This is a genomic window from Streptomyces rugosispiralis, from assembly GCF_024505145.1.
In the GTDB taxonomy this organism is placed as follows: domain Bacteria; phylum Actinomycetota; class Actinomycetes; order Streptomycetales; family Streptomycetaceae; genus Streptomyces; species Streptomyces rugosispiralis.
The window spans coordinates 1-57,671 of record NZ_JANIAA010000026.1; the positions used below are offsets into that span (position 1 = coordinate 1).

The following is a 57,671-nucleotide window of genomic DNA, read 5'->3' on the forward strand; positions in this document are numbered from 1 at the left end:
AGCGGGCTGGACCACATCCACCCGCTCCAGCGCCGCCTCATCCCCGGTCGCCCGCAGCACATCGTGCAGATCCCAGTCGATATGCGGGGCGAGGGCCTGGGCGCACCCGTCGATCGACTCGGCGAACACGGGCGATGTGTCCAGCAGTTCGGCGGCCATGCCGACCCACTGCGACCCCTGCCCCGGAAAGACGAACACCGCACCGGACGGCGGCTCTCCCGGGGCCACGCCGCTGACCACATGGGTGGCGGGTTCGCCGGTGGCGATGGCGTCCAGCCCGGCCAGGAAGGTGTCACGGTCGGCGGCGACCACCACCGCGCGGTGTTCGAGCGCTGCCCGGTGCCGCGCCAGCGTCCAGCCGATATCGGCGAGCTGCCGATCGCTCGTCGTGGCCACGAACGCGCGCAACTGGGCTGCCTGCGCCCGTAGCGCGGCCTCCGAACGCGCCGAGATCACCCACGGCAGCACACCCTCCGTGGGCGTGGCCGGGGACATGGTGGCCGCCGTCGGGGCCGCTTCCAGGATCACATGGGCGTTGGTCCCGCTGACGCCGAACGACGACACCGCCGCGCGGCGCGCCCGTTCGGCCTCGGGCCACGGCGCGTTCTCCGTCACCAGCCGCACCGCACCGGACGCCCAGTCCACATGCGGCGTCGGCTCGTCCACATGCAGGGTGCGTGGCACCACACCGTGGTGCAGGGCCAGCACCATCTTGATGATGCCCGCGACTCCGGCGGCCGCGCCGGTGTGGCCGACATGGGCCTTCATCGAGCCCAGCAGCGCGGGGTGTTCGGCGGGTCGCCCCTGGCCGTACGTGGCGAGCAGCGCCTGTGCCTCGATGGGGTCGCCCAGCGCCGTACCCGTCCCGTGTGCCTCGATCACATCGACGTCGGACGGCGTGAGACGCGCGTTCGCCAACGCCTGCCGGATGACGGCCTGTTGGGAAGGCCCATTGGGCGCGGTGAGGCCATTGGAGGCGCCGTCCTGGTTGATGGCCGAGCCACGCACCACAGCCATCACCTGGTGGCCGTTGAGGCGGGCCTCCGACAGCCGTTCGACCAGCAGCACGCCCACGCCCTCCGCCCACGCGGTGCCGTCCGCCGCCGCCGCGAAGGGCTTGCAGCGGCCGTCGGGGGCGAGCCCGCGCTGATGGCTGAACTCGGTGAACACACCCGGTGTGGAGATCACCGAGACGCCGCCCACGAGCGCCATCCCGCAGTCGCCGTTGCGCAGCGCCTGTACGGCGAGATGCAGCGCCACCAGCGAGGACGAACACGCCGTGTCCACCGTGACGGCCGGTCCGGTCAGCCCGAAGCTGTAGGCGATCCGGCCCGACGCCACGCTTCCCGCCGACCCGGTGAAGAGGTAGCCCTCGGCCCCCTCGGTGTCGGCGCCCGCACCGCCGTAACCGTGCGGTACGAGGCCGATGAACACCCCGGTACGGCTGCCGCGCAGCGACAGCGGATCGATCCCCGCGTGTTCCAGGGCCTCCCAGGAGGTCTCCAGCAGCAGCCGTTGCTGGGGGTCCATCGCCATCGCCTCGCGTGGCGAGATGCCGAAGAAGTCGGCATCGAAGTCGGCGGCGTCCGGAAGGAATCCGCCCGCATGGACATAGCTGCTGCCGGGGCGTTCGGCGTCGGGGTGGTGCAACGTGTCGAGATCCCAGCCACGGTCCGCCGGGAACGGGGAGAGCGTGTCCTGGTCGGACAGCAGCAGCCGCCACAGGTCCTCGGGCGACCGTACGCCCGCCGGGAACCGGCAGCTCGTGGCCACGATCGCGATCGGCTCGTCCAGGGCGGCCGCCCCCGGCGCGACCGGCGCCACGGCGCCCGGTGCGTACGAGCCCGGTCCGGCGGTGTCCCCGCCCGTGATCCGGTCCAGCAGATGCCGGGCCAGTGTCAGGGGCGTCGGATAGTCGAAGACGACGGACGGCGCGAGCGCCACACCCGTCGCCACGGCCAGCCGGTTCCGTAGCTCCACGGCGGTCAGCGAGTCGAAGCCGAGGTCACGGAAGACCTTCCGCGTCTCCACCTCGTCCACCGACGAGAGCCCCAGCACGGCGGCCGCGTGGCGGCACACCTCGTCCAGCACCACCCGCGACCGTGGCGCGCCCTCGGCCGCGTCGGCCACCCGGCGTGCGAAGCCCTCAAGCGCCTCGGGCCCTTCGGCCGACACGGTGGCGGGCGGCAGCTCGACCCGTACGGCGGAGCCGGGGCCGACGGGCGCGAGCCAGTAGCGCTCGTGCTGGAAGGCGTAGGTGGGCAGATCGAGGGGTGCGGCGCCACCGGGTGCGAACACCGTCGTCCAGTCGGGGGCCACGCCATGGACCCACAGGGTGGCCAGGGCGTTGCGGAACTGCCGGACGCCACCGTGGTCACGGCGCAGAGTGCCGGTGGCGAGGAGGCGCTGGTCGGCGGCGTGGCCGGTCTCCTCGACGGCGGTGGTGAGGACGGGGTGGGGACTGCACTCCAGGAAGAGGGTGTGGCCGTCGGCCGGCAGAGCCCGCAGCGTGTCGTGGAAGCGGACCTGTTCGTGGAGGTTGTGGTACCAGTACTCGGCGTCGAGGGTTGCGCCGTTGATGGGGGTGGCGGTGACGGTGGAGTACATGGGGACGTGCCCGGTGCGGGGGGTGATGGGTGCGGCGAGGTGGAGGAGCTGTTCCCGGATGTGTTCGACGTGGGGCGTGTGGGACGCGTAGTCGACGGCGACCGCACGGGTCCGGATTCCGTTGGCCTCGGCCTTGGCCATGGCCTCGGTGAGCCCGGCGGGGCTCCCGGCGACGACCGTGGCGCTGGGTCCGTTGACGGCCGCGATCCAGACGTCGTCGTGGCCGGTCAGCAGCTCGTGCGTCTGCTCGGCGGAGGTGGCGAGGGAGGCCATGCCGCCGTGTCCGGCGAGTTCTTGGGCGATGAGGCGGCTGCGCAGGACGACGAGTCGTGCGCCGTCGTCCAAGCTCAGCGCACCGGCTACGCATGCGGCGGCGATTTCGCCTTGTGAGTGGCCGATGACGGCGGCGGGCTCGATGCCGTACGAACGCCACACCGCCGCCAGTGACACCATGACGGCCCAGAGGGCGGGCTGGACCACATCCACCCGCTCCAGCGCCGCCTCATCCCCGGTCGCCCGCAGCACATCGTGCAGATCCCAGTCGATATGCGGGGCCAGCGCCCGTGCGCACCGGTCGATGGATTCGGCGAACACGGGCGATGTGTCGAGCAGTTCGGCGGCCATGCCGACCCACTGCGATCCCTGCCCCGGAAAGACGAACACCGGACCGGCGCCCGACCCGGCGGTCACCCCAGCCACCGCATGCGCGGAAGCCACCGCGTGAGCGGAGGGCTCCCCGGCGGCGATCGCCTCCAGTCCGGCCAGGAAGCCGTCCCGGTCCCCGGCCACCACCACCGCACGGTGTTCCATGGCGGCCCGCTGTGTCGCCAGCGCCCACCCGATGTCCGACGGCGTGGCTTCGGAGGCGGCGGCGAACGCACCCAGCCGGGCCGCCTGCGCCCGCAGCGCGGCGGGCGACCGGCCCGACACCACCCACGGCAGCACACCCGCCATCCCGGCGAGCGGATGGGCGGGACGGGCGGCGCGGGCGGGGACGGGCGCCGGTGGGGCCTCTTCCAGGACCACATGGGCGTTGGTCCCGCTGATGCCGAACGACGAGACCCCGGCCCGCCGCGCCCGTCCGGCCTCCGGCCACGGACGCCCCTCCGTCACCAGCTCGACACCACCGCAGGCCCAGTCCACGTGCGGGGACGGCTCGTCCACGTGCAGCGTGGCGGGGACGACACCGTGACGCATCGCCATGATCGCCTTGATGACGCCCGCGACTCCGGCCGCCGCCTGGGTGTGGCCGATGTTGGACTTCACCGAGCCCAGCAGCGCTGGCCGGTCGGCCGTCCGGCCCTGGCCGTACGTGGCGAGCAGCGCCTGTGCCTCGATCGGATCGCCGAGCGCGGTGCCCGTGCCGTGTGCCTCGATCACATCCACATCGGATGGCGACAGCCCCGCGTCCGCCAGCGCATCCCGGACCACCAGCTCCTGGGAGCGGCCGTTGGGCGCGGTGAGGCCGTTGGAGGCGCCGTCCTGGTTGACCGCCGTGCCACGGATCACGCCGAGCACCCGATGGCCGTTGCGGCGGGCGTCGGACAGCCGCTCCACCAGCAGCAGCCCCACGCCCTCCGCCATTCCGGTGCCATCGGCCCCGGCCGCGAACGCCTTGCACCGGCCGTCCCGGGCCAGCCCGCCCTGGCGGCTGAACTCGGTGAAGATTCCCGGGGTGTTGAGGACGGTCACCCCACCGGCCAGGGCCAGCGAGGACTCCCCCCGGCGCAGCGACTGCACCGCCAGGTGCAGGGCCACCAGCGATGACGAACAGGCGGTGTCCAGGGTGATGGCGGGCCCGGTGAGCCCGAGCAGATAGGCGATACGGCCGGAGGCGACACTGGCCGTCCTGCCGGTGAGGAGATAGCCGTCCACCGCCTCCGGCGCCTCGTGCAGCCGTGGCCCGTACTCCTGGTCCATGGTGCCGACGAACACACCCGTGCGGGTGGCGCGCAGCGCGTCGGGCGCGATACCCGCCCGTTCCAGCAGCTCCCAGGAGGTCTCCAGCAGCAGCCGCTGCTGGGGGTCCATCGCCAGGGCCTCGCGCGGGGAGATGCCGAAGAAGCGGGCGTCGAAGTCCGTGGCCCCGTCGATGAATCCACCGCTCCGGGCGAAGCTGCTGCCGGCGCCCTCGGTGCCGTGCAGCCGTTCCAGATCCCAGCCGCGGTCGTCCGGGAACGGCGAGATGGCGTCCCGTCCGTCCGCCACCAGCCGCCACAGGTCCTCCGGGGAGCGCACCCCACCGGGGAGGCGGCAGCTCATCGCGATGATGGCGATCGGCTCGTCGGCGTCGGTGGCGGCCTGCGGGGTGGGTGCGGAGGGGACGGGACCGGCGGCGGTGGCGGCGAGGTGTTCCGCGAGCCGCGCCGGGGTCGGGTGGCTGAAGAGCGCGGCGGGGGAGAGGCGGGTGCCCAGCGCGGTGTTGACGCGGTTGCACAGATCGCTGAGCGAGATCGAGTCGAAGCCGAGGTCCTTGAAGGTCCGGCCGGTGTCGAGCGCGGCCACCGACGCATGTCCGAGGACGGCTGCGGCCTGGGCCCGCACCTGATGAAGCACATCAAGGCCCGGGGCCCCCATGGCCCCCGGGGCCCCCACGGCCGCCGGGGCGGCCACGGCGTCGAACCAGTGGCGCCGCCGCTCAAACGCGCGGCCCGGCAGCTCGGCCCGGCGGGCGCCGGTCCCCGCGAACACCTGCCCCCAGTCGGGGGCGGCTCCCCGCACCCACAGCTCGGCCAGCGAGAGCAGCACCCGCCGCGTGCCGCCCTCGCCCCGGCGCAGGGTGCCGACGGCGAGGCCGCCCGTGTCCTGGACGGCCGTGGTGAGCACGGGATGCGAACTGCTCTCCAGGAAGAGGGAGTTGCCGTCGGCGATCAGGTTCTGGACGGTGTCGTGGAAGCGGACCTGTTCGCGGAGGTTGCGGTACCAGTACTCGGCGTCCAGGGCCTCGCCCGCGATGGGGGCCGTGGTGACGGTCGAGTACATCGGTACGTCCCCGTCTCGCGGGGCGATCGGCGCCGCGAGCCGCAGGAACTCCTCGCGGATCGCCTCGACCTGCGGGGTGTGCGAGGCATACGCCGTGGCCACCGTGCGATGGCGCAGCCCGGCGGCCGCCGCCCTGGCCGTGACCTCGGCCAGCCCCTCCGGGCTGCCCCCGACCACCGTCGCACCGGGGCCGTTGACCGCGGCGATCCATACGTCGTCCCGGTCCGCGAGCAACTCGGCCGCCCGCTCCTCCGACGCCCCGATGGACGCGAGACCGCCCCGGCCGATCAGGGCCCCCGCGATCCGGCTGCGTACGGCGATCAACCGGGCACCGTCCTCCAGCGACAGCGCTCCGGCCACGCACGCGGCAGCGATCTCGCCCTGCGAGTGGCCCACGACGGCCGACGGGACGATGCCGAGCGAACGCCACACCCGTGTCAGCGAGACCATCACGGCCCACAGCGCGGGCTGCAGCACCTCCGCCCGCTCCAGCGCGGCGACGTCCTCGGTGTCCCGCAGGACGTCGAGGAGGTCCCAGTCGGTGTGCGGGGCCAGGGCCCGGACGCAGCGGTCGATGGATTCGGCGAACACGGTTGAGGCGTCGAGCAGTTCGGCGGCCATGCCCACCCACTGCGAGCCCTGCCCCGGGAAGACGAACACCGGACCGGCGGCCGACTCGCCGGCCACCCCGGCCACCACATGGGCGGAGGGCTCACCGGAGGCCAGCGCGTCCAGCCCGGACAGGAATCCGTCGCGGTCCCCGGCCACCACCACGGCACGGTGCTCCAGGGCCGTCCGGTGCTCGGCGAGCGACCATCCGATGTCGGCGGGGGATACGCCACCGTCCGCGGAACCGCCCGCCCGACCGCTCGCCCGACCGTCCGCCGCGAACGCCCGCAACCGTCCCGCCTGCGCCCGCACCCCGCCCGGCGTCCGGCCCGAGATCACCCACGGCAGTACGTCACCACCACACGCGGCACCCGCAACGCCTTCGTCCGCCCCCGTGGCGAGTGAGACCACCGGGGCCCGCTCCACGACGACATGGGCGTTGGTCCCGCCGACGCCGAAGGACGACACCCCGGCGATCAGCGGCGCATCCGGGCGCGGCCACGCCGAAAGCTCGGTCTGCACCCGCAGATTCCACCCCTCCAGCGGAATCGCGGGATTGGGGGAGCGGAAGTTGCGGCTGGGCGGGAGACGCTCCGCCTTCAGGGAGAGCAGGACCTTGATCAGGCCGGTGATCCCCGCGGCCCCTTCCAGGTGGCCCACGTTCGTCTTGGCGGACCCCACCAGCAGCGGCCGGTCCTTCGCACGCGCCGCGCCGACCGCCTCGGCCAGCGCCGCCGCCTCGATGGGGTCGCCGACGGGCGTGCCGGTGCCGTGCAGTTCGACGTACTGCACCTCGTCGGGGCCGACCCCGGCCGCGGCGCAGGCCCGGCGCAACACCTCCGCCTGGGCGGTCCGGCTGGGGGTGGTGAGGCTGTCCCCGCCGCCGTCGTTGTTGACCGCGCCGCCGCGCAGCACCCCATGGATCCGGTCGCCGTCGGCGAGCGCGTGGGCGAGGGGTTTGAGCAGCACCAGACCGCCGCCCTCGCCACGGACGAAGCCGTTGGCCCGCGCGTCGAAGGTGTAGCAGGTGCCGTCGGGGGAGAGGCCGCCGAAGCGTGCGGCGCTCAGTGCGCCGTCGTACGCGAGATTGAGGTGGACCCCGCCCGCGAGGGCGGTGTCGCATTCGCCGCTGCGCAGGCTCTGGCAGGCCGTGTGCACCGCGACCAGCGAGGACGACTGGCCCGAGTCCACCACCAGGCTGGGGCCGCGGGTGCCCAGCAGATAGGACAGCCGGTTGGCGATCATGCCGCGCTGGAGGCCGGTCAGGGTGTGATGGGTGACCGCGGAGTCGCCGCCGTGCCGCCGCAGCAGCGTGGCGTAGTCGTCGTTGATGGCGCCGACGAACACCCCCGTCCGCCCTTCGGCGAGCCGGGCGGGTGTGAGGCCCGCGTCCTCCAGGGTTTCCCAGCCCAGTTCGAGCATCAGCCGCTGCTGGGGGTCCATGGCCGCGGCCTCGCGCGGCGATATGCCGAAGAAGTCGGCGTCGAAGTGGTCCACCTCGCCGAGGAAGGCGCCGAATTCCGTCCCCGCCTCGGCTTCCGCTTCGGACCGGGCCCCGGACCCGCCGTCGGATTGCCGCGGAGTCCATCGGTCTTCCGGTACGGAAGTGACCGCGTCCCCGCCCTCGCTGAGCAGGCGCCAGAATTCCTCGGGCGTCCTGGCCCCCGGTAAACGACAGGAGAAACCGATGACCGCTACCGAATCATGGACATGGTGAGGCCATGGCGAATCGGCGACTGTGGACAACTAGGTACACTCCCCCGTGACCTGGTGACCTGGTGATCTGAACCATTTATCGCGCGTGAAAACAAAGATCAACTGCCGCGAAGGTACCGCAGCGTCCGACGGGTGCGCAAGCATGTTCGGGGGCCGCCGTCCGAGGGCATGTTCCCCTGTTCACAAGGCGGTTGACCGCGGCCCTTCGCTTTTCGGCGAAGGGAAAAATGGATGGCACCCGGTGCGGGGATGGGCTACGGTTTCTCCGTTCCGCACGGGCCGTGTTGGCCCGTGTTGCCGCGCGTTGAGGAAACCAGGAGGTGAGGACATTGATGACGGTCTCGGTGGCGAGCGCCGCTCGCGTTCAGGAGTTCCTCATTTCCACCCCCGCGGTCTCCGGCTGACACCTCTTCGGAGGCCGCCCTTCGAAGGGTTTCCTCCGTGTTCAACACTTCCTCCGACTCCGCCTCTCCGCACTCCCTCGCCGCCTATGGCTGGGACGACGGCTGGGCGGAGACGTTCACCCCGTACGCCGCGCAGGGCCTGGTGCCCGGCCGGGTGATCCGGGTGGACCGTGGCCAGTGCGAACTGGTCACGCCGAGCGGCCCGGCACGGGCCGACACCGAGTTGGTGACACCGCGCGACCCGATGCGGATCGTGTGCACCGGCGACTGGGCCGCCGTGGACGCCGAGGGCGATCCGCGTTACGTCCGTACGCTGCTGCCACGCCGTACCGCCCTCGTACGGTCCACCTCCTCCAAGCGCTCGGACGGCCAGGTGCTGGCGGCCAACGCCGACCACGCCGTCATCGCCGTCTCCCTCGCGGCCGAGCTCGACCTGGGCCGGGTGGAGCGGTTCACCGCGCTGGCCTGGGAGAGCGGCGCCCAGCCGCTGCTCGTTCTCACCAAGGCCGATCTGGTGCCCGACCCGGACACCCTCGCCCATCTGGTGTCCGACACCGAGACGGCGGCCCCCGGTGTGCGGGTGCTGCCGGTGAGCTCCGCGACGGGGGAGGGGCTGGAGGAGCTCGGCGCCCTGCTCGGCTCCGGTACCGCCGTGCTGCTCGGCCAATCCGGCGCGGGCAAGTCCACGCTGACGAACGCGCTGGTGGGTGAGGCCGTCCAGGACGTACGCACGATCCGCGACAGCGACGGCAAGGGGCGGCACACCACGACCACCCGCGATCTGCTGCCCCTGCCCTCGGGCGGGGTGCTGATCGACACCCCGGGGCTGCGCGGGGTGGGGCTGTGGGACGCCGAGGGCGGTGTCGCACAGGCGTTCGCCGAGATCGAGGAGCTCGCCGAGCGGTGCCGCTTCCCCGACTGCGCCCACCAGGCCGAACCCGGGTGCGCGGTGCTCGCCGCGATCGACGACGGCTCGCTGCCGGAGCGGCGGCTGGAGAGCTACCGCAAGCTGCTCCGCGAGAACGAGCGGCTCGCGGCCCGTACGGACGCGCGGCTGCGCGCCGAGCTGCGACGGGACTGGAAGCAGCGGCAGGCGCTCGGGCGCCACATGATGGAGCGCAAGCGGGGGCCGATGCGCAAGCGGTAGCGGTGCGCCCGGGGCCGGGGCCTCCCGACGTGGGCGCAGGGCGTGCGAGAACGGGGGCCTCCCGACGTGGGGCCGGGCCTCCCGACGTGCGGCCGGGGGCCTCCCCGCGCCGGGAGGCCCCCGGCCGAAACGCCGATTGGGGTGGCCGTGCGCGGTAACTCGACGCCACGATGGCCCTGCGAGGCCCCTGCGAGGCCCCTGCGAGGGGCGCCTGGAGGCCCTTGCGACAGTGATACGAGCGAGAAGCGAGAGAGCGGGTTGCGATGAATCAGGCCACGGACGAGTACGACGTCATCGTGCTGGGCGCGGGCCCGGTCGGTGAGAATCTGGCCGACCGGACCCGCGCCGCCGGACTCTCCACGGTGATCGTGGAGCGTGAGCTGGTCGGTGGTGAGTGTTCGTACTGGGCCTGCGTCCCCAGTAAGTCGCTGCTGCGCCCGGTGCTCGCGCGGGCCGAGGCACGCCAGGTGCCGGGGCTGCGGGAGGCGGTCGGGGGGTCGCTGGTGGCGGCCGATGTCTTCGCCCACCGCGACAAGCACGTCGGCAACTGGACGGACGACGGTGCGCTCACCTGGCTGGATTCGGCCGGGATCGACCTGGTGCGCGGCCATGGGCGGCTGGTCGGGCCGCGGCGGGTCGCGGTGACGCCGCCGGACGGATCCGACGGCGCGGAGCGGACCCTCACCGCCCGGCACGCCGTGGCCGTCTGCACCGGCACCCGGGCCGCGCTGCCCGACATGCCCGGGATCGCCGAGGCCCGGCCCTGGACCAGCCGGGAGGCCACCAGCTCCGCCACGGTGCCGGAGCGCCTGATCATCGTGGGCGGTGGTGTGGTGGCCGCCGAGATGGCCACGGCCTGGTGCGGCCTCGGCTCGCGCGTCACGGTGCTGGTGCGTGGCTCCGGGCTGCTGAACCGGATCGAGCCGTTCGCGGGCGAGCTGGTCGCCGAGACGCTGAGGGAGGCCGGTGCCGAGATCCGCACCGGTACGTCGGTGAAGGGCCTCGCCCGGCCGGGCGGGGTGGCGGGACCGGTCACGGTGACCCTGGAGAGCGGGGAACAGCTCGAGGCGGACGAGGTGCTCTTCGCCACCGGGCGCGCCCCGCACACCGCGGACGTGGGCCTGGACGCGGTGGGGCTCGAACCGGGCGGCTGGCTGAAGGTCGACGAGACCTGCCGGGTGACGGACGTCCCCGACGGCTGGCTGTACGCGGCGGGCGATGTCAACCACCGAGCGCTCCTCACCCACCAGGGCAAATACCAGGCGCGCATCGCGGGCGCGGCGATCGGGGCACGCGCGCGGGGCGTCGAGCGGCTGGACACGGGCCGCTGGGGCGAGTACGCGACGACCGCGGACGAGGCGGCCGTACCGCAGGTCGTCTTCACCGACCCGGAGGTCGCCGCGGTCGGGCTGACCGCTGAGCAGGCCGAGTCCGAGGGCCGCAACATCCGCGTCGTCGACTACGACATGGGCCAGGTCGAGGGCGCGGTCCTTTACGCGGACGGCTACCGCGGCCGCGCCCGCATGGTCGTCGACCTGGACCGGGGCCATCTGGTCGGCGTCACCTTCGTGGGCCCCGGCGTCAGCGAACTGCTCCACTCGGCGACGGTCGCGGTAGCGGGCGAGGTCCCCGTCGCCCGCCTGTGGCACGCGGTGCCGTCGTTCCCCACGATCAGCGAGATCTGGCTGCGGCTGCTGGAGACGTACCGGGGGTGAGGGGGCGGGGCCGCTCGGGCCGGGGGCACGTGGGGGCACCTGGCGCCCTTGGCCCCGGCTCCCGGCTCCCGGCTACGGGCTCCCGGCCCGCCCCCCGGCTGCTCGGGTTCGCCCTCCGGCCGCCTTCACGGCTTACGTCGGGGGCGAGTGGCTGCTCGTCTCCGACGCTCCGCCCTGGGCCCAGGGGCGGGTGGCTTGCGGGGCCGGGCTCCTGGGGCCCAACGGCCGAGCGCGCTGGGGCGGGCTTGAGCGGATCTTGGGCGGGCCTCGGGCCGGTCATCGCGTGGTGTTCCCGTGGACCCTCCCTGTGGACAATGTGGGGATGAGCCAGCAGGGCGACCGACGCCGTCATGAGGACGACTGGTGGGGCGAGTTGTACGACCCACGTCGTGCCGACGCGGGGCCCGCCGCGGCCTCCGACTCCGTGGACGACCGGTTCGATTCGGCCTCCCGCACGCTCGCCGGCGACGAGGACGCCGGTAATCAGAGACCGGCCGCGGGCGCCCCCTGGGGCCCGCGGACGGGGGAGCCGGGCGGTGCCGCCCCGGGCTCCGACGCCGACGCCGGAGGTGGCCCGCAGGGGTGGCGATCTCCCGTCGACGAGGAGCCCGGTGCCACACTGCCCACCCAGCACCGCGCGGAACCCGGCCCCGCAACGCCCTCGACGGGCGGCAACGCCGGGTCGAGCCCCGAGCGGCGCGACAACGCGGGGTCTGGGGCAACCCCGCCTTCCGACGGCCGCGGGGATTCCGGTGCCGGGTCGGGACGTACGGGGTCGGGTGGTGCGTGGGGTGGCGCGGGCTCGGGACGTACCGAACCGGGTGGCGCGGGAGCCGGTGCCGCACCGGGCGGCGCGGGTTCCGGCGATTCACCCGGCCGCGCGGAGCCGAGCGACCCCCGACGCACCGGCCCGGCGGGCGCACCCGGACGTACCGACTGGGGAAGCGCCCCCGGACCCACGAGCCGGGACAGCGCCCCGGGACCCACGGGGCCGGGGAGTCCGCCCGGACCCGCAGGCCCGGCCGGTGCACCCGGACCCGTAAACCGGGCAGGCGTGCCCGGACTCGCAGACTCGGCGGGCGCGCCCGGCCCCGCAAACCGGGCGGGCGCGCCTGGGCCCGTAAACCCGGCGGGCGCGCCCGGACCCGCAGACTCGGCGGGCGCGCCCGGCCCCGCAAACCGGGCGGGCGCGCCTGGGCCCGTAAACCCGGCGGGCGTGCCCGGACTCGCAGACTCGGCGGGCGCGCCCGGACCCACGAGCCGGTCGGGCGCGCCCGGACCCGCGGACCCGGAGAGCGACCCCCGACGCACCGGCCCGGCGGGTGCACCCGGGGCCACCATCCCCGCCGGGCCGCCCCGCCGTGCCGGGGTGGCCGGGCCGCCCTCGCCGTCCTCGGGGCCGCGCGGTGCGGGGGTGCCGGCTCCGCCGGAGGCGGCGTTGCGGGCCGACCCGGCGCGGCCCTGGCGGGCCGCGGCCGCCTCGTACGTCGGGGTCGAGCCGCCCGCGTACGAGACCGAGCCGACCACGCTTCCCGTCACCGATCCGGAGGATCTCCGGGACGTGGTGCCCGACACCGTGCTGGAGGGCGCCCGGTACGGCACGCTGACGCTGCGGGCCGCCTCCCTGCGCGGGGACGCGGCCCGTTACCGGGGTGAGCTGCGGCGGGACGCGCTGCTCGCGGTGCGGTTCGGGACCGGGGACAGCGCCCTTCTCCTGGTGGCCGTGGCGAGTGGGCAGCGGGCGGCCCCGGGGGCGCACCGAGTGGCGCGTGAGCTGTGCGAGTGGATCGCCGGGGCGGTCGGCGGCAATCAGGCCCGGCTGACGGAGGACATTCACACCGCCAACCGCGGCGCCCTCAGCTCCGGGCTGCACCGGCTCACCGACCGTGCCTACGGGCGGCTGCGCGCCGGCGCGACCGTACGCGGCCTCGCCCCCGCCGACCACACCGCCTCGGTGCGCTGCCTCCTGCTCCCGGCGCATCCGGCCTGCCGGACCCGGGTGTTCTTCGGCGTCGGCGACGGCGGGCTCTTCCGGCTGCGGGACGGCGTCTGGCAGGACCTGGAACCCGAAGGGGGCGAGCGGGACACCGTCGGCGGGCCCGTCATCGGCTATGGGAGTGGTCGCCCGCCCGTCCAGCGACCGGGCCATGCTCCCGACCCCACACCCGACCCCACACCCGACACCACACCCGAGCCCACACCCGACCCCACCCCCGAGCCCGAGTCCGAGCCCGTCCACGGGCCCTTCCGGTTCCGCGCCTCCGTCGCCCGGCCGGGCGACACCCTTCTGCTGTGCAGCGCGGGCCTCGCCGACCCCCTGCGCGGCGAGGCCGCCCTCGCCGATCGCCTGGCCGAGCGCTGGGACACCGCGGAGGCGCCGGGGCTCGCCGCGTTCCTCGCCGACGCCCAGACCGGGGTGAAGGGCTACGCCGACGACCGTACGGCGGCCGCCGTCTGGGAGGCGTAAGCGCGCCGTCCATGGGTTGATGGACGAAAGGTCAAGGTGGCGGAGAAGCGTCACCGGTCCCATCGACCCTGGACGACGAGAGGGATGAGGGCGCGCTATGGCCAAGCAGACCGTGGCGGAGCAGTACGTGGACATCCTGGTGCGCGCCGGTGTGCGGCGGCTGTACGGCGTGGTCGGCGACAGCCTCAACCCCGTCGTGGACGCGGTCCGCCGCAACGCCGCGATCGACTGGATCCAGGTCCGGCACGAGGAGACCGCCGCCTTCGCCGCCGGTGCCGAGGCGCAGCTCACCGGGTCCCTCGCCGCATGCGCGGGCTCCTGCGGCCCCGGGCACGTCCATCTGATCAACGGGCTCTACGACGCCCACCGCTCCATGGCCCCGGTCATCGCCCTCACCTCGCACATCCCCAGCAGCGAGATCGGCACCAGCTACTTCCAGGAGACCCACCCGGAGCGGCTGTTCCAGGAGTGCAGCCACTACTGCGAGTTGATCTCCCACCCCCAGCAGATGCCCCGCGTGCTGCAGACCGCCGTCCAGCACGCGATCGGCCGCAGCGGGGTGAGCGTGGTGGCGCTCCCCGGCGACGTCGCCGCCCGCCCGGCGCCCGAGCGCGCCGAGGAGCACGCGCTGGTGACGTCCCGGCCCACCGTGCGGCCGGGCGACGCGGAGATCGACCGGTTCGCCCGCATGGTCAACGAGGCGCGGCGGGTGACGCTCTTCTGCGGCCGGGGCTGTGCCGGGGCGCACGATGAGGTGATGGCCTTCGCCGAACTGCTGAAGGCACCGGTGGGGCACGCCCTGCGCGGCAAGGAGTGGATCCAGTACGACAACCCGTACGACGTCGGCATGAGCGGTCTGCTCGGCTACGGCGCGGCGTACGAGGCCACCCACGAATGCGATCTGCTGATCCTGCTCGGCACCGACTTCCCGTACGGCGCCTTCCTGCCCGCCGATGTGCGGACCGTGCAGGTGGACGTCCGCGCCGAACACCTGGGCCGCCGCTCCAAGCTGGACCTCGCCGTATGGGGCGACGTCCGGGAGACGCTGAGCTGTCTCACGCCGAAGGTGCGCCCGAAGACCGACCGCCGCTTCCTCGACCGCATGCTGAAGAAGCACGCGGACGCGCTGGAGGGCGTGGTCAAGGCCTACACCCGCCGGGTCGACAAGCACATCCCGATCCACCCGGAGTTCGTGGCCTCCGTGCTGGACGAGGAGGCCGCCGACGACGCGATCTTCACCGTGGACACCGGGATGTGCAATGTGTGGGCCGCCCGCTATCTGTCCCCCAACGGCCGCCGCCGGGTGATCGGTTCCTTCACCCACGGTTCGATGGCCAACGCGCTGCCGCAGGCGATCGGCGCCCAGTTCATGGACCGCCGCCGCCAGGTGATCTCGATGTCCGGCGACGGCGGATTCACCATGCTGATGGGCGACTTCCTCACCCTCGTCCAGTACGACCTGCCGGTGAAGGTGATCCTCTTCAACAACTCCGCACTGGGCATGGTCGAGTTGGAGATGCTGGTCTCGGGCCTGCCCGCGTACGGCACGGGCTATCGCAACCCCGACTTCGCCCAGATCGCCCGCGCCGCCGGGGTGTACGGCGAGCGGGTGGAGAAGCCCAAGCGGCTGCGGTCCGCGCTGCGCGCCGCACTGCACCACAAGGGGCCCGCGCTCCTGGACATCGTCACGGACCCCAACGCGCTGTCCATCCCGCCCAAGATCAAGGCGGAGATGGTGACCGGCTTCGCGCTCTCGGCCAGCAAGATGGTGCTGGACGGGGGCGTCGGCAGAATGGTCCAGATGGCCCGTTCGAACCTCCGGAACGTGCCGCGCCCCTGACCAGACTGCCCACCAGACGAAATGACCAGTAACACAGCAGCCCCGTCGGGACCATCCGGCGGGGGCTGTTCGCGTTCCGGGTGGCTACTCCCAGACGGGCCGTCCGTTCTCCCAGAGTGCGGACACGTGTCCGGCGAACCGGTCGTACAGCCCATCGTCGCCCATCCGATGCAGGTGGAACATCGGTGACTCATGGCCGAGCAGACTCGACAGATGCGGAGTCACCAGCATTTCGGAATCGAAGCTGAACACCGACAAGGCAATGTGATCATCACTGAACCGAGCGTCGATGCCGTCAATGCGCTTCAGCTTCGACAGCGCATCAAGGGTGATCCGGATACGCGTGCTGACAGTGAGTGGGACGCCCTCGATCTCCTCTCGACGCCGAGTCACCTCTGATTCCGGGTCGCCGATGAGGAAGCGCACAGTGCAACCAGCCGCCGCTTTGGCTGCTAACCGGTCGACGAGACGTGATTGCTCCTGCCAGACGAAGTAGTTGGTGTATCCAGCAAAGGTGATGCAGTGTGTCGCGGCGTCGATCAACTGCCCCCACACGGTCGTGGGGCAGGCATTGCGGTATGGATAGGCTTGGATGATCTCGCGGCTCGCCCCCGTCTTGACAACCGATCTGGCTGCCCTTGGCCACAGCATGCCCTCATCTGCTCCTAACGCCTTTGCGACGGCGATCCTCGTGTCGGGATGTGGAGCCCGACTGGGATCCTTCAACCATCGCTCCGCTGTCTTGGTGGACACTCCCACCATACGAGCGAGGCGGCTAGCGCTTACCTCCGCCTGCGCCATAGCATTTCGAAGGGCTTCGTTCAAGATTCCTCCCCCGGACGTTTGGGACACTTGGGACCATAGCGTGAAGCTGTCCTGGATGTCCTGTTCCGGGAGGTTCAAACGTCCCGTCAAGATGGCGACTGTATGCGCATGGACAGCGACGCAACGAAGCCGATCCTCGCATTCATCTACGACCGTGAGGTCACCGCAGAGGATTCAGCGGGTTATCGGATCCTCGCCTGTCGTCAGTTCGCCCGCGAACTGGGGTGGACAGTCGCGGGACAGTGGGTAGACCGCGGGTCCAACGCTGTAGCCCTGCGACGGACGTTCTGGACGGGCATGGTCGCCACGATGGAGCACGAGGGCCGGGAGCGGCGAATCATCTGTCTCGTCGCCGACTGGCACCGGATCGCGTTCGACGAGGCGGCGCGTAACACGCTGCGGCAGACGGTCAGCGACGTTGGAGGCGTGTGCGTGGCCGTCAGTGACGAGCAAGCCCCCGAGAACTCGCGAGACGTAGTCATGCGTCGGCTTCGCGCTAGCGGGAAGCAGGTCGGCCCGGGTGCGACGCTGGTCCGGCATGACGGGGCGACGGCATGACGCGGTATCCCAGTAGGGACGATTACCTGTCGCGGCGGGACGCAATCACGCGCATCGCGGCCGTGACGCCTCGCGAAAAGGCCGCCGCGACATTCGAGGAACAGGGGCGCGAAGCCATCAGGGCGTCGTCGCGGTACCTGGCCGATCCGTCGACGTCACTCGAAGACGCCCATGCCGCGATCAAGCTGCTTCAGCTTGCCCTCTCCGACGTGATCATGGTCGCAGAGGATCGACAGCGGCGGCTGGCGCGGTATCAGGAGGCCGCGAGCCAACCCGCCTGATGACCTCCTCGTCCCCACCCACATCACCGGCTGCGGCGGGGACGAGGCTCGGCGGCGGACGCACCGCGCGCGTCATGCCCACGCCGCCAGCGGGGGTCCTTCAGGGCGTGGAAGGGATCGCTCGCAGGACCCCCGCGCCAGGACCCCTGCCTGTCGGTCGCTGGAAAGTCAGGCAGGCAGGAAGCGGTCTGGGAGTGCTTTGGTCGGCTCCTCCCGGATCGTGGTCCCCGCTCCAAGTCCCGGTGACGTGCGACGGGGCGAGGGGCGGGGGCCGTAAGCACGTGCGGCCTCGTCCCGGCCGGATGGTTGGAGGCCAGGGCCGGGACGAGGGCAGCGCACCACTCACAGAGAAGAGGTACGCGCATGCGCAACGGTACAGCTCTGCTCGTCGACGACGAGCGGGCAGGCGTCATCAAGACCGTCATGGACAACAACCCCGGCATGGCGGATGACATGGCGGGACGGATCGTCGACGAGGCGGCGAAGTTCGTGATCGCCGCCTCGTGCTCGCAGAGACAGAACCTCACCCCGTCGCGCGTGGTGGATGAGGGCTGGCATGCGCTCATCCTTCATACACACCTGTACCACCGCCTGTGCGCGCGACGAGGCGCGTACGTCCATCACTCACCCGGGTACAACCCGCGGAACTACGACGAGTCGGTCCTGGAACGCACGAAGAGCCGGATCGGGGAACTGGGCTTCTCCGTCGACGCCGAGCTGTGGGGTCCTCCTGGCTCCGATCCGGTTGTCGTGGCGGCTGAGTGCCAGCACACGGAGGAGTGCGCGATCATGCCGATGCCCCCGGACCCTGGCCCCACGGAGTGATGAAGCTCGGGGATTCGCCGTGGAGCGGCCCATCGACGGCAGTAGCGTCACCGAAGGAGGTTCAAGATGAGAACAGACTGGACTGACCCTCGGTATCGCACCGTCGTGATGACGCTTCGAGGACTCCGAGAGTGCACCGGGCGACCGGTGAAGGGGTTCCTCGTCCCCAAGCCTGGCAGCGGTCAGGTGCGGGACAAGAGGAGCTAGCACAACCTCATAGCGGCCCCGTCCGTGCGCTTTCCTGTGGCGCCGGGCGGGGCTTCCCCGACTTCGCCCAGATCGCCCGCGTCGCCGGGGTGTATGGCGAGCGGGCGCCCCCACAGAACTCCGGTCACTCAACGGGCCCTCGATGCCACGATCCCGACGGCCTTCACCACCCTGCTCGCCGTGGCCACGGCACCGCACCGGGCACAGTAGGCTGCGTGAGCTGACAGTGACGACCTGATGACTGTCACGCGAACATGAGGTGACCTGTACGTAGTGAGGACCCTTCTGTGACCGCTGGCGCCCCGCGCCCCAAGGTCGGCGCGGTGGTGCTGACCATGAACGACCGGCCCGAGGAGTTCCCTCGGGCCATGGCCTCCCTGCTGGCTCAGCGGGGCGTCGATCTCGACGTGGTGGTCGTCGGCAACGGCTGCCGCCCCGCCCAGGTCTCCGCCGACGTGCGCACCGTCGAACTGCCTGCGAACGTCGGCATCCCCGAGGGGCGCAACCTCGGTGCCGCCGCCGTCACCGCCGAGTGCGACTACCTGTTCTTCTTCGACAACGACGCGGTCCTCCCGTCCACCGAGGCGCTGGCCAAGCTCACCGCCGAACTCGACAACGACGCTCGGCTCGCCTACGTACAGCCACGTATCACCGACCCCGACAGCGGCGTCACGCAGCGCCGCTGGGTGCCCCGTCTGCGGGCCTCCGACCCCACTCGGGCAGGCACCGTGACCGTCATGGCCGAAGGTGTCGTGCTCATCCGCCGCTCCGCCTTCAATGCAGCCGGGGGCTGGCCCGGTCATTTCTTCCTCTTCCACGAAGGCATCGATCTGGCCTGGCGGCTGTGGAACCGCGGCTACACCGGCCTCTACCTGCCCGCCGTGACCGTTCACCATCCGGCTACCAACCCGGCCAGGCATGCCACCTTTTACCGGCTCAATGCCCGTAACCGCGTCTGGCTCGCCCGGCGGAACCTCCCCCGCGTCCTCATTCCCCTCAACCTGGCCACCTGGCTCGCCTTGACCTTATGGCGATTCCGGGACCGCGCAGCCCTGCGCGCCTCCCTGAGCGGGTTGCGCGAAGGGCTGCGCGGCGGCCACGGCACGCGGGCACCCATGAGCTGGCGGACGGTCGTCGAGCTGACTCGCTCCGGACGACCGCCCGTCTTGTAGCCGTCAGGCCTCAGCCCCTCACCTCACCGGCCGCAGCCGCAGCGTCAGGATCTGGTGCGGGCGCAGTGCCAGGGTCAGCCCTCCCGGGCCCGTGGCCGCCTCGTGCAGCGGGCGCTCCAGCAGATCCGTCACCTCCGCGCCGAGCACCGGGAAGCCGGTGACCAGCGTGCCCGCCGCCCGGCCGCCCTGGGACTCGTACAGCCGCACCACCACATCGCCGCTGCGGTCCTCCGCGAGCTTGACCGACTCGATCGTGATCGCGGGGTGGTCCACGGACACCAGCGGCGCCCGCTCGGCCGGTCCGGCGGGGAGGGTGCGCAGCGGCAGGTTGAGGGCGAGCCCTTCCGCGACCGCCTCGGCGACGCCCGCGCCCGGCAGCAGCGCGTAGCGGAAGCGGTGGACGCCCAGGTCGGTCTCCGGGTCGGGGCTGTGCGGGGCGCGCAGCAGGGTGAGCCGCACGGTCGTGCCCAGCACCTCGCCCTCGCCCGTGGCCCCGTCCGCGCCGGTGCCGTCGACCGTGCCCGTGCCTGTGCCCGTGCCCGCGTCCGTGCCCGTGCCTGTGCCCGTGCCCGCGTCCGTGCCCGCGCCCCCGGCGTGCGCCGTACGGGTCACATCGTGGCCGTACGTGGAGTCGTTGAGCACCGCCGTCCCGTACCCGGGCTCGGCGACCCGCAGCCAGCGGTGGGCGCAGATCTCGAACCGGGCCGCGTCCCAGCTGGTGTTGGTGTGGGTGGCGCGGTCCACATGGCCGAACTGGATCTCCGCGGTGGACACCTTGGCGTGGATGTCCAGCGGGAACGCCGCCTTGAGGACCTTCTCCGACTCCTGCCAGTCCACCTCGGTGGCGATGTCGAGGCGGCGGTTGCCCGCGGCCAGTGTCAGCTCCTGGGTGATGCGGGAGGCGCCGAAGGACCGTATGACCCGGACCGTGGCGCGCAGCGGACCGGATTCGATCAGCTCCACGGACTCGGCGTCGGTCAGATCGGTGTGGCGGCGGAGGTAGTGCCGGTCGATGTCCCAGGCGTCCCAGTGGTTGGGGTGGTCGGGGTGGAGCTGGAGGAGGTTGCCGCGGGTGCCGGGGGCCAGCACCTCACGGCTCGCGTCCAGGTCAAGCACCGAGGTGAGCAGCCCCTCGGCGTCGATGGTCACCCGCAGCCGGTCGTTGTCCAGGACGATGGACTGGCCGTCGCTCAGGGCGGTCACCGGCGGCGCTCCATGGGGTGCGCCGCCGGCCGCGGCGGGCGCCTGCGGGGCGGTCCCCAGGGGTGCCGCGCCCAGCCCGGCGACCCGCACCGCGACCGCCGTACGGCCCTCGCCCAGCGGCTGGACCGGGGCCCCGGACGGCAGGGCGGCCGCCGTCGTCGCGTCCAGGACGGCGATCTCCTCGCGCTCGTACGGCGAGGCGTTGAGCACCGCGGGCCCACCGCCGCCCAGCGCGGCCACCGCCCCCGCGATGATCTCCTCCAGCTCGGCGAAGACCATCTCGTAGGTGTCCCGCGCCTCGCGGTGCACCCAGGCGATGGACGAGCCGGGCAGGATGTCGTGGAACTGGTGCAGCAGCACCGTCTTCCAGATCCGGTCCAGCGCGTCGTACGGATAGGCGTAGCCGGGCGTGTGCAGCGCGGCGGCCGTGGCCCACAGCTCGGCCTCGCGCAGCAGATGCTCGCCGCGCCGGTTGCCCTGCTTGGTCTTGGCCTGGGTGGTGTACGTGGCCCGGTGCAGCTCCAGATACAGCTCGCCCGACCACACCGGCGCCTTGGCCCCGTACTCCCGCTCGGCCTCGGTGAAGAACGCCGAAGGTGGCTGGATCTCGACGGTCGGCGAGCCCTCCAGGGAGGCGAGCCGGCGCGCCTTCTCCAGCATCTCGCGGGTGGGGCCGCCACCGCCGTCGCCGTAGCCGAAGGGCACCAGCGAGCGGGTGGCCAGCCCCTTGTCGGCGAAGTTCTTCTCGGCGTGGGCGAGTTCGGAGGCGCTGAACCCGGCGTTGTAGGTGTCCACCGGCGGGAAGTGGGTGAAGACCCGGGTGCCGTCGATGCCCTCCCACCAGAAGGTGTGGTGCGGCATCTTGTTGGACTGGTTCCACGACAGCTTCTGGGTGAGGAACCACCTCACCCCCGCCAACTTGGCGAGCTGCGGGAAGGCGGCGGTGTAGCCGAAGGAGTCCGGCAGCCAGATCTCCTCGGTGTCCACCCCCAGCTCCTCCAGGAAGAACCGCTTGCCGTGCACGATCTGCCGGGCCAGCGCCTCGCCGCCGGGCATATTGGCGTCCGACTCGACCCACATCGAGCCCACCGGCGCCCAGTTGCCGTCCGCCACCGCCTTCTTGATCCGCTCCCAGATATGCGGCTGGTGCTCCTTGACCCAGGCGTACTGCTGCGCCTGTGAGCAGGCGAAGACCAGCTCCGGGTACTCGCCCGCGAGCGCGGTGACATTGGCGAACGTACGGGACGCCTTGCGTACCGTCTCGCGCAGCGGCCACAGCCACGCCGAGTCGATATGGGCGTGCCCGGCCGCCGAGACCCGGTGCGCGCTGGAGTGCGCGGGACGGCCGAGCGCGTCGGTGAGCTCGGCGCGGGCGGCGGCCGCGGTGCCGGGGACGTCGTGGAGGTCCAGCGCGTCCAGCACGTTCTCCAGGGCGCGCAGGATCTCATGGCGGCGCGGCCGGTCCGCCGGCAGCTCGTGCATCAGCTCCGAGAGCACCTCGATGTCCAGGACCAGATGCCAGACGGTCTCGTCGAGGACGGCCAGCTCGGCCGAGGCGAAACGGTACAGCGGCTCGTCCCCGGCGGTCAGCACATCGCCGAGCCGGGTCGGGACGAACCCGTCGCGCAGCACCGACGGGTTGGCGGCGGCCTCCAGCAGCAGCCGTACGGGCTCACCACCGGCCGCCGGGGCCGCGATCGGAATGTGGCGGTTGCGCGGATGGATGCCCTTGATCGGCACCCCCTCCGCGTCGTACACCAGCCCCTCGGCCTGGAACCCCGGGGCGTCGTCGGTGAAGCCCGGGTCGATCACGGCCTCCACCCGCCGCCCCGCCCAGCCCTCGGGCACCGCGCCCTCCAGCCGGAACCACCAGGTGGACCACGGACTGCCCCAGTCCGTGCCGGTGGTGAACGGCTCGTAGGTGCCCGCCAGCGCCTCCGCGACCGGCACCGGTTCACCGGGGGTGCGCCACGCGGAGAGGGTGAGCGGCACCCGGGCCGTGTACTGGGCGGGCCTGATGAACTGGCGCAGCGCGCGGTCCAGGCGCCCCTCCACCAGTGGTCGGTCGTCGTGCATCACGGCTCCTCGGCTCGAGCTAGGGGGATCACTCAGCGGATCACTCCCAGCATTTCCCTCGGTGTGTGGGAGGCAACACCCGGGCATGCATTTCCGTGAGCGTGTTCGACGACATTCGACGCTGGCCGCCGTCAGGGGGTGGCCGGGGCGGGGGAGGATGAAGCGTCAGCCTGTACGGCCGGGCCGGGGGCATGGGCAGGGTCGGCCGGATGCGCGGCCGAAGGCCGCGGAGGCCGTTCCGGAGGCCGTTCCGGAGGCCGTTCCGGAGGCCGTTCCGGAGGGTGTCCCGGTGGAGCGTGGCCCGGTCCTGACCAAGCGATTGGCGCATGACGATCTCGCGGCGGTGGCGCGGGTCCGCGCGGAGCTGCGCGAGATGCTGCGGCACTGGGGAGGGCCCGGCCGGGCCGATCTGGCCGAGCTGCTCACCAGCGAGCTGGTGACCAACGCGCTGGTCCACACCGACCGCGGTGCGCAGGTCTCGGCCTCGCTGGGGGACGGGCCGGGCGCACGCGTCACCGGGCGATTACGGGTGGAGGTGCGGGACTTCGTGTCCCGGCACCCGACGCTGCGCGACCGGCCCGCCGAGGACAGCACATCCGGGCGCGGACTGCTGCTGGTGCATACGCTCGCGGACGCCTGGGGCGTGCGGGCGCACGGGGTGGGCAAGGTCCTGTGGTTCGAACTCGAAGCCGAGGGCGTTCCGTAGCCGCGTCCCACCGATGGGGGCGCGGACGTCGTGGCGTGTCGGCGCCCGACGTCGTGGCGCGTCGGCGCCTCGCGCGGTACGGATCCGCCGGGCGGCGGGCGGGGATCCGTACCCCCGCCCCCGCCGCCGCCTCAGCCCCGCTCAGCCGAAGGCGCGCTCGATCTGCGCCAGCTTCTCCTCGAGGGAGTCCAGCCGCGGGATGGTGAGGGTGTCGTCCTCGGCCGTGAGGTCGATGGTGTGGGGACGGTCGGCCTCGGCGCCCTTGTCCTTGTCACCGAAGCCGAAGCTGAAATCCCGATCGTGGTCCTTGGCCCGGTCCTGGCCCAGGTCGCCGGTCGCGGACTCGGCGCCGCCCGCGGAGCGCAGGGCGGGCCGGGCGGAGGCGGCGGCCAGCTGACCCTGCTCCGGGGCCCCGGCGGTCTCCAGCACCTTCTCGCCTATGGCAGGCTCCGAACTGAGCTGCCCGGCCGGCGGGGTGGCGGCGGTGACCTCCACCTGACGGCCGCCGCGGCGGCCCCACATCCGGTGCTGCCGGTTGATCGCCCGGATCCGGGCCCGGTCCAGCTTCTCCTGCTCGCGCCGACGGGAGCGGTTGTTCTCCTTCTCGCGCCGGTCCTCGCGGACCTCCTCGACCGCCTCGTCCAGCGTCCGCACACCCTCGAGCAGCATCAGCGACCATGCCGCGAAGGTCTCGCGCGGAGCGCGGATCCAGCGGACGACGCGGATCTGCGGCAGCGGCCGGGGCACCAGGCCCTGCTCGCGCAGCGCGGCCCGGCGGGTCTGCTTCAGGGCCCGGTCGAAGAGGACCGCCGCCGAGAGCGACATGCCCGCGAAGAACTGCGGGGCGCCCGCGTGGCCCATGCCGCGCGGCGCGTGCACCCAGTTGAACCAGGCCGCGGCGCCCGCGAACAGCCACACCAGCATGCGCGAGCCGAGCGCGGCGTCACCGTGGCTGGCCTCCCGCACCGCCAGCACCGAACAGAACATCGCCGCGCCGTCGAGCCCGAACGGCACCAGGTACTCCCAGCCGTTGGTCAGCGCCAGGTTCTCCCGCCCGAAGCCCACCAGGCCCTGGAAGGAGAGCGCTGCGGCCACCCCGGCGCAGCAGAACAGCAGAACATAGGCGGCCATCCCATAGACGGCCTCCTTACGGCGCCGACGCTCCTCGCTGCGCTCCCAGGAGTCGGTGATGACGCTCTCGTCCTTCTTCCGTCGGCCGCGCGCGAGGACAACCGCCGCCCCCACGACGCCGGCGAGCGCCACGACGACTGGCAGAACCAGCGATATGTCGGTCAGTCTCATCCGGTGCCCCTTGATTGGCTTCCATGAAGTTCCGGCCGCAGAACGGCCTACCGCGCGCGACATCCTGGCGGAATCCTGCCGGGCCTCGAGCGGTTTTGGGACAAGAGGCCGCCAAGTAGGCGGGGGGACACGCGGATAGCTGCGATGCGATCCGAACACTCGCACTGTGCAAGCGGCTTGATTCTATTCACGGAACCCGATCGCGGGTAATCCGACCAACCGGCTTGCCGGTCGGTCTACGGTCCGTGCACGAGGAGCAACGTTACTGCGACCTTAAATGATGTTTACGGGCTTTGCCCGGGGGCGGCCTCCGCATATCGTTCGATGGGATGTCAGGAGGACCGGAGTGGAGCAGTCCGAAGCACAGGCGGCGATGGAGCCGCTGCCCTCCTGCGGCGCGCCCGGGGCACGCAGGTCCCCGCGCAGGCACTCGGTGCGCGGCCAGATCCTGGACGCCCTGCGGGACGCGCTGGCCGGTGGTGAGCTGACCCCGGGCGAGGTGTACTCCGCGCCGGTGCTCGCCGAGCGCTTCGGCGTCTCTCCGACCCCCGTACGGGAGGCCATGCAGCAGCTCGCGGGCGAGGGCGCCGTCGAGGTGGTGCCCAACCGGGGCTTCCGGGTCGCCCGCCGCAGTGAGCGCGAGCTGGCCGAGCTCGCGGAGGTGCGGGCGCTGCTGGAGGTTCCGGTGATGCTCAGCCTGGCGGAGGCGGTCGCGCCCGAGCGCTGGGCCGGGCTGCGGCCCTTCGCCGAGGCGACGGCGGCGGCCGCCGTAAGGGGCGACCGGGCCGCGTACCTCGAGTCGGACCGCACCTTCCACCAGACGGTGCTCGGCTTGGCCGGAAACCAGCAGCTCGTGATCGTCGCCGACGATCTGCACCGCCGCGCCCAGTGGCCCCTGGCCTGTGGCCGCGCCACCCGCACCGCCGACCTCGTCGCCGACGCGGAGGAGCACATGGCCCTCCTCGACGCCCTGGTCGCCCGCGACCTCGACACGGTCGAATTCCTCACCAGGGCCCACTTCGCCCCGACGGTCTGAGGGCTGGGCTGGGCTGGGACTGGGGGCTGTTGGGGGGCCGGCGGGTGGTGGCGCCTGCGGCGGGCTGTTCCCCACCCCGCCCCTTCCCGTAACTGGGGCTCCGCCCCAGACCCCGCTCCTCAATCGCCGGAGGGGCTGGAAGGCGGGGCTCCGCCCCGAGACCCCGGGGGCCAGGGGTGAAGTCCCTGCCACGCCAGACCCCCGAGGGCCAGGGGTGAGGCCCCTGCCACGCGGCTCCGCCGTGTGATCCGCCGGACACCCGTAGGGGCTGGGGCGTACGAGCCGTCCCGCGCTCCTACGGCCGCGCCTGGGCCGGGCGGGAGGCGGGGCTGAGGCCGACCCGGCTTGCCCCGGCCCCCGGGGCGTATCCCGCCCCGGGGGCCGGGCGGGGTCAGTCGGTGGTGTCCTCCGAGGAGAGCTGTTCCGCGAGCCAGACGGGGACGCCGCCCAGGAGGCGGACCAGGCGGCCGGCCTCGGTGCGGAGGCGGGTGGCCTCGTCGGGGTCGGGTTCGACGTCGGCCAGGGCGGCCAGGGCCGGGGCGATACCGACCAGGTAGCCCAGCTCCTCACGGATCCGCAGCGACTCCGCGAAGCCGTGCCGAGCGTCGGGCAGATCGCCGTCCGCCTCCGCCATGGCGGCCAGATGGCGCCAGGTGAACGAGCGCAGCAGGGTGTCGCCGTGCGCCGCCGCGCCCGCGTGGGCGCGCTGGAAGGCGGCCAGCGCGCCGGTCGGGTTGTGGGCGAGGTGCTGGGAGATCAGCCCGCGCCGGAAGTCCAGCAGCGGCCGGATCGGGGAGCCCGGCGAGAGCAGCGCGGCGGCGCGGCCGAGCGCGGTCCGCGCCTCGTCGGCCCGGTCCCGCACCCCGAGCAGCGTGGACGCGTACGCCAGATAGCCCCGTTCGCACGCGGTCGCGCCGCGCTCGGTGTCGGTGAGGGCGAGCGCCTCCGCCGCCCGCAGGGCGTCCTCGGCCGCGTCCCAGCCGGTGGAGGTGTACATGCACCGTTCGGTCAGGACGACGCTGCGCTTGAGCGCGGCCGAGGCGTCGTCCGCCGCGCGTGGGGTGAGCAGCTCGGCGGCGTCCTTCCAGCAGCCGCGTGAGCGCAGCCGCCATACCGCCGTGTCGAGTGGGTCGTCCACAAGCGGGTCGGGCCCGCGCCCCGTTCTTACCTCGGAATGGGAACCTGACGATCCAGGTGGTGACATGGCGGTGTCCGCCACATTGCCCTCCCCAAGCGCGCCATCGAGCCGGAAGCTGTGGGCGAATCTCAGCACGAATGCGAGCGCCCGGCCAAGAGGTTGGTGTGAATGAATTCACAAACCCCTGGCTAGGGTGATGTCGCGGTGGGGCACGGAGGTGCGCTCCGGGCGCTTCCGCGGGCGCGTTCGCATACGATTCCGCGGGCGAGTTGGCAGACGCTTCCGCGGCGTGTCCGCCATCGCTTCCGCGGCGTGTCCGCCATCGCTTCCGCGGCGCGTCAGCTCATGCGCAGCGCGAGGAAGAAGTCCAGCTTGTCCTCCAGGCGCGACAGCTCGCGCCCGGTCAGCTGCTCGATCCGGCCGACCCGGTAGCGCAACGTGTTGACGTGCAGATGGAGCCGGGCGGCGCAGCGCGTCCAGGAGCCGTCGCAGTCCAGGAACGCCTCCAGCGTCGGGATCAGCTCGGCCCGGTGGCGCCGGTCGTACTCGCGCAGCGGGTCCAGCAGCCGGGCGGTGAAGGCGCGCCGCACATCGTCCGGGACGAACGGGAGCAGCAGTACGTGCGAGGCCAGTTCCTGATGTCCGGCCGCGCACACCCGCCCGGGGCGCGCGGCGGCCACGCGCCGGGCGTGCCGGGCCTCCTCCAGGGCGCCGCGCAACCCGTCGGCGGAGTGCACGGCGGCGCTGACGCCGAGGGTCAGCCGCCCGTCGCCGTCCAGACCCCGGGCGAGCGGCTCCCGGACGGCGGCGAGCAGCGCGTCGGCCTGCACCCCCTCCGTCTCCGGGTGGTCCGTGCCGCCGTCCGACGGGCCGTCGGAGAGCGCCGGGAGCGGTACGAGCGCCACCGCCTCGTCACCGGTGTGCGCCACGGCGATCCGGTCCGAGGGCTCCGGCCCGGTCGCGTACGGGTCGACCAGGATCTCCTCCAGCAGCGACTGCGCCACCCGGCCGTCGGCGATGCCACCGGCGACGCCACCGGGGATGCCACCGGGCACGCCCCTGCCGTCCGAGCCCTCCCGCGCGCCCCGGTCCCTCGCGTCCCGGTCCCGCGCACTGCCGTCCCATGTGGCGCCGTCCCGCGTGGCACCCTCGCGCGCCCCGCCGTCCGCGCCCTTCCGCGCACCACCCAGCCGCGCCCCGCCGCCCAGCCGCGCCCCGCCGCCCGGCCGCGCCCCGCCCTCCGCGCCGTACTCCCGCTCCGCCGTGACGCCCCACTCCACCCGGGCCACCACCACCTGCCAGTGCGGCGCCGTGCCGAGGCCCGGCAGCAGCACCGGGGCGGCCACTCGCAGCCGGGCCGCGATCTCGGCGGGCGGCGCGCCCGACTGGACCAGTTCCAGCACCTCCTGGGCGAGCCTGCGCCGCACCGTGCGGGAGGCGTTCCGCCGGTCGCGCTCGACCGCGATCAGCTGGGTGACCCCGTAGAGCAGATCCAGCCGCTCCTCCGGCCATTCGTCGGCGTCCGCGCCGACCGCCAGCACCCAGTCGGACAGCACGGTCTCGCGCACATCGTCGCCGGGGTCACCGCTGCGGACGGGGAAGAGGGAGTACGTCATGCCGTCCGCGGCGGTCAGCCGGTGCGGGCCGCGCCGGCCGTCGCGCCGGGCGGCCAGCTGCTCGCCCGCCAACTGGGCGCGGACCGCCGCGGGCGGCTCCGCGGCCGCCCCGGCGGCGGTCGGGCCCGCGATCCGGCGGCCGGTGGGGGAGAGCACCCACGCGGTCAGGTCCAGGTCCGAGCGGAGCAGGTCCAGGACCACCTCGGGGCCGCCGCCCGCGGGCCCGGACGTCATCAGCCTGCGGTGCCGGTCCACGACCGCGGCCAGATCCCCGGCCCGCTCACCGGAGACCTGGCGCACCACATGCTCGGTGATCGTGGCGAACGCGACGTCCTCGACCACGGAGAACAGCGGCAGCCGATGGCGGCCACAGGCCAGCACCAGATCCTCGGGCACGGCGCCGAGCTCCGCCTCGCCCGCCGCGAGACCCGCCACCCCGGCCGCCGCGAGGATGCGGACGAACCGCTCGGAGTCCTCCGGCTCACGCCGCCAGGCGAGCCCGGTCAGCACCAGCTCACCACCCGAGAGATAGCGGCTGGGGTCGCGCAGATCGGTGGTCATCACGCCGCGCACGGTACGGTCCAGCTCGTCCTCGCCGCCGAGCAGACGCAGCCCCAGGGTGTCGTTCTCCAGCAGTGCGCGCAGCCGCATGTGATGCCAGCCGATCTTGTTCCGTGTCACCGTTCGAATACCGCGAGGTTTCCGGTCCCCGCCGTTCGTTCGAATCTACAAGACCAGCTTCCTGGCCAGCCAATTGCTTCATGTCTTTGGTGACTGCACCATGTGGCCCACACCTCGGTCTACTGGCGTTGAGCCGTGTGCGGAGTTCTTGGCGGGCGCCCCCGGCGCGTGGGGAGCCCCCTCCCGACCACACCGACGCCGACGATTCGAGAAGAGAGACCCATGGACTTCCTGCGCCCCGCCGGCTGGGAGGAGGCGCTCGCCGCGAAGGCCGAGCACCCCACCGCCGTGCCCATCGCGGGCGGCACCGATGTGATGGTCGAGATCAACTTCGATCACCGGCGGCCCGAGTATCTGCTCGATCTGACCCGCGTCGCCGAACTGGCCGAGTGGGAGGCCACCGACCGTACGGTCCGGCTGGGCGCGGGTGTCCCGTACACCCGGATCATCGAGGAGCTCCGGACCGAGCTGCCGGGACTGGCGCTCGCCGCGCACACCGTCGGCTCACCGCAGATCCGCAACCGCGGCACCGTCGGCGGCAACCTCGGCGCCGCCTCGCCCGCCGGGGACGCCCACCCCGCGCTGCTGGCGGCCGGGGCCGAGGTGGAGGTGGCGTCGGTGCGCGGCACCCGGCTCATCCCGGTCGAGGAGTTCTTCACCGGGGTCAAGCGCCACGCCCTGGAGCCCGATGAGCTGATCCGGGCGGTGCACATCCGACGAGCGGACGGTCCGCAGCAGTTCTCCAAGGTCGGCACGCGGAACGCCATGGTGATCGCGGTCTGCGCCTTCGCCGTCGCGCTCCATCCGCGCACCCGCACCGTGCGCACCGGCATCGGATCGGCCGCGCCCACGCCCGTACGGGCCCATGAGGCCGAGGAGTTCCTGGGCGCGGCGCTGGAGGAGGGCGGCTTCTGGGACAGCGGCGCGCCGCTCGAGCCGTCGGCCGTCCGGCGCTTCGCCGAGCTGTGCGCCGGGGCCTGCCGCCCGATCGACGACGTACGCGGCACCGCCGCCTACCGCCGCCGCGCGGTGGGGGTCATGGCGCGCCGCACGCTCGGCTGGACCTGGCAGGCGTATCGCGAGGGAGAGGGGAGGACCGCACCATGCGCGTGAACATGACGGTCAACGGGCGGCCGTATGAGGCCGATGACGTCTGGGAGGGCGAGTCCCTGCTGTACGTGCTGCGCGAGCGGCTGGGGCTTCCCGGTTCGAAGAACGCCTGTGAGCAGGGCGAATGCGGTTCCTGCACGGTCCGTCTGGACGGGGTGCCGGTGTGCGCCTGCCTGGTGGCGGCGGGGCAGGCCGAGGGGTGCGAGGTGGTCACCGTCGAGGGACTCGCGGACCACGCCCGGCAGCGGTCCGGGCAGGTCGCCCCGCTGGCCCCGGTCCAGCAGGCGTTCATCGACTCGGGCGCCGTCCAGTGCGGCTTCTGCACCCCCGGACTGCTCGTGGCCGCCGATGAGCTGCTGGAGCGCAACCCCGACCCCTCCGACGCCGACATCCGCGAGGCGCTCTCCGGCAACCTCTGCCGCTGCACCGGCTACGAGAAGATCCTCGACGCGGTCCGGCTCGCCGCCGCCCGCACCGGGGAGGCGGTCTGACCATGGCCGCCGACCGCGCCGCCGGCGCCCCCACCACCCTCACCCAGGCCACCGGCGCCATCCGGGGGACCGTCGGCGAGTCCACCCTGCGCCCGGACGGCACCCTCAAGGTGACCGGCGAGTTCGCGTACTCCTCGGATCTGTGGCACGAGGACATGCTGTGGGGCTTCACCCTCCGCAGCCCGTACGCCCACGCCCTGATCCGGTCCATCGACACCGCCGGGGCGCTCGCCCTGCCCGGGGTGCACGCCGTCATGACCCATGACGACCTGCCCGCCGGGACCCACTACGGCCTGGAGATCCGCGACCAGCCCGTGCTCGCGAAGGACCGGGTCCGCTACCACGGCGAGCCCGTCGCGATCGTCGCCGCCGACCACCCCGAGACCGCCCGCCGCGCCGCCGCCCGGATCGCGGTGGAGTACGAGGAGCTGCCGCTGGTCGTGGACGAGGCCACCGCGACCGCGCCGGACGCCCCGCTGCTCCACCCCGGCCGCCGGGACCACCACGCGTCCCACGTGCCGCATCCGAACATCGTGCACCGCCAGCCCATCCGGCGCGGCGATGTGGCCACCGCACGGGCCCGCGCCGATGTGGTGGTCCGCCGGGACTACCAGGTGGGCATGCAGGACCAGGCGTTCCTCGGCCCGGAGTCGGGGCTCGCGGTGCCCGCCGAGGACGGCGGGGTGGACCTCTACATCGCCACCCAGTGGCTGCATGTCGACCGCGACCAGCTCGCCCCGGTCCTCGGGCTGCCCGCCGACAAGGTGCGGCTGACGCTCTCCGGCGTCGGCGGGGCGTTCGGTGCGCGCGAGGACCTGTCCATGCAGGCCCACGCCTGTCTGCTGGCGCTGCGCACCGGAAAGCCGGTCAAGATTGTCTACAACCGGTACGAGTCGTTCTTCGGCCATGTCCACCGCCATCCCGCCAAGCTCAGCTACGAGCACGGCGCGACCCGGGACGGCACCCTGCTCTACGTCCAGTGCCGCATCGTCCTGGACGGCGGCGCGTACGCCTCCTCCTCCCCGGCGGTGGTCGGCAACGCCGCCTCCCTGTCCATCGGCCCCTACGTCGTCGAGAACGTGGACGTCGAGGCCATCGCCCTCTACTCCAACAACCCGCCCTGCGGCGCGATGCGCGGCTTCGGCGCCGTCCAGGCGTGCTTCGCCTACGAGGCGCAGATGGACGCGGTGGCGGCCGAACTCGGCCTGGACCCGGTGGAGTTCCGGCAGCGCAACGCCATGTCCCAGGGCGCCACCATGCCCACCGGACAGCTGGTCGACTCCCCGGCCCCGGTCGCCGAGCTGCTGCGCCGGGTCAAGGCGCTGCCGATGCCGCCCGAGCGCGCCTGGGAGGCGGCGGGCGGCCCGGTGGACGTACGGGCCCTGCCGGGCGGGCTGTCCAACACCACCCATGGCGAGGGCGTGGTGCGCGGGGTGGGCTATGCGGTCGGCATCAAGAACGTCGGCTTCTCCGAGGGCTTCGACGACTACTCCACCGCCCGGATCCGGCTGGAAGTGATCGGTGGTGAGCCGGTCGCCCTGGTGCACACCGCGATGGCCGAGGTCGGCCAGGGCGGGGTCACCGTGCACGCCCAGATCGCCCGCACCGAGCTGGGCGTGGACCGGGTCACCCTCCACCCGGCCGACACCCGGGTCGGCTCGGCGGGCTCCACCTCCGCCTCCCGCCAGACGTATATGACGGGCGGCGCCGTCAAGCACGCCTGCGAGGCGGTCCGGGCGGAGGTGCTGCGGCGCGGCCGCGAACTGTTCGGCGCCTCCCACCCCGCGTGGGCGGAGGCCGGACGGCTGCGGCTGGCGGACGGCAAGGTGGTCACCGACGGCGGTGAGGTGATCGGCGATCTCGCCGGAATCCTCGGCGACGGGGCGATCGACCTGGAGCGGGAGTTCCGGCACCGGCCGACCGAGCCGTTCGATCTGCGCACCGGACAAGGCTTCGGCCATGTGCAGTACTCCTTCTGCGCCCATCGCGCGGTCGTCGAGGTGGACACCGAGCTGGGCCTGGTCAAGGTGGTCGAGCTGGCGGCCGCGCAGGACGTGGGCAAGGCGATCAATCCGCTGTCGGTCGTCGGGCAGATCCACGGCGGTTCGACGCAGGGGCTGGGGCTCGCCGTGATGGAGGAGATCGTCGTCTCGCGGGACGGTGCGCGGGTGCGCAACCCGTCGTTCACGGACTATCTGATCCCCACCATCCTGGACACCCCGGCCATGCCGGTGGAGGTGCTGGAGCTGGCCGACGACCACGCCCCGTACGGGCTGCGCGGCGTCGGCGAGGCGCCCACGCTCTCCTCCACCCCGGCCGTCGTCGCCGCCGTCCGCGCCGCCACGGGCCTCCGCCTGAACCGGGTGCCCGTCCGCCCGGAGCATCTGACCGGCACCTGATGAGCGGGCAGATTTCGCGGGCCCGGCGCGTTGACGCGAATATAGGTGGCCCGCACGTGGCCGTCCGAGGAGCTGATCACCATGCTGGACATCGCCGCCGAGCTGCACCGATGGTGCGAGGAGGGCCGGGACTTCGCCGTCGCGACCGTGGTCTCCGTGGGCGGCAGCGCACCGCGCCAGCCCGGCGCCGCGCTCGCCGTGGACGCGGAGGGCACGGCGGTCGGCAGCGTGTCCGGCGGCTGTGTCGAGGGCGCGGTGTACGAGCTGTGCCAGGAGGCCCTGCGCACCGGCGAGAGCGTACGGGAGACCTTCGGCTACTCCGACGAGGACGCCTTCGCGGTCGGCCTGACCTGCGGCGGGGTCATCGATGTCCTGGTCAGCCCGGTTCGGGCGGCCGACCGCGAGCTGCGCCCGGTGGTCGCCGCCGCCGCGTCCGCCGCCGCCGACGGCCGGACGACCGCGCTGGCCCGGATCGTGGACGGCCCGCCCGAGCTGCTGGGCCGCGCCCTGCGCATCCACCCGGACGGCGGCTGGGACGGCACCCTGGGCGGCCACCCCGAGCTGGACCGTACGGCCGCCGCGGAGGCCCGTGCCCTGCTGGACGCCGGGCGCACCGCGACCGTGGAGATAGGCGCCGAGGGGAGCCGCTGCGGGCGGCCCGTCACGCTGCTCGCCGAGTCCAGCGTGGAGCCGCCGCGCATGATCGTCTTCGGCGCTGTGGACTTCGCGAGCGCGCTGGTGCGGATCGGGAAGTTCCTGAACTACCACGTCACGGTCTGCGACGCCCGTCCGGTCTTCGCGACCGCGCTCCGCTTCCCGGACGCCGACGAGGTGGTCGTCGACTGGCCGCACCGCTATCTCGACCGGACCGAGGTGGACGGCCGCACGGTGCTGTGCGTGCTCACCCACGACCCGAAGTTCGACGTCCCGCTGCTGGAGCGGGCGCTGCGGCTGCCCGTGGCGTACGTCGGCGCGATGGGCTCCGCCCGCACCCACCGGGACCGGCTGCGGCGGCTGCGCGAGGCGGGTGTGGGCGAGCCGGAGCTGGCACTGCTGCGCTCCCCGATCGGGCTGGACCTCGGCGCCCGTACGCCCGAGGAGACCGCGCTGTCCATCGCGGGCGAGATCGTCGCGAACCGGCGGGGCGGCAGCGGTACGCCGCTGACGGGCGCCCGGACCCCGATCCACCACGACACCCGGCTGCCCTCGGACCGGGTCGGCTCGGTCGCCTGAAACGCCGTCGAACGCCGTCCCCCGATGCTCCGCGGATCTGAAATCGCATCAGATCACAGAAGGATCGTCTGACATAAGGCCACTCCTGAGCGGGAAAAACCCTCCGCCATCTGGCGGGGGGTTCATTTGCCGGGTGCCGGTTCCTGAGTGAGAGTCAGAAACCGACCTTGGTCCTGCCGCCCCCTGGAGTGCGCACGTGCGTAAGAGACGCAAGATCCTCACCGTGTCGACGGCCGTCGTGGCCGCGGCCACCCTGCCCCTGTTGATCAGCCCCGTGGTGAGCGCGGCCGTGCCGGAGGACGACGACGAGTCCTCGCGCGTGACCCGCCTCTACGCCCCGCCTCCCGACCGGGACTCCTACCGCCAGGTGGCCCGCCTCGCCTGGCGGGGCGACTTCCGTGACTCCGCGGGGCTCCTCGCCATGGTGCGGACGCCGCACGCGGTCTGGTACGGGGACGAGACCCCGGAACAGGTCACGCGGCTGGTCCGCCGGACGACACGGAGCGCCGGTCTGCAGGAGCGGCTGCCGGTCCTCGCCCTCTACAACATCCCGGGCCGTGACTGCGGCAGCTACTCGAGCGGGGGCGCGGACGGCCTCGCCGCGTACCAGGCGTGGATCGACGCCGTCGCCCAGGGCATCGGCGACCGTAAGGTACTGATCATCCTCGAGCCCGATTCGCTGGCGCTGCTGCCCTCCGACTGTGCCGACGACTCGAGCGCCGAGGAGACCGACGTCGAGTCGCAGCCGGAGGAGACCGCCGTCGAGCCGCAGCCCGGGCAGTCGGCCGTCGAGGAGCGGCCCGCCGCCGAGGCATCGCCCACCGAGCTGCCGCCGTTGCCCGACCCCGACGCGTCCACGGCCCTGCCCGCCGCGTCGGCCGCCTCCGGCACCGGCCAGGAGGCCGCGCGGCCCACCGATCCGAAGTCCACGGACCCGCAGCCCACCAACTCGAAGCCCACCGACTCGAAGCCCGCGGACCCGCAGTCCGCGGACCCGCAGTCCACCGACCCGCGCCCCGACGCGTCCGAGCTCCCGGCGCCCATGTTCCCGGAGCCCCAGCAGGCCGCCGACCCCGAGCCCTCCGCCTCCCAGAGCCCCGATCCCGAGCCCTCCGCCGAGCAGCCCACCACCCTGCCCGAGCTGCCCCCGCTGCCCACGCCCGACCCCGTGACCCCCGACCCCGTGACCCCCGACCCCTCCGACGCCGACGACACCGGCGACCTGGATACCCCGGTGGTCGAGGACCCGGAGACCGCCGCCCGCTACTCCGAGATCAACTACGCGGTCGACGTCCTCAGCGCGCTCGGCAACGCGTCGGTGTACCTGGACGCGGGCCACTCCGGCTGGCACTCCGTCAGCAGCATCGTGCCCCGGCTGATCAAGGCCGGGATCGACCGCGCCACCGGCTTCGCCCTCAATGTCTCCCACTACCAGACCGACCCGGACAGCGCCTGGTACGGCCGGCTGGTCTCCTCCTGCCTCGCCTACGCCGACGAGGGCGGGGACCCCGAGGACTGCGCCGAGCAGAGCTGGTCGCGGCGGCACGCCCGCCGCTGGCTGCGCGCCCACGCCCCGGACGACCCGGCCCGTATGAAGCACTACGTCACCGACACCAGCCGCAACGGCCAGGGCCCCTGGACCCCGAGGGCCGCGTCGCACCAGCACAACGACGTCCAGTCATGGTGCAACCCGCCGGGCCGTGGCCTGGGCCGGCGTCCCACCACCCGTACCGGCGAGGCGCTGCTGGACGCCGCGCTGTGGGTGAAGACGCCGGGCCAGTCGGACGGGCGCTGCCTGCGCGGCACCGACGGGCCCCTGGACCCGGTGCGCGGGACCCTCAACCCCGAGGCGGGGGAGTGGTTCCCGGAGCAGGCGCTGGAGCTGGTGCGCTACGCGGACCCGGCGGTCAACCTCTTCCGTCGGCCGCGCGGCCGCTGACGCCCCGCGGTCAGCCCGCCGGATTGTGCCGGACGAGGGCGTCGACCAGGCCGGACGTGGTGTTCGGGAAGTCCATCGGAACGATCCCGAGCCCGGTCAGGACCTGCGCCTCGGCGCCCTCAAGGAACGATTTCACCCGCGGGTTCAGCCGGTCCGCGTTGGAGCGGGGCGGCAGCAGGGCGGCGGTGGAGACATAGTTCATGAAGAGCTTGCCGGGCTGGGCCGCCGCCTTGCGGAACTGCGCCTCGATCTTCGGGTACTTGCCGATCGGCTCCGCCATGTAGTCGTCCTGGATGTCGAAGAGCGCGCCGTCGCCGTACCGCACCCCCGGCATGTTGTCCGAGTCGGCGAGCAGCACCACCCTGCCCCGGGCCTGGCCCAGGGCGGGGAGGGTGCTGTCCAGACGGAACAGCGAGCGCCAGCCCTTGTCGTCCAGATAGGTGTCGAAGATCCGGCGGAACTCCGCGGCGCTCTCCTCCGAGTACTCCTGCTTGACCCGCATCAGCACGGTCTCCGACGGATGCGCGGAGAGGAAGGAGCGGCAGGCGCCCAGCACGTCGTCGAAGTTGAGGTTCTGGTAGAAGGCGCCGTGGTGGATGGGGAAGGCGTTGTCGAAGGCGCGGCAGCGGATGTCCAGGAAGCGGATGCCACTGGCCAGCTGGTCGGCGATGGTGGTGTTCTGACACTCCGTCCACGGACCGCCGAAGCGGGCGCCGGAGTCGTGGGTTCCGGGCAGCGTCAGCCGCTGGACCGGAGTGGCGTCGGCGATGGCCGACAGCCAGTCCTGGGCGGCGACCGGCCGGGGCGGCGCGGCGGTGGCCGTCGCGGTACCGCCGACGGCGGTGACCAGCCCCGCGGTGGACAGCGCTGCCGCGCCTCTGAGGAACCCTCGCCGGTCCATACGCCCACTCCCGTCGCTCGCCCGCCGGTGCCGTGCCGGACGGCATCGAAGCACAAACGGCATGGCGGGGCTACGGAAAACGGCTGAATCAGCGGTTCATCGAGGGATTCCCTAGGGCCTGTCTGGGGTTCTGATCTGGATCAGGGAGCGGGCCCTAGAACCGCCCGGCCGGTCGGAGGGGTGTGACGCCGTCAGAGCCAGTCGCGGCGCTTGAAGATGAGGTACAGGCTGACGCAGACCACCGCCATCAGCAGGATCGCGAAGGGGTAGCCCAGCACCCAGTGCAGCTCGGGCATATGGGTGAAGTTCATCCCGTAGATGGTGCCGACCAGGGTGGGGGCGAACAGGATGGCCGCCCATGCGGAGATCTTCTTGACCTCCTCGTTCTGCTCGAAGCCCGCCTCGGCCAGCGCCCGCATCTCGGCGTTCTGCTGCTGGGTCACCAGGGTGGCGTTGACCGCGAGGATATCGGTGAGGGCGGAGCGGAAGCCGTCCACGCGCTCGCTGGTGTGGGTGACGTGGTCGGCGACGTCCCGCAGATAGCGCTGGAGCTCCTCATCGGTGCCGTACTTGTCGAAACCCGCCATCAGCCCGTGCAACATCCCGACCAGGGGGCGGGTGGCGCGCTGGAACTCCACCATTTCGCGGGAGAGCTCATAGATGCGCCGCGACACCTCGGGATCGCCCCGGAAGACCTCGGTCTCGATCTCGTCGATGTCGTTCTGCACCCCCGCCACGACCGGGGCGTAGCCGTCCACGACCGCGTCGAGGATCGCGTACAGCACGGCCTCGGGGCCCAGCGCCAGCAGCTCGGGGGTGGACTCCATCCGGGCGCGCACCGCGGACAGGTCCGGCGCCGCGCCGTGCCGGACGGTGATGACGAAGTCGGGGCCCACGAAGACGTGCAGCTCGCCGAAGTCCACCTCCTCGGGCGCGTCGAGATAGCGGGCGGCGCGCAGCACGACGAAGAGGGTCTCGCCGTAGCGCTCCAGCTTGGGGCGCTGATGGGCCTCCAGCGCGTCCTCGATGGCCAGCTTGTGCAGATCGAACTCCTCGGCGAGCGAGAGCAGCTCCCCCTCACTCGGCCGGTACAGCCCGATCCACGCCATGGCGCCCGTCTCCGCGCGCAGCCGCCGGTAGGTGGCGGCGAGGGAGCCGGGGGTGCCGACCCGGCGGCCGTCGCGGTACACGGCGGCGTCCACCACACTGCGCTCGTCGACCTCGGGCGGGGCCCCGTCGGCCGCCGCGGCCGGCGGCTCACCGCGCGGCGGGCCCGGGGCGGGGCGGAGCCACCGTTTCGTGGGACGCGGGGTGCGGCGGCGCTCGGACATAGAGGGTCCTCACCTTCCTGTCGCGAGCACTGACCTCAGTGCAGGATATCGCCCTATATGACCGTGGTGCGCCCTGGGGGTGCGGCGGGCTGCTTGACGCGATAGTTGCTCCAGATCAAGTGTTTTTTCGAGGGGTACCCGGAGGGCCGCCCTGGGATCCACCGGTCCGTGGTCCGGAGGGGCCCTTGACCGCCGGGGCACGGAAGCCGCCACCGGCGCCCGCACTCGCCGACCCGGCGCACGGCGACGCGGCTGTGTCCTTCCACCCCCTGCCCCGCGCTGAGGACAAGTGACAGCATTGACGCTCTCCCGCTTAACGGCGGGAGGTTCCACGGGTCGCCCCGTGGATTTCCTGCTTCGTCGCCGACTGCCCGCCCGGAGTTCTCCGTTGAGGTCTTACACCGGCTCCACAGGCCGACACTGCCCGTCCGGCAGCCAGAAGGTTCTTCGCGGCGTTCACGTCACGGTCGTGAGTGGCGCCACAGCCACACGTCCAGGTGCGAACATGCGGCGGCATCGCCCCGGCGAGGGCGCCGCAGGCGGAGCACAGCCTGGAGGACGGGAAGAAGCGGTCGACCGCGATCACTTCCCGCCCGTACCAGTCGGCCTTGTACTCCAGCATGCTCCGGAAGTCCGACCATGCAGCATCGCTGATGGCGCGGGCCAGGCTCCGGTTCCTGACCATGTTCCGTACGGTCAGGTCCTCGATCACGAGCGTTTGGTTCTCACGCACGAGACGAGTGGTCAGCTTGTGCAGCCCGTCACGCCGACGGTCGGTGATCCGGGCGTGGATCCTGGCGACCTCGCGCCGGGCCTTCGCCCGGTTCGCGGACCCCTTGGCCTTCTTCGCAAGGCGCCGCTGGGCCAGGGCGAGCCGGGCACGGTCACGGCGCTCGTGCCGGGGATTGGCGATCTTCTCCCCGGTGGAGAGGGTCAGCAAGTGGTCCAGGCCGACGTCGATACCGACCGCCGCACTCGTGGCGGCCAGTTGCCGGACTCCGGGGTCCTCGCACAGCATCGAGACGAACCAGCGGCCCGCCGCGTCCTGGGACACGGTCACCGTGGACGGCTTCGCTCCCGAGGGCAGGGGGCGGGACCACACGATGTCCAGTGGTTCCGCCATCTTCGCCAGCGTCAGCTTCCCGTCACGGAAGCGGAAGCCGCTGGTGGTGTACTCGGCGGACTTCCGGGACCTCTTCCGAGACTTGAAGCGCGGGTACTTCGCCCGCTGGGCGAAGAAGTGGGTGAACGCCGTCTGGAGGTGCCGCAGCGTCTGCTGGAGCGGGACCGAGGAGACCTCGTTGAGTTAAGCCAGTTCCTCGGTCCTCTTCCACGCCGTCAGCATCGCCGACCACTAGCGGGACTACAGGTGAAGATCAAACCCGCGGGTCAGGGCACGGTACTCCGCCCCGGCGGCGAAACCCCGCTCCTCAACCTGCTCCGCGAGAGTCCATTTCCTCTCCGCCGTGAACGGCGGAGCAACCACGGAGGAATCTGATGAATTCGGCCCAGGACTTCCGCGCGGCACGGGACTTCCTGCTCGGCCACCGCGAGGACTACGCGGCGGCGTACGAGGGATTCCGCTGGCCCCGCCCGGAGCGGTTCAACTGGGCGCTGGACTGGTTCGACGGGATCGCCGGGCGTGCCGGTGACCGTACCGCCCTGCACATCGTCGAGGAGGACGGCAGCGAGATCCGCCTGACCTTCGAGGAGCTGCGCCGCCGCTCCAACCGGGCCGCGAACTGGCTGCGCGAGCGGGGCGTACGGGCCGGTGACCGCATCGTGGTCATGCTCGGCAACCAGGCCGAGCTGTGGGAGACCGCGCTGGCCGCGATGAAGTTGCGCGCCGTGGTCATCCCGGCCACCCCGCTGCTCGGACCGCTCGACCTCGCCGACCGTATCGAGCGCGGCCGGGCGCGGCACGTGATCGTGCGGGCCGGGGACACCGGCAAGTTCGCGGATGTGGCCGGGGACTACACCCGGATCGCGGTCGGCGGCGCGCCCGAGGGCTGGCTCGCCTACGAGGACGCCGGGACCGCCGCCATCACGGTGAACGGTGCGGCGGGCGCCGCGGCCGACGGTGCCGGGGACGACGGCGCCACGGCCGACGGTGCCGGGGGCGACGGTGCCGGGAACGATGAGCCCTTCACCCCCGACGGTCCCACCCTCGCCACCGACCCCCTGATGCTGTACTTCACCTCCGGCACCACCGCCCGCCCCAAGCTGGTCGAGCACACCCACATCTCATACCCCATCGGACATCTGTCGACGATGTACTGGATCGGGGTCGAGCCGGGCGATGTCCACCTCAACATCTCCTCCCCCGGATGGGCCAAGCACGCCTGGTCCAATCTCTTCGCCCCCTGGAACGCCGAGGCCACGGTCTTCGTCCACAACTACACCCGGTTCGACGCCGCCCGGCTGATGGCCGAGATGGACCGCTGCGGGATCACCACCTTCTGTGCCCCGCCCACCGTCTGGCGGATGCTCATCCAGGCCGACCTCACCCAGCTGCGCACCCCGCCCCGGGAGGCCGTCGCCGCGGGCGAGCCGCTGAACCCCGAGGTCATCGAGCATGTGCGGCGCGCCTGGGGGGTCACCATCCGGGACGGCTTCGGCCAGACCGAGACGGCCGTCCAGGTGGCCAACACCCCCGGACAGCCGCTCAAGCCGGGTTCGATGGGTCGGCCCACCCCCGGGTTCCGGGTCGTCCTGCTCGATCCGGTCACCGGCCGGCCCGGTGAGGAGGGCGAGATCTGCCTCGACCTCACCGGCGCCGAGGGCCGCCCGGTCGGCCTGATGACCGGCTACGAGGGCGATGAGGAGCGCACCGCCGAGGCCACCGCGGGCGGCTACTACCGCACCGGGGACATCGGCTCGCGCGACGCCGACGGCTACATCACCTACATCGGCCGTGCCGACGACGTCTTCAAGGCGTCCGACTACAAGATCTCCCCGTTCGAGCTGGAGAGCGCGCTGCTGGAGCATGAGGCGGTGGCCGAGGCCGCCGTCGTCCCGGCTCCCGACCCGGTGCGGCTCGCCGTGCCGAAGGCGTACATCGTCCTCGCGGAGGGCTGGGAGCCCGGCCCGGACACGGCGAAGGCGCTGTTCGCGCACTCGCGGGCGGTGCTCGCGCCGTACAAGCGGATCCGCCGACTGGAGTTCGCCGACCTGCCCAAGACGGTTTCCGGGAAGATTCGCCGGATCGAGCTGCGTGAACGCACGGCACAGGGCGGCGGTATCGAGTTTCATGAGGAGATCTGATGACTGACGCTCATATGATGACCCACCCTCACGAACGTGAAGGCGTTCGTGACCGTGCCACCAAGGAGCTGCCATGACCGACCTGACGTCCGACCCACCAAGCCCAGCCGGGCTCTCCTACGCCAGTGGAGTCGGTGACCTCCCGCTGCTCGGCGACACCATCGGCGCCAACCTGGCCCGTACCGTCGAGCTGTACGGCGAGCGCGACGCGCTCGTCGACATCCCCTCCGGCCGCCGCTGGACCTACGCCGAGTTCGGCCGGTCGGTGGAGGAGGTCGCGCTCGGGCTGATGGCCAAGGGGGTCGCCAAGGGCGACCGGGTCGGCATCTGGGCCGTCAACTGCCCCGAATGGGTGCTGTTGCAGTACGCGACCGCCCGCATCGGCGCCATCATGGTCAATATCAACCCCGCATACCGCGTACACGAACTGCGGTATGTGCTCCAGCAGGCGGGCATCTCGGTCCTGGTCGCCTCCACCGAGCACAAGACCAGCGACTACCGCCGGATGGTCGAGCAGGTGCGCTCGGCCTGCTCCGCGCTGCGCGATGTCATCTACATCGGCGACCGGACCTGGGACATGCTGGTGCGCGCGGGAGCCGATGTCGCCCCCGGGCGGCTGGCCGAGCGCGAGGCCCGGATCGGCTGCGACGACGCGGTCAACATCCAGTACACCTCCGGCACCACCGGCTTCCCCAAGGGCGCCACCCTCTCCCACCACAGCATCCTCAACAACGGCTTCTTCGTGGGGGAGACGGTCCGCTACACCGCCCAGGACCGGATCTGTGTGCCGGTGCCCTTCTACCACTGCTTCGGCATGGTGATGGGCAACCTCGCGGCCACCACCCACGGCGCCTGCGTGGTCATCCCCGCCCCCACCTTCGACGCCGTCGCCACCCTCTCCGCCGTCGAACGGGAGCGCTGCACCTCGCTGTACGGCGTCCCCACCATGTTCATCGCCGAGCTGGCCCTGCCGGACTTCGCCACCTTCGACCTCAGCTCGCTGCGCACCGGCATCATGGCCGGATCGCCCTGCCCGGTGGAGGTGATGCGGCGGGTGGTCGACGAGATGCACATGGAGGAGGTGTCCATCTGCTACGGCATGACCGAGACCTCACCGGTCTCCACCCAGACCCGGCCCGATGACGAGCTCGTGCGCCGCACCTCGACGGTCGGCCGGGTGCTGCCGCATGTCGAGGTCAAGATCGTCGATCCGGCGACCGGGGCGACCGTGCCCCACGGCACCCGCGGTGAGCTGTGCACCCGCGGCTACTCGGTGATGCTCGGCTACTGGCAGGAGCCCGAGCGGACCGCCGAGGCGATCGACTCGGCGCGCTGGATGCACACCGGCGACCTCGCGGTGATGGACGGCGAGGGCTACGTCCAGATCGTGGGCCGGATCAAGGACATGATCGTCCGCGGTGGGGAGAACGTCTATCCGCGGGAGATCGAGGAGTTTCTGCACACCCACCCCAAGATCGCGGATGTGCAGGTCGTCGGCGTACCGGACGAGAAGTACGGCGAGGAGATCCTGGCCTGCGTCATCCTGCGCGAGGGCGCCAGGACCCTCACCCGCGACGAGCTCGCCCGCTTCTGCCGGGGCCGCCTCGCCCACTACAAGGTCCCCCGCTATCTGCGGCTCATGGACGCCTTCCCGATGACGGTCAGCGGCAAGGTCCGCAAGGTCGAGCTGCGTGAGACGGCCGCCCGGGAGCTGCTGCCCGAGACCCGGTCCGAGGCCGATCCGGCCAGATCGGAAACGCTTGCCGAGCGGGCCGAGCCCCAGGCCGCGCCCAGCTGATGAGATGCGGGCCCCTCTACCACAGCAGGGGCCCACACCCCGCGCCCCGGCCCTTCAGCCGGTCGCCGTCACTGAACGCCGGTCGGCAGACACGACTTCACCCCGGATCGCGCGCCGCGGCTGAAGTAGGAGACCCGCTGGGAGGCGTCGCCGTGGTCGGAGACATCGGTCCACGGCGTCCGGTCGGCGAGCGCGGTCAGGGCGTCCGCCAACTCCTCGGTGTCGCCGTCCTCGAAGGTGAGCGTCCCGTCCTGCGCGGCGCCGAAGAGGACCGCCCCGGCCAGGCAGTCGGCCTGCAGCTCACGGGCCAGGTCGACCAGTCCCGCGTCCAGCCGGTTCTGGACCGCGTGGCCCCACTCATGGGCGATCACCAGATAGACCCAGGCGTCGCCGCGCGCGTGGCCCCAGCGCATCAGATCCATGTCCCACGCTATGTAGTCGCCGTCCGGGCAGTACACCGCGTTGTCGTCCGGGAGGGGCGCACCGCCGCACACCGGGGTGCCGGGGGTGTCGCCGTCGTAGGCCCCCGCGACCCGGGGCGGCCCGTAGCCGCTGGTGAACAGCTGGGACCAGTGGGTCTGCCAGTAGGTATTGGTGACGGAGACCGCCGCCTGGATGTCCTCCTCCACGCTGCCTCCACCGTCGGGTCCGGCACCGGGGGTCGGCGCGGCGGGCGAGCTGGAGAGCGGTCCGGGCGCGGGCGAGGAGCGGCCCACCGCGGGCGAGGAGCTCTCCACCGCGGGCGAGGGCACATCGCCGCCCCCGCATCCGGTCACCAGGAGAAGGGTCAGGGCGGCGGCGAGAGCGGCGCATGACCTCGGGTACCACGGGACAGCCATCGTTCGGCCTCCGGCCGGTCGAGCGGATGGGGCGGGTGAACGGTGGAGGGCGGCCCCTCAAAGGAAGCGTTCCCCGGTCATGAGCACAAGGGCCGACCGGGTCAGCCGTCCGGCGGGCCCATCCGGATCAGTGCGTCCGCCGGGTCGTTGACGGGCTGTGGGGTGCCGGTGAGGTCCATGATGAACAGCGGCAGATGCAGCGCGTCGGCGCGCGTCCGCGCCTCCCGCGCGTAGCCCGCGAGCGAGAAGCAGACGCTCATCGCCGACTTGTGGAGCCCGTTGAGCCAGAGGCACTCGATGTCCCGCAGCCCGGTGGGGCGGGTGGTCGGATCGACCTGGGCCACCACGCCCGTCCCGTACAGGTCCACCCCGGAGACCGCCCGGTCCTCCGCGGGCCGCAGGCTGTGGAAGCCGAGCCACGTCAGATACTGCGCGGCGGCGGTGACCGCGTCCCGCGCGGTACGGATGGTGACCGGCCGGAAGGCCGGGCGCCGCACCACCGGGCCGCCGGTCCCGGCCGCCGCGCCCGCTCCGGCCGGGGGCGGCGCGGCGGCGACGGGAACGCGCACCACCGCGCCGCAGTCGCAGCCGAGCTCCGGCTGCGGCCAGTGGCCCTGGCGGCCGCAGGACGGGCAGTTCACCGCCACCCAGAGGTTCTCCCAGGTGCGGTGGCCGAACTCCTCCGGGCTGCCGTCGCGGAGCACGGGGAGGGTGACCGGGACGCCGCACGCACAGGGGAAGGCGGGCGGCGTGAACGACTGCTCGCGACGGCACGCGGGACAACGCACCGGCACGTTGTCTGTCATCGGGGCGCTCCGTGGACGGAAGGCGGATGCGGTATCGGTCCATGCTCCCCGAAGCGGGCCGCCGCGGGGAGGGACTTGGGCGTTCTGTCCCCCGTAGCGGGGGCGCCGTGTTAAGGCCTGTCGTCAAAGCGGGCGCCCTGCTCCCGACGCCTGGCACGGCACCCCCGGGCTACCGCTGGGCGGTGCCCCCTGCTCGCGGCCGGACGCACCCTTTGACGACAGACCCTGGGCGGGACGCAGTAGGTTGGCGGCGTGAGATTGAGGGTTGAGTTCACCACCGAACCGTTCGACCTCGACGAGGTGCCGCCGCACGCGGTGGCCGCCCGCGAGACCGTCCAGGCCGCCCCACTGGACGCGGTGGACGTCGGCCCCTTCGGCAATACGGCCGAGGGCGGGACCGAGGCCGTGCTCGAGGCCGTCGACCGGCTGCTGCGCAGCTCCCTCGAAGCCGGTGCCACCCGGATCTCGCTCCAGGTCAGCGTCCTCGGGGAGGCCGAGGCGTGAGCGTACCGGCCGACCACCCCTTCGCCGCCGCGGTGAAGCCGCTCGTCGACGCCATGGGCGGCGAGATGATCGCCCCCGACCGGGCCCGGGGCGACGATGTGGTGCTCTCCTGGGAGGGCCGTCCGGTTGTCGCCGTAAGGCTGCCGCATCTGTCGGACTCGCTCGACCGCATCCTGGCCGACCTCCAGCGCCGCCACGGCCCGCTCGCGGCCCTCGACCGCAAGACCAAGCAGTCCGTGGTCCGCCAGCTCGAGCAGCGCGGCGCGTTCTCCGTGCGCCATGGCGTCGAGACGGTCGCCGGGGCCCTCGGAGTGAGCCGCTTCACCGTCTACAACTACCTCAACCGCGAGAAGGGCGGGGACTGACCGCGCCCCGCTGCGCGCCCCTCCCACGGACCGGCGGCGGGCTCTCGTCACCTGGTTTTTTCAACAAACTGTTGACGTCCGGCGCGGGAGCCTCCTAGCTTGCGAGTGTGACTACCAGTGCACCGCCGGGGCTGGCCCGGTTCAACGCGGTGGACGACCGGGACGCCGCCGCGCTGCTGCGCGAGGTGTGCGCCAGCCGGGCCTGGGGCGCGGCGGTGGCGGCCGGGCGGCCGTACGCCACGGTCGCGGAGCTGCTCGACGCCGCCGACGCGGCCATGGCCGGGCTGACCGCCGCCGACCTGGCCGAGGCGGCGGCCGCGCATCCGCCCATAGGACGGCCGGCCCCGGGTGGCGCCGCCTCGGCGCGGGAGCAGAGCGGGGTACGGGACGCCGAGCGCGCGGAGCTGCTGGAGCTGAACCTCGCGTACCAGGAGCGCCACGGCCATGTGTTCCTGATCTGCGCCACCGGCCGGACCGGCGAGGAGATGCTGGCCGCGCTGCGCGAGCGGATCCACCACGACGCGGACACCGAGCGCGACATCGTCCGCACCGAACTGGGAAAGATCAACCGCATCCGGCTGACCCGGCTGACGGAAACGCTGACGGAAGACCGGGCGGAAACGCTGGCGGAAGACCGGGCGGAATCGCTGACGGGAACCCTGGAGGCCCCGCGGGCCCCGGCGGAAGGAGAGCGGTGATGGCGAGCGGCGCCACCTCGGTGTCCACCCACATCCTGGACACCAGCATCGGCCGCCCCGCCGTGGGCGTGGTCGTCGAGCTGTCCGTCCGCTCGGGACCCGGCGCGGAGTGGACGGCGCACGCCGACTCGCTCACCGACGCCGACGGGCGCTGCGCGGACCTGCCCGCACTCCCCGAGGGCACCACCCACGCACGGCTGCGCTTCGAGACCGGGCCGTATCTGACCCACGCCTTCTTCCCGGAGGTCGCGGTCGCCTTCGCCGTCGAGCCGGGTGAGCACTACCACGTACCGCTGCTGCTCACCCCGTTCGGCTACTCCGTCTACCGAGGGAGCTAGCACCGATGCCCACGCTCGGCCCGAACCAGTACGGCAAAGCCGAAACCCGCGTCGTCCGGGTGGTGCGCGACGGTGCCGTGCACCACCTCAAGGACCTCAATGTCTCGGTGGCGCTCTCCGGAGAGATGGACGCGGTCCACCTCTCCGGCAGCAACGCCAACGTTCTGCCGACCGACACCACCAAGAACACCGTGTACGCCTTCGCCAAGGAGCACGGCATCGACACGGCCGAGGAGTTCGGCATCCGGCTGGCCCGCCACTTCGTCACCGGTCAGGAGCCCATCCACCGCGCCCGCATACGCGTCGAGGAGTACGCCTGGGAGCGGATCGGGACGGCCGGGGGCGCCGAGCACTCCTTCGTCCGCCGCGGCCAGGAGGTCCGTACCGCCCAGATCACCTTCGACGGCGAGCGCTGGGAGGTGATCTCCGGGCTCACCGGACTCACCGTCCTGAACACCACGGACTCCGAGTTCTGGGGCTATGTGAAGGACCGGTACACCACGCTCCCGGAGGCGCGCGACCGGATCCTCGCCACCGATGTGCACGCCCGCTGGCGCTATGGCTGGAGCGAGGACACCCGGCCGATGCCGGACTGGGACCACGGCCACGCCGAGGCGCGCGGCCATCTGCTGAGCGCGTTCGCCGAGACCTACTCGCTCTCGCTCCAGCAGACGCTCTATCAGATGGGCGCGCGGGTGATCGAGCGCCGCCCGGATATCGACGAGATACGCCTCTCGCTGCCCAACAAGCATCACTTCCTGGTCGATCTGGAACCCTTCGGCCTCACCAACGACAACGAGGTCTACGTCGCCGCCGACCGGCCGTACGGGCTCATCGAGGCCACCGTGCTGCGGGACGGCGCCGAGCCCCGGATCCCCACCGACTGACCGATCCGGCACATCCCCACACCCATCCCCACCCATCCCCACCGACCGATACGACGGGAGGGCCACGCCCCGTGAACCGCATCGTCATCGAGAACTGCGCCGTCGCCACCGTGGACGCCCACGACACCGAGTACGCCTCCGGCCATGTCGTCGTGGCGGGCAACCGCGTCGAGTCGGTCGGCGAGGGACGCGCGCCCGAGGGTCTTGAGGGCGTCGTCCGCCGGGTCGACGGCACGGGGCATCTGGTCACCCCGGGCCTGGTCAACACCCACCACCACTTCTACCAGTGGCTCACCCGCGGCCTGGCCCAGGACAGCAACCTCTTCGACTGGCTGGTCGCGCTCTACCCCGTCTGGGCGCGGCTCGACGAGCCGATGGTCCGCGCGGCGGCCCGCGGCTCGCTCGCGATGATGGTGCGCGGCGGGGTCACCACCGCCATGGACCACCACTACGTCTTTCCGCGCGGCAGCGGCGATCTGCTGGGCGCCGAGATCCGCGCGGCACGCGAGCTGGGGGTGCGGTTCACCGCCGCCCGCGGCTCCATGGACCTCGGCACCTCCGACGGCGGGCTGCCGCCGGACTTCGCCGTGGAGTCCACGGCGGACGCGCTGGCCGCCACCGAGGCGGCCATCGACGCCCACCACGACCCGGCGTTCGACGCCATGCTGCGGATCGCGGTCGCGCCCTGCTCGCCCTTCTCCGTCTCCACCGAACTGCTCCGCGAGTCCGCGGCGCTGGCCCGCCGCAAGGGCGTACGGCTGCACACCCACGGCTCGGAGACGGTGGAGGAGGAGAAGTTCTGCCATGAGCGGTTCGGGATGGGGCCGACCGACTACTTCGAATCCACCGGCTGGCTGGGCGAGGACGTGTGGATGGCCCACTGCGTCCATATGAGCGACACCGACATCCGGGCGTTCGCCCGGACCGGCACCGGAGTGGCCCACTGCCCCTCGTCCAACGCCCGGCTCGCCGCCGGGATCGCCCGTGTCCCCGATCTGCTCGCCGCGGGCGTACCGGTGGGCCTCGGCGTGGACGGCACCGCCTCCAACGAATCCGGTGAGCTCCACGCCGAACTGCGCAACGCGCTGCTGATCAACCGGCTGGGCGGCCACCGCGAGAAGGCGCTGAACGTCCGCCAGGCGCTGCGCCTCGGCACCCACGGCGGGGCGCGGGTGCTCGGCCGCCAGGAGGAGATCGGCTCGCTGGAGCCGGGCAAACTGGCCGACCTGGTGCTGTGGAAGCTGGACGGCCTCGGCCACTCGTCCATCGCCGACCCGGTCGCGGCCCTCGTCCTCGGCGCCCCGGCCCCGGTGACCCTGTCCCTGGTGAACGGCGTCCCGGTGGTCGAGTCTGGCCGGCTGCTCACCGTGGACGAGGACCAGATCGCCCGGGAGGCGCGCACCGAGGCGCGGCGCCTGGCCCGTATCGCGGAAGACGACTGAGCGTTCGCGCCCCGTTGACGTCCGATCGTGGAGTGCGATCGCGGAGTGCGTCAGTCCAGCAGTTCGTACGCGGGCAGCGTCAGGAACTCGGTGTAGTTCTCGTCCAGCGCGACCTTCAGCAGCAGATCGTGCGCCTGGCTCCACCTGCCCGCGGCGAAGGCCACCTCACCGACCTCCTCGCGGATCGCCGTCAGCTCCTCGGCGGCGACCTTACGGACGCGATCGGCGGTGGCCTTCTCGCCGTTCTCGAAGACGATCCCCGCGTTGACCCACTGCCAGATCTGGGAGCGGGAGATCTCGGCGGTGGCCGCGTCCTCCATCAGATTGAAGATCGCGACGGCGCCCAGGCCGCGCAGCCACGCCTCGATATAGCGGATGCCGACCTGGACGGCGTTGCGCAGCCCCTGGTGGGTGGGGGTGGCGTCGAGCGAGGCGATGTCGATCAGCTCGGCCGCGGTGACGTGGACGTCCTCGCGCAGCCGGTCCTTCTGGTGCGGCCGGTCGCCGAGGACCGCGTCGAAGGAGGCGCGGGCCACCGGGACCAGATCGGGGTGGGCCACCCAGGAGCCGTCGAAGCCGTCGCCGGCCTCACGGTCCTTGTCGGCCTTGACCTTGTCGAACGCGACGGCGTTGACCTCGGGGTCGCGGCGCGAGGGGATGAAGGCCGCCATGCCGCCGATCGCGTGCGCGCCGCGCTTGTGGCAGGTGCGGACGAGCAGTTCGGTGTAGGCGCGCATGAACGGGGCGGTCATCGTGACCGCGTTGCGGTCCGGCAGGACGAAACCGGGGCCGCCGTCGCGGAAGTTCTTGACGATCGAGAAGAGGTAGTCCCAGCGGCCCGCGTTGAGCCCGGAGGCGTGGTCGCGGAGCTCGTAGAGGATCTCGTCCATCTCGTACGCCGCCGTGATCGTCTCGATCAGAACGGTGGCGCGGATCGTCCCTTGCGGAATGCCCAGGTGGTCCTGCGCGAAGATGAAGACGTCGTTCCAGAGCCGGGCCTCGAGGTGCGACTCGGTCTTGGAGAGGTAGAAGTACGGCCCCTGGCCCCGGGCGAGCAGCCGGCGGGCGTTGTGGAAGAAGTACAGCCCGAAGTCCACCAGGGCGCCGGGAACCGGGCGGCCGTCGGCGGCCCGCAGATGGCGCTCGTCGAGGTGCCAGCCGCGGGGCCGGGTGACGACGGTGGCCAGTGTGTCGTCGGGCCGCAGAGCGTAGCTCTTGCCCTCGGGGGAGGTGAAGTCGATCCGGCGCTCATAGGCGTCGATCAGGTTCAGCTGGCCGCCGATCACATTGGCCCAGGTCGGGGCGGAGGCGTCCTCGAAGTCGGCGAGCCAGACCTTGGCGCCCGAGTTGAGGGCGTTGATGGTCATCTTGCGGTCGGTGGGGCCGGTGATCTCCACCCGGCGGTCTTCGAGCGCGGGCGGGGCCGGGGCGACGCGCCAGTCCGGGTCGTCCCGGATGTGGGCGGTCTCCGGGAGGAAGTCCAGGGTGCTGGTGCGGGCGATCTCGGCACGGCGCTCCGCGCGGCGCGCGAGCAGCTCGTCCCGGCGCGGGGTGAAGCGGTGGTGGAGCTCGGCCAGGAAGGCCAGGGCCGGGTCGGTCAGCACCTCTCCCTGACGCTCCAGCGGCTTGGCGTCGACGATGGCCAGCGGGGACGGCGCTGGTGCGGACATGGGCTGTCACTCCTCGGGCGAGTCTGGGCTGGACGCTCGCAGCGCCTCTGCTTTGTGGATAGTAATTTCCTCATGGTGGAAGTTCAATGTTCTGTTGAACCGCTGTCTTGTCTGTCGGCGCCCCTCACTCCAGCAGCGTCAAGTCCTCGGGGGTGTCGATGTCGTCCGTACGGGCGATATTCGAGCAGTCGACGAGCGTGATCGCGGACTGATGCGCCCGCAGATAGGCGCGTGCCCCCCGGTCGCCCACCGCACTCGCCGTGATATCCGCCCACCGGTCCGCGCCGAACAGCACCGGATGCCCCCGCTCCCCGCCGTACGCGGCGGCCGCCAGGGTGGACGGCGAGCGGTACGCGGCCGCCACCCGCGCCACGGCCTCGGCGCCGATCCCGGGCTGGTCCACCAGTGCGACCAGCGCCGCCTTCGCGCCCGTACCGGCCAGTGAGGCGAGCCCGGCCCGCAGCGAGGAGCCCATGCCCTGCTCCCAGTCGGGGTTGTCCACCACGACGTACCCGTCCAGCCGGGCCCGCGCCCGTACGGTCCCGGCCGCGGCGCCCAGCACGATGTGCACCGGGGCGCAGCCGCCCTCCCGCAGCGCGTGCGCGGCGTGCTCCACCAGCGGCCGCCCCCGATGCGTCAAAAGTGCCTTCGGGCGCCCGCCCAGCCGCCGGCCGCCCCCGGCCGCCAGTACGATCCCGGCGACCTGCGCGGAGTCCTCCGTTGTGCGATCCATGGGCCCTGCTTACCGCACATCGGGGCGGCACGGGGGCTTCATCCCAGCCGGTCTGATTTTCGCTCTCCGTATAGCGCGTCGTGCACTGAGTGGCGTTAACTGATCCGCGGCCCCTTGTGTCCGAATCCACGCGAGGTGGAGGGTTGGGGCGGTCATGCGGAGAGGGGGCAGGCTCGTGCGAGAGGGCGCGAGGGGGAGAAGGGCAGTGTTGGCCAACGAAGGCGCGAGGCTCTGGGGTGAACCCGGCGCCTTGTCAGTGGAGGGCGCCGCAGTCGTGGAAGTCAGGCGAGAGGCGGGCACCGAGGACGATCCGAGGGCGGCCGAGCTGCGCCGTGCCGTGGCCCGGCTCAGGCGCGATCTGGCCGCTCACCCGGCGGAATTACCCGACCGGGCGATCGCGGACGACGAGTTGGCCGCACTGGACGCCATGGCCCGCACCGGCGCCCCGGAGCTGCACCGGCTGCGCCGCTCGCTGCTCCTCATCGCGGGCGCCCTGGGTTCGGTCAGCGCCCTGGGCCCCGCCCTGACGGGCGTCCGCGCGGCGATCGACCAGTTCGGCAGCGTGCCCCGGACGGGCATAGGGAGAGACTGAGCGGCCGGACAACGGGCACCGGGCACCGGGCACGGCTGACCCGGTCGGCCCGGCCCTGTCCGCGGCGGGCGGTCGTCCGGGGGGTCTCGCGCGCACCGGCCGTCAGGTGGTCCGGCTCGCGCCGGGTGGTGGCCGGGGGGACCCACTCGCGCCGGGCGGTGGCCCTACCGACCCTGCTCGTGCCGGGTGGTGGCCGGGCGTTCTCACCCGGTGCCCGGCGTCGCCCAGCGGTTTCGCCCGCGCTGGTCAGGTGACGCCTGCGGCGGGCTGCTCCCCTCCCCGCCCCTTCCCGAAACTGGGGCTCCGCCCCAGACCCCGGTTCGGGGCTCTGTCTCAGGCTGCGGGTCGGGGTTCTGTGCCGGGCTGCGGTTCGGGGTTCTGTGCCGGGCTGCGGGTCGGGGCTCTGTCCCGGACCTCGGTTCGGGGCTCTGTCTCAGGCTCCGGTTCGGGGTTCTGTGCCGGGCTGCGGGTCGGGGCTCCGCCCCAGGCCCCGGTTCGGGGCTCTGCCCCAGGCTCCGGGCCGGGGCTCTATCCCTGGCCCCGGATCGGGGCTCTGTCTCAGGCTCCGGGTCGGGGTTCTGTGCCGGGCTGCGGTTCGGGGCTCCGCCCCAGGCCCCGGTTCGGGGCTCTGCCCCAGGCTCCGGGCCGGGGCTCTATCCCTGGCCCCGGATCGGGGTTCCGCCCCAGGCCTCGGTTCGGGGCTCCGCCCCGGGCCCCGGGGTTCAGGGGCGGAGCCCCTGCCACGCGGCGGAGCCGCGAATGGATGCTGCGGGGAGGGGCGGGGAGGGGAGCGCACCGATATGCGGCTCCGCCGCGTGGCCCGCCGGGCAACCCGTGGCGGTGCGCCCGCCGTTCCCCTCCGCCGTCAGGCGGACCCCGTGCTGGCCAGCGCGCCCGACAGCTCCACCGCGACCTCCTTGAGGATCGGCACGATCCGTTCCGTGGCCTCGTCGGTCACCCGGCCCGCCGGGCCCGAGATGGAGATGGCCGCCGGGGCGGGGGAGTCGGGCACCGGGACGGCGAGGCAGCGCACGCCCACCTCCTGCTCGTTGTCGTCCACCGCGTAGCCCCGCTCGTGGACCTGTCGCAGCGCCTCGAGGAACCCGTCCGGCGAGGTGATCGTCTTCTCGGTGGCCGCGGGCATGCCGGTGCGGGCCAGCAGGGCGCGCACCTCCTCGGGGGGCGTGTCCGCCAGCAGCGCCTTGCCGACGCCCGTGGTGTGCGGCAGCACCCGCCGCCCGACCTCGGTGAACATCCGCATCGAGTGGCGCGAGGGCACCTGCGCGACGTACACCACCTCATCGCCGTCCAGCAGCGCCATGTTCGCGGTCTCGCCGGTCTCCTCCACCAGCCGCGCCAGATACGGCCGCGCCCAGGTGCCCAGCAGCCGGGCCGAGCTCTCGCCTAGCCGGATCAGCCGGGGCCCGAGGGCGTACCGGCGGTTGGGCTGCTGGCGGACGTAGCCGCAGGCCACCAGCGTGCGCATCAAGCGGTGGATGGTGGGCAGCGGCAGCCCGCTGCTGGTGGACAGCTCGCTCAGTCCGACCTCGCCCCCGGCGTCGGCCATCCGCTCCAGCAGATCGAAGGCGCGCTCCAGGGACTGGACACCGCCGGTGGTGGCGGTGGTCTTGGGGTCGGCGGACGGCACGTCGGCGATTTCCTTTCACAGTGGGCGGCGCCGGCCTCGCACACGCGTCGGACGCCGCGGCCGACCGGCCACGGGAAGCCTACCCGTCCGCGGCGACCTCCCGTAGCCGCTTGTCAACGATCTCTGTCCGATCCATTGACGAGGATGGCCACCCTGACTAATTTCTGCATCCCGAAAAGGTGATTCCATCTTATGGAAACAGAGAGTCGTCGCGGGAGTGCTATGCGCATCCTTGTGCTGAATCCGAACACCACAGCCGCCATGACCGCCGGCATCCGGGACCTCGCCGAGGCCGTCGCGAGCCCCGGCACCAGCATCGTGGCCACCGAGCCGCTGTGGGGTCCCGAATCGATCGAGGGCCACTTCGAGGGGTATCTGAGCGCCGCCGCCGTACTGGACCGGCTGACGACCTTCGACGAACCCTTCGACGCGCTGGTCATGGCCGGGTTCGGCGAGCCGGGGCGGGAGGGGGCGCAGGAACTGCTCGACGTCCCGGTCCTCGACATCGCCGAGTCCGCCGCCCAGATGGCCATGATGCTCGGCCATTCCTACGGCGTCGTCACCACCCTCGACCGGGCGGTGCCACAGATCCGGGACCGGCTGCTCACGGCGGGCCTGCTGGCACGCTGCGCGGGTGTGCGCGGCACCGGTCTGGGCGTACTGGAGCTGGAGGCGGACCGGGAGCGGACCGTCGAGGTCATCGTGGCGACCGCGCGGGAGGCGGTGGAGCGGGACGGCGCCGAGGTGATCTGCCTGGGCTGTGGGGGCATGGCCGGGCTGCGGGAGCGGGTCTCGAAGGCGCTGGGTGGTCTGCCCGTCGTCGACGGGGTCGCCGCCGCCGTGAAGTTCGCCGAGGCGCTCGTCGGGCTCGGCCTCTCCACCAGCAAGGCGCGGGCCTTCGCCCCGCCCCGGCCCAAGACCATCACCGGCTGGCCCCTGAGCGGCCGTCGGCCCGGCATCCGGTGAATCGGCGGCTTCAAGGGCACCAACCTCAAGGGCACCAACCTCAAGGGCACCAACCTCAAGGGCACCAACTTCAAGGGCAGTAACGGCACGACCGCACCACCCCCTCGGAGGGCACCATGACAGCACCCCGTTCGCCCGACCCCCGGCTGTACAACGAGGACCTCGCGCCCGCGAAGGAGCGCACCTGGGGGACGTACAGCATCTTCGCCCTGTGGATGTCGGACACCCACGCGATCAGCAACTACGCCTTCGCGGCGAGCCTGTTCGTGCTCGGGCTGCCCACCTGGGAGGTGTTCCTCTCGCTGCTCGCCGGCATCACCATCGTCCACTGGCTCATGAACCGCATGGGCCACGCGGGCCACCGCACCGGAGTGCCCTTCCCGGTCCTGGCGCGGGCCAGCTGGGGGGTGTACGGCGCCAATATCCCGGCGCTGATCCGGGCCGTGATGGCGGTCGCCTGGTACGGCATCCAGACCTGGCTGGCCTCCGAGGCGCTCATCCTGCTCGGCGTCCAGCTCGCGCCGGGGCTCGCGGCGTACGACCACAACTCCATCCTGGGCCTGTCGACCCTGGGCTGGATCGCGTTCCTGGTGATGTGGCTGCTCCAAGCGGTGCTGCTGACCCGGGGCATGGAGTTCATCCGCAAGGTGCAGGACTTCGCCACCGGCCCGGTGGTCTGGCTGGTCATGCTCGTGCTCGCGGTATGGCTGGTGGTCAAGGCGGGCGGCGACATCTCGCTCACCCGCAGCCTGACCGGGCTCAGCGGTGGCGAACAGCTGCACCAGAGCGTGATCGCGGTCAGTCTGACCGTGGCCACCTTCCTCACCCTGGTGCTCAACTACGCCGACTTCGCCCGCTTCACCCCGGATCACCGCTCGTACCGGCGCGGCAATCTGCTGGGGCTGCCGGTGAACTTCACCGCCTTCGCCGTCGTCTCCGTGCTGATGACGGCGGGCACGATCTCGGTCTTCGGCACCGCGATCGCCGATCCGGTCCATGTCATCGCGCGGATCGACAACCCGGTGGTCACGGTGGTCGGCGCGCTGTCCTTCATGATCGCCACGATCGGGATCAACGTCGTGGCGAACTTCGTCTCACCGGCGTACGACTTCGCCAACCTCGCCCCCAGGCACCTGGACTTCCGGCGCGGCGGCATGGTCACGGCGGTGCTCGCGATCGTCGTGATGCCGTGGAAGCTGTACTCCAGCCCGGTCGTCATCCAGTACTTCCTGGGCGGCCTCGGCGCCTTCCTCGGCCCGCTCGTCGCGATCCTGCTGGTCGACTACTACCTGGTGCGGCGCGGCCGGATCGACGTCGACGCCCTGTTCAGCGCGGACGAGGCGGGCGCGTACTACTACCGCCGGGGCTTCAACCCCGAGGCCGCCATCGCCTTCGTGCCCGCGGCCGCGGTCTCCGCGGTGCTCGCGCTGGTCAAGTTCTTCGCGGACGTCGCCCCGTTCTCCTGGTGCTTCGGACTGGTCATCGCCGGGGGTATCTACGGTCTGCGGTCCGCGAAGGCCAGGGTCGGCGGCGCGATGGCCCAGGCGCTGATCACATCGCAGGTCACCTCGCACGTCGCGACGGGTGGGGTCTTGACCCGCCCGGCGGCGGAGTAAAGACTTGCCGCATTCAGTGGAAGGATTATTCCGCATGACGAAAGGCTGGTGACGGTGTTCGACCTGGATCCGGAAGCGCGTTCGGAGCCCGAGCCGGAGCTGATGCTGCGCTCGCGCCGCGTCATGACCCCGGACGGCCCGCGCGCGGCGTCCGTCGCCGTGTCCGTCGCCGAGGGGAGGATCACCGCCGTCCTGCCGTACGACACCGCCGTACCGCCCGGGGCGCGACTCGAAGACCTCGGGGACGACGTTCTGCTCCCCGGCCTCGTCGACACCCACGTCCATGTCAACGACCCCGGCCGCACCGCATGGGAGGGGTTCGGCTCCGCCACCCGCGCGGCCGCGGCCGGCGGCGTCACCACCCTCGTCGACATGCCGCTCAACAGCGTCCCGCCGACCACCACCGTCCCGGCCCTGGAGGTCAAACGGGCCGTGGCCCGGCGGTCCGCCCATGTCGACATCGGGTTCTGGGGCGGCGCCGTGCCCGGGAACGCGCGGGAGCTGCGGCCGCTGCACGACGCGGGCGCCCTCGGCTTCAAGGCGTTTCTGCTCCCCTCCGGCGTGGACGAATTCCCGCCACTCGCCCCCGACCAGCTCCGGACCGCCCTCCGGGAGATCGCGGGCTTCGGCGGACTGCTCATCGTCCACGCCGAGGACGCCCGCCTCATCGACGGCGCCCCGCCGCCCACCGGCCCGCGCTACGCCGACTTCCTCGCCTCCCGTCCGCGCGCCGCCGAGAACGAGGCCATCGCGGGCCTCATCGCCCTGGCCCGCGAGCTGGACGCCCGCGTCCACGTTCTGCATCTGTCGTCCGCCGACGCGCTGCCGCTGATCGCCGATGCCCGCCGTAAGGGCGTCCGGGTCACCGTGGAGACCTGCCCGCACTTCCTGACCCTCACCGCCGAGGAAGTCCCCGACGGCGCCACGGAGTTCAAATGCTGTCCGCCCATCAGGGAGGCCGCCAACCAGGACGTGCTGTGGGCGGGGC

Annotated in this window: 40 protein-coding genes and 2 pseudogenes (1 of these 42 running past the window's edge); 28 read left to right on the forward strand and 14 right to left on the reverse strand. The window is 72.5% G+C overall.

Going from position 1 to position 57,671, the window contains the following annotated elements:
* Nucleotides 1–7,944 (reverse strand): type I polyketide synthase (locus NP777_RS30240; RefSeq protein WP_256653350.1); only part of this gene is annotated, 7,944 nt, incomplete at its 3' end.
* A 411-nt stretch (nucleotides 7,945–8,355) separates the two neighbouring features.
* Here NP777_RS30240 and rsgA point away from each other — a divergent pair.
* From rsgA to NP777_RS30260, 4 genes are all read left to right on the forward strand, one after another.
* Nucleotides 8,356–9,465 (forward strand): ribosome small subunit-dependent GTPase A, encoded by a 1,110-nt coding sequence (rsgA, locus tag NP777_RS30245; RefSeq protein ID WP_256653351.1) that lies wholly within the window; start codon nucleotides 8,356–8,358, stop codon nucleotides 9,463–9,465.
* Nucleotides 9,466–9,728: 263 nt separating this feature from the next.
* The gene (locus tag NP777_RS30250; RefSeq protein ID WP_256653352.1) at nucleotides 9,729–11,180 is read left to right on the forward strand and encodes a dihydrolipoyl dehydrogenase family protein; all 1,452 of its coding nucleotides are present in this window, start codon (nucleotides 9,729–9,731) and stop codon (nucleotides 11,178–11,180) included.
* A gap of 1,414 nt (nucleotides 11,181–12,594) precedes the next feature.
* Nucleotides 12,595–13,647 carry a protein phosphatase 2C domain-containing protein gene (locus NP777_RS48580; RefSeq protein ID WP_391858603.1) on the forward strand — a complete coding sequence of 351 codons (1,053 nt, stop codon included), beginning with the start codon at nucleotides 12,595–12,597 and terminating at the stop codon, nucleotides 13,645–13,647.
* 97 nt (nucleotides 13,648–13,744) lie between these two features.
* Complete coding sequence (locus NP777_RS30260; protein WP_256653354.1) at nucleotides 13,745–15,487, forward strand: pyruvate dehydrogenase; 1,743 nt, start codon at nucleotides 13,745–13,747, stop codon at nucleotides 15,485–15,487.
* 84 nt (nucleotides 15,488–15,571) lie between these two features.
* Here NP777_RS30260 and NP777_RS30265 read toward each other — a convergent pair whose 3' ends face one another.
* Nucleotides 15,572–16,138, reverse strand: coding sequence for a hypothetical protein (locus NP777_RS30265; protein WP_308405259.1), 567 nt, complete (start codon nucleotides 16,136–16,138; stop codon nucleotides 15,572–15,574).
* Nucleotides 16,139–16,420: 282 nt separating this feature from the next.
* Here NP777_RS30265 and NP777_RS30270 point away from each other — a divergent pair, with 282 nt between their 5' ends.
* From NP777_RS30270 to NP777_RS30285, 4 genes are all read left to right on the forward strand, one after another.
* On the forward strand, nucleotides 16,421–16,870 hold the full coding sequence (locus NP777_RS30270) for a hypothetical protein (protein WP_256653356.1): 450 nt from the start codon (nucleotides 16,421–16,423) through the stop codon (nucleotides 16,868–16,870).
* Entirely contained in the window at nucleotides 16,867–17,151 is a 285-nt protein-coding gene (locus tag NP777_RS30275; protein ID WP_256653357.1) for a hypothetical protein, read from the forward strand. The genes NP777_RS30270 and NP777_RS30275 overlap by 4 nt, the downstream gene beginning before the upstream one ends.
* 363 nt (nucleotides 17,152–17,514) lie before the next feature.
* Nucleotides 17,515–17,976: a glycine-rich domain-containing protein gene (locus NP777_RS30280; RefSeq protein ID WP_256653358.1), complete on the forward strand. Its 462-nt coding sequence runs from the start codon at nucleotides 17,515–17,517 to the stop codon at nucleotides 17,974–17,976.
* Nucleotides 17,977–18,470: 494 nt separating this feature from the next.
* Nucleotides 18,471–19,355, forward strand: a complete 885-nt coding sequence (locus NP777_RS30285) for a glycosyltransferase family 2 protein (RefSeq protein WP_256653359.1) — start codon at nucleotides 18,471–18,473, stop codon at nucleotides 19,353–19,355.
* A gap of 18 nt (nucleotides 19,356–19,373) precedes the next feature.
* Here NP777_RS30285 and NP777_RS30290 read toward each other — a convergent pair whose 3' ends face one another.
* On the reverse strand, nucleotides 19,374–22,634 hold the full coding sequence (locus NP777_RS30290; protein WP_256653360.1) for an alpha-mannosidase: 3,261 nt from the start codon (nucleotides 22,632–22,634) through the stop codon (nucleotides 19,374–19,376).
* Nucleotides 22,635–22,923: 289 nt separating this feature from the next.
* Here NP777_RS30290 and NP777_RS30295 point away from each other — a divergent pair, with 289 nt between their 5' ends.
* Nucleotides 22,924–23,340, forward strand: coding sequence for an ATP-binding protein (locus tag NP777_RS30295; protein WP_256653361.1), 417 nt, complete (start codon nucleotides 22,924–22,926; stop codon nucleotides 23,338–23,340).
* 141 nt (nucleotides 23,341–23,481) lie between these two features.
* Here NP777_RS30295 and NP777_RS30300 read toward each other — a convergent pair whose 3' ends face one another.
* Complete coding sequence (locus tag NP777_RS30300) at nucleotides 23,482–24,642, reverse strand: DUF2637 domain-containing protein (protein WP_256653362.1); 1,161 nt, start codon at nucleotides 24,640–24,642, stop codon at nucleotides 23,482–23,484.
* A gap of 346 nt (nucleotides 24,643–24,988) precedes the next feature.
* Here NP777_RS30300 and NP777_RS30305 point away from each other — a divergent pair, with 346 nt between their 5' ends.
* On the forward strand, nucleotides 24,989–25,678 hold the full coding sequence (locus NP777_RS30305; RefSeq protein ID WP_391858604.1) for a GntR family transcriptional regulator: 690 nt from the start codon (nucleotides 24,989–24,991) through the stop codon (nucleotides 25,676–25,678).
* Between the two features lie 391 nt (nucleotides 25,679–26,069).
* On the opposite strand, the gene NP777_RS30310 is transcribed toward NP777_RS30305, so the two are convergent.
* Together NP777_RS30310 and NP777_RS30315 are read right to left on the reverse strand one after the other, a co-directional pair.
* Nucleotides 26,070–26,882, reverse strand: a complete 813-nt coding sequence (locus NP777_RS30310) for a hypothetical protein (RefSeq protein WP_256653443.1) — start codon at nucleotides 26,880–26,882, stop codon at nucleotides 26,070–26,072.
* Nucleotides 26,883–27,154: 272 nt separating this feature from the next.
* The gene (locus NP777_RS30315; protein ID WP_256653444.1) at nucleotides 27,155–29,083 is read right to left on the reverse strand and encodes a PucR family transcriptional regulator; all 1,929 of its coding nucleotides are present in this window, start codon (nucleotides 29,081–29,083) and stop codon (nucleotides 27,155–27,157) included.
* Between the two features lie 252 nt (nucleotides 29,084–29,335).
* On the opposite strand from NP777_RS30315, the gene NP777_RS30320 reads away from it, so the two are divergent.
* From NP777_RS30320 to NP777_RS48185, 5 genes are all read left to right on the forward strand, one after another.
* Nucleotides 29,336–30,226: an FAD binding domain-containing protein gene (locus NP777_RS30320; protein WP_256653364.1), complete on the forward strand. Its 891-nt coding sequence runs from the start codon at nucleotides 29,336–29,338 to the stop codon at nucleotides 30,224–30,226.
* On the forward strand, nucleotides 30,217–30,714 hold the full coding sequence (locus NP777_RS30325; protein ID WP_256653365.1) for a (2Fe-2S)-binding protein: 498 nt from the start codon (nucleotides 30,217–30,219) through the stop codon (nucleotides 30,712–30,714). Before NP777_RS30320 ends, NP777_RS30325 begins: the two co-directional genes overlap by 10 nt.
* Before the next feature lie 2 nt (nucleotides 30,715–30,716).
* A complete protein-coding gene (gene pucD / locus NP777_RS30330) occupies nucleotides 30,717–33,113 on the forward strand; it encodes a xanthine dehydrogenase subunit D (RefSeq protein ID WP_256653366.1) in 2,397 nt (798 codons plus the stop codon).
* A gap of 81 nt (nucleotides 33,114–33,194) precedes the next feature.
* A complete protein-coding gene (locus NP777_RS30335) occupies nucleotides 33,195–34,346 on the forward strand; it encodes an XdhC family protein (RefSeq protein ID WP_256653445.1) in 1,152 nt (383 codons plus the stop codon).
* Nucleotides 34,347–34,542: 196 nt separating this feature from the next.
* A complete protein-coding gene (locus NP777_RS48185; protein WP_308405256.1) occupies nucleotides 34,543–36,285 on the forward strand; it encodes a glycoside hydrolase family 6 protein in 1,743 nt (580 codons plus the stop codon).
* A 10-nt stretch (nucleotides 36,286–36,295) separates the two neighbouring features.
* Here NP777_RS48185 and NP777_RS30350 read toward each other — a convergent pair whose 3' ends face one another.
* The 3 genes and pseudogenes from NP777_RS30350 to NP777_RS30360 all read right to left on the reverse strand — a co-directional run.
* Nucleotides 36,296–37,186: a phosphatidylinositol-specific phospholipase C gene (locus NP777_RS30350; protein ID WP_256653367.1), complete on the reverse strand. Its 891-nt coding sequence runs from the start codon at nucleotides 37,184–37,186 to the stop codon at nucleotides 36,296–36,298.
* 191 nt (nucleotides 37,187–37,377) lie between these two features.
* Nucleotides 37,378–38,517 carry a magnesium and cobalt transport protein CorA gene (locus NP777_RS30355; protein ID WP_256653368.1) on the reverse strand — a complete coding sequence of 380 codons (1,140 nt, stop codon included), beginning with the start codon at nucleotides 38,515–38,517 and terminating at the stop codon, nucleotides 37,378–37,380.
* 332 nt (nucleotides 38,518–38,849) lie between these two features.
* Nucleotides 38,850–39,868 (reverse strand): annotated as a pseudogene (locus tag NP777_RS30360) (RNA-guided endonuclease InsQ/TnpB family protein); the annotation flags it as partial.
* 146 nt (nucleotides 39,869–40,014) lie between these two features.
* Here NP777_RS30360 and NP777_RS30365 point away from each other — a divergent pair.
* Together NP777_RS30365 and NP777_RS30370 are read left to right on the forward strand one after the other, a co-directional pair.
* The gene (locus tag NP777_RS30365) at nucleotides 40,015–41,781 is read left to right on the forward strand and encodes an AMP-binding protein (RefSeq protein ID WP_305890295.1); all 1,767 of its coding nucleotides are present in this window, start codon (nucleotides 40,015–40,017) and stop codon (nucleotides 41,779–41,781) included.
* 73 nt (nucleotides 41,782–41,854) lie between these two features.
* The gene (locus tag NP777_RS30370; RefSeq protein ID WP_256653369.1) at nucleotides 41,855–43,579 is read left to right on the forward strand and encodes an AMP-binding protein; all 1,725 of its coding nucleotides are present in this window, start codon (nucleotides 41,855–41,857) and stop codon (nucleotides 43,577–43,579) included.
* A 68-nt stretch (nucleotides 43,580–43,647) separates the two neighbouring features.
* On the opposite strand, the gene NP777_RS30375 is transcribed toward NP777_RS30370, so the two are convergent.
* Nucleotides 43,648–44,418, reverse strand: coding sequence for a neutral zinc metallopeptidase (locus NP777_RS30375; RefSeq protein WP_256653370.1), 771 nt, complete (start codon nucleotides 44,416–44,418; stop codon nucleotides 43,648–43,650).
* Nucleotides 44,419–44,519: 101 nt separating this feature from the next.
* Nucleotides 44,520–45,224 (reverse strand): hypothetical protein, encoded by a 705-nt coding sequence (locus NP777_RS30380; RefSeq protein WP_256653371.1) that lies wholly within the window; start codon nucleotides 45,222–45,224, stop codon nucleotides 44,520–44,522.
* A gap of 252 nt (nucleotides 45,225–45,476) precedes the next feature.
* Between NP777_RS30380 and NP777_RS30385 the strand changes: the two genes are divergently transcribed.
* From NP777_RS30385 to NP777_RS30410, 6 genes and pseudogenes are all read left to right on the forward strand, one after another.
* A complete protein-coding gene (locus tag NP777_RS30385) occupies nucleotides 45,477–45,728 on the forward strand; it encodes a hypothetical protein (protein ID WP_037949323.1) in 252 nt (83 codons plus the stop codon).
* Nucleotides 45,725–46,093, forward strand: coding sequence for a helix-turn-helix domain-containing protein (locus tag NP777_RS30390; RefSeq protein ID WP_256653372.1), 369 nt, complete (start codon nucleotides 45,725–45,727; stop codon nucleotides 46,091–46,093). Before NP777_RS30385 ends, NP777_RS30390 begins: the two co-directional genes overlap by 4 nt.
* Before the next feature lie 107 nt (nucleotides 46,094–46,200).
* A pseudogene (gene uraD, locus NP777_RS30395) lies at nucleotides 46,201–46,689 on the forward strand (2-oxo-4-hydroxy-4-carboxy-5-ureidoimidazoline decarboxylase); the annotation flags it as partial.
* A 101-nt stretch (nucleotides 46,690–46,790) separates the two neighbouring features.
* A complete protein-coding gene (gene uraH / locus NP777_RS30400) occupies nucleotides 46,791–47,129 on the forward strand; it encodes a hydroxyisourate hydrolase (protein ID WP_256653373.1) in 339 nt (112 codons plus the stop codon).
* Between the two features lie 5 nt (nucleotides 47,130–47,134).
* Nucleotides 47,135–48,016: a factor-independent urate hydroxylase gene (gene pucL, locus NP777_RS30405; protein ID WP_256653374.1), complete on the forward strand. Its 882-nt coding sequence runs from the start codon at nucleotides 47,135–47,137 to the stop codon at nucleotides 48,014–48,016.
* 71 nt (nucleotides 48,017–48,087) lie between these two features.
* Entirely contained in the window at nucleotides 48,088–49,458 is a 1,371-nt protein-coding gene (locus tag NP777_RS30410; RefSeq protein ID WP_256653375.1) for an 8-oxoguanine deaminase, read from the forward strand.
* 50 nt (nucleotides 49,459–49,508) lie between these two features.
* Here NP777_RS30410 and aceB read toward each other — a convergent pair whose 3' ends face one another.
* On the reverse strand, nucleotides 49,509–51,128 hold the full coding sequence (aceB, locus tag NP777_RS30415; protein WP_256653376.1) for a malate synthase A: 1,620 nt from the start codon (nucleotides 51,126–51,128) through the stop codon (nucleotides 49,509–49,511).
* A gap of 124 nt (nucleotides 51,129–51,252) precedes the next feature.
* Entirely contained in the window at nucleotides 51,253–51,861 is a 609-nt protein-coding gene (locus tag NP777_RS30420) for a nucleotidyltransferase family protein (protein WP_256653377.1), read from the reverse strand.
* Nucleotides 51,862–52,066: 205 nt separating this feature from the next.
* On the opposite strand from NP777_RS30420, the gene NP777_RS30425 reads away from it, so the two are divergent.
* The gene (locus NP777_RS30425; protein WP_308405257.1) at nucleotides 52,067–52,453 is read left to right on the forward strand and encodes a DUF5955 family protein; all 387 of its coding nucleotides are present in this window, start codon (nucleotides 52,067–52,069) and stop codon (nucleotides 52,451–52,453) included.
* A gap of 865 nt (nucleotides 52,454–53,318) precedes the next feature.
* On the opposite strand, the gene NP777_RS30430 is transcribed toward NP777_RS30425, so the two are convergent.
* The gene (locus NP777_RS30430; protein WP_256653379.1) at nucleotides 53,319–54,101 is read right to left on the reverse strand and encodes an IclR family transcriptional regulator; all 783 of its coding nucleotides are present in this window, start codon (nucleotides 54,099–54,101) and stop codon (nucleotides 53,319–53,321) included.
* Between the two features lie 222 nt (nucleotides 54,102–54,323).
* Here NP777_RS30430 and NP777_RS30435 point away from each other — a divergent pair, with 222 nt between their 5' ends.
* The 4 genes from NP777_RS30435 to allB form a co-directional block, all read left to right on the forward strand.
* Complete coding sequence (locus NP777_RS30435) at nucleotides 54,324–55,067, forward strand: aspartate/glutamate racemase family protein (RefSeq protein WP_256653380.1); 744 nt, start codon at nucleotides 54,324–54,326, stop codon at nucleotides 55,065–55,067.
* Entirely contained in the window at nucleotides 55,068–55,187 is a 120-nt protein-coding gene (locus tag NP777_RS48585; protein ID WP_391858606.1) for a pentapeptide repeat-containing protein, read from the forward strand.
* Nucleotides 55,184–56,683 carry an NCS1 family nucleobase:cation symporter-1 gene (locus NP777_RS30440; RefSeq protein ID WP_256653381.1) on the forward strand — a complete coding sequence of 500 codons (1,500 nt, stop codon included), beginning with the start codon at nucleotides 55,184–55,186 and terminating at the stop codon, nucleotides 56,681–56,683. Before NP777_RS48585 ends, NP777_RS30440 begins: the two co-directional genes overlap by 4 nt.
* A gap of 102 nt (nucleotides 56,684–56,785) precedes the next feature.
* Nucleotides 56,786–57,671 carry the 5' portion of an allantoinase AllB gene (gene allB, locus NP777_RS30445; protein WP_256653447.1) on the forward strand. It continues 446 nt past the right edge of the window, so the window shows 886 of its 1,332 coding nt (coding positions 1–886); it begins with the start codon at nucleotides 56,786–56,788; its stop codon lies off the right edge, out of view.

Coding starts and splice junctions, on each gene's coding strand:
- NP777_RS30250 (WP_256653352.1), top strand. CDS start 9,729: ATGAATCAGGCCACGGACGAGTACGACGTCATCGTGCTGGGCGCGGGC.
- NP777_RS30260 (WP_256653354.1), top strand. CDS start 13,745: ATGGCCAAGCAGACCGTGGCGGAGCAGTACGTGGACATCCTGGTGCGC.
- NP777_RS30265 (WP_308405259.1), bottom strand. CDS start 16,138: ATGCTGTGGCCAAGGGCAGCCAGATCGGTTGTCAAGACGGGGGCGAGC.
- NP777_RS30270 (WP_256653356.1), top strand. CDS start 16,421: ATGGACAGCGACGCAACGAAGCCGATCCTCGCATTCATCTACGACCGT.
- NP777_RS30275 (WP_256653357.1), top strand. CDS start 16,867: ATGACGCGGTATCCCAGTAGGGACGATTACCTGTCGCGGCGGGACGCA.
- NP777_RS30280 (WP_256653358.1), top strand. CDS start 17,515: ATGCGCAACGGTACAGCTCTGCTCGTCGACGACGAGCGGGCAGGCGTC.
- NP777_RS30290 (WP_256653360.1), bottom strand. CDS start 22,634: ATGCACGACGACCGACCACTGGTGGAGGGGCGCCTGGACCGCGCGCTG.
- NP777_RS30300 (WP_256653362.1), bottom strand. CDS start 24,642: ATGAGACTGACCGACATATCGCTGGTTCTGCCAGTCGTCGTGGCGCTC.
- NP777_RS30310 (WP_256653443.1), bottom strand. CDS start 26,882: ATGTCACCACCTGGATCGTCAGGTTCCCATTCCGAGGTAAGAACGGGG.
- NP777_RS30315 (WP_256653444.1), bottom strand. CDS start 29,083: ATGCGGCTGCGCGCACTGCTGGAGAACGACACCCTGGGGCTGCGTCTG.
- NP777_RS30320 (WP_256653364.1), top strand. CDS start 29,336: ATGGACTTCCTGCGCCCCGCCGGCTGGGAGGAGGCGCTCGCCGCGAAG.
- NP777_RS30325 (WP_256653365.1), top strand. CDS start 30,217: ATGCGCGTGAACATGACGGTCAACGGGCGGCCGTATGAGGCCGATGAC.
- pucD (WP_256653366.1), top strand. CDS start 30,717: ATGGCCGCCGACCGCGCCGCCGGCGCCCCCACCACCCTCACCCAGGCC.
- NP777_RS30335 (WP_256653445.1), top strand. CDS start 33,195: ATGCTGGACATCGCCGCCGAGCTGCACCGATGGTGCGAGGAGGGCCGG.
- NP777_RS30350 (WP_256653367.1), bottom strand. CDS start 37,186: ATGGACCGGCGAGGGTTCCTCAGAGGCGCGGCAGCGCTGTCCACCGCG.
- NP777_RS30355 (WP_256653368.1), bottom strand. CDS start 38,517: ATGTCCGAGCGCCGCCGCACCCCGCGTCCCACGAAACGGTGGCTCCGC.
- NP777_RS30365 (WP_305890295.1), top strand. CDS start 40,015: ATGAATTCGGCCCAGGACTTCCGCGCGGCACGGGACTTCCTGCTCGGC.
- NP777_RS30370 (WP_256653369.1), top strand. CDS start 41,855: ATGACCGACCTGACGTCCGACCCACCAAGCCCAGCCGGGCTCTCCTAC.
- NP777_RS30375 (WP_256653370.1), bottom strand. CDS start 44,418: ATGGCTGTCCCGTGGTACCCGAGGTCATGCGCCGCTCTCGCCGCCGCC.
- NP777_RS30380 (WP_256653371.1), bottom strand. CDS start 45,224: ATGACAGACAACGTGCCGGTGCGTTGTCCCGCGTGCCGTCGCGAGCAG.
- uraH (WP_256653373.1), top strand. CDS start 46,791: ATGGCGAGCGGCGCCACCTCGGTGTCCACCCACATCCTGGACACCAGC.
- pucL (WP_256653374.1), top strand. CDS start 47,135: ATGCCCACGCTCGGCCCGAACCAGTACGGCAAAGCCGAAACCCGCGTC.
- aceB (WP_256653376.1), bottom strand. CDS start 51,128: ATGTCCGCACCAGCGCCGTCCCCGCTGGCCATCGTCGACGCCAAGCCG.
- NP777_RS30420 (WP_256653377.1), bottom strand. CDS start 51,861: ATGGATCGCACAACGGAGGACTCCGCGCAGGTCGCCGGGATCGTACTG.
- NP777_RS30435 (WP_256653380.1), top strand. CDS start 54,324: ATGCGCATCCTTGTGCTGAATCCGAACACCACAGCCGCCATGACCGCC.
- NP777_RS30440 (WP_256653381.1), top strand. CDS start 55,184: ATGACAGCACCCCGTTCGCCCGACCCCCGGCTGTACAACGAGGACCTC.